Origin of the sequence: Neorhizobium sp. DAR64860/K0K1 (assembly GCF_050500205.1) — a bacterium.
GTDB lineage: Bacteria > Pseudomonadota > Alphaproteobacteria > Rhizobiales > Rhizobiaceae > Neorhizobium > Neorhizobium soli.
In genome coordinates, this window is record NZ_CP191459.1 from 626,588 (window position 1) to 681,980 (window position 55,393).

General features: G+C 61.2%; 53 protein-coding genes and 4 pseudogenes (1 of these 57 only partly in view). 21 read left to right on the forward strand and 36 right to left on the reverse strand.

The features are described from left to right. Together ACQY1J_RS07535 and ACQY1J_RS07540 are read right to left on the reverse strand one after the other, a co-directional pair. Positions 1–879, reverse strand: the 5' portion of a protein-coding gene (locus ACQY1J_RS07535) for an SGNH/GDSL hydrolase family protein (RefSeq protein WP_430251884.1). Its footprint begins 342 nt before the window's first position; 879 of the gene's 1,221 nt are visible here — the first part of the coding sequence; it begins with the start codon at positions 877–879; the stop codon falls past the left edge of the window. Between the two features lie 55 nt (positions 880–934). Further along, entirely contained in the window at positions 935–2,155 is a 1,221-nt protein-coding gene (locus ACQY1J_RS07540; protein WP_082472037.1) for a lytic murein transglycosylase, read from the reverse strand. 198 nt (positions 2,156–2,353) lie between these two features. Here ACQY1J_RS07540 and galU point away from each other — a divergent pair, with 198 nt between their 5' ends. After that, positions 2,354–3,241: a UTP--glucose-1-phosphate uridylyltransferase GalU gene (gene galU, locus ACQY1J_RS07545; RefSeq protein WP_062460958.1), complete on the forward strand. Its 888-nt coding sequence runs from the start codon at positions 2,354–2,356 to the stop codon at positions 3,239–3,241. Positions 3,242–3,322: 81 nt separating this feature from the next. Here the strand turns inward: galU and fucP are convergent, their stop codons facing one another. Both fucP and ACQY1J_RS07555 read right to left on the reverse strand, forming a co-directional pair. Beyond that, entirely contained in the window at positions 3,323–4,600 is a 1,278-nt protein-coding gene (gene fucP / locus ACQY1J_RS07550) for an L-fucose:H+ symporter permease (protein ID WP_244474112.1), read from the reverse strand. A 393-nt stretch (positions 4,601–4,993) separates the two neighbouring features. After that, complete coding sequence (locus ACQY1J_RS07555; protein WP_162728257.1) at positions 4,994–6,517, reverse strand: outer membrane beta-barrel protein; 1,524 nt, start codon at positions 6,515–6,517, stop codon at positions 4,994–4,996. 459 nt (positions 6,518–6,976) lie between these two features. On the opposite strand from ACQY1J_RS07555, the gene ACQY1J_RS07560 reads away from it, so the two are divergent. Then, positions 6,977–7,162 carry a Flp family type IVb pilin gene (locus ACQY1J_RS07560; RefSeq protein ID WP_062460949.1) on the forward strand — a complete coding sequence of 62 codons (186 nt, stop codon included), beginning with the start codon at positions 6,977–6,979 and terminating at the stop codon, positions 7,160–7,162. Between the two features lie 307 nt (positions 7,163–7,469). Further along, the gene (locus ACQY1J_RS07565) at positions 7,470–8,465 is read left to right on the forward strand and encodes a KpsF/GutQ family sugar-phosphate isomerase (RefSeq protein ID WP_062582344.1); all 996 of its coding nucleotides are present in this window, start codon (positions 7,470–7,472) and stop codon (positions 8,463–8,465) included. 14 nt (positions 8,466–8,479) lie between these two features. On the opposite strand, the gene ACQY1J_RS07570 is transcribed toward ACQY1J_RS07565, so the two are convergent. Further along, positions 8,480–8,959, reverse strand: a complete 480-nt coding sequence (locus tag ACQY1J_RS07570) for an NfeD family protein (RefSeq protein ID WP_430251097.1) — start codon at positions 8,957–8,959, stop codon at positions 8,480–8,482. Positions 8,960–8,966: 7 nt separating this feature from the next. Further along, complete coding sequence (locus tag ACQY1J_RS07575; RefSeq protein WP_092659823.1) at positions 8,967–10,004, reverse strand: SPFH domain-containing protein; 1,038 nt, start codon at positions 10,002–10,004, stop codon at positions 8,967–8,969. Positions 10,005–10,152: 148 nt separating this feature from the next. On the opposite strand from ACQY1J_RS07575, the gene queC reads away from it, so the two are divergent. Then, complete coding sequence (queC, locus tag ACQY1J_RS07580) at positions 10,153–10,863, forward strand: 7-cyano-7-deazaguanine synthase QueC (RefSeq protein WP_430251098.1); 711 nt, start codon at positions 10,153–10,155, stop codon at positions 10,861–10,863. Positions 10,864–10,866: 3 nt separating this feature from the next. On the opposite strand, the gene ACQY1J_RS07585 is transcribed toward queC, so the two are convergent. From ACQY1J_RS07585 to ACQY1J_RS07610, 6 genes and pseudogenes are all read right to left on the reverse strand, one after another. Then, complete coding sequence (locus ACQY1J_RS07585) at positions 10,867–11,553, reverse strand: SDR family NAD(P)-dependent oxidoreductase (RefSeq protein WP_430251099.1); 687 nt, start codon at positions 11,551–11,553, stop codon at positions 10,867–10,869. Positions 11,554–11,570: 17 nt separating this feature from the next. Then, positions 11,571–12,605, reverse strand: a complete 1,035-nt coding sequence (gene hemH, locus ACQY1J_RS07590) for a ferrochelatase (protein ID WP_062460932.1) — start codon at positions 12,603–12,605, stop codon at positions 11,571–11,573. A gap of 132 nt (positions 12,606–12,737) precedes the next feature. Continuing rightward, on the reverse strand, positions 12,738–14,870 hold the full coding sequence (locus ACQY1J_RS07595) for a 5'-nucleotidase C-terminal domain-containing protein (protein ID WP_430251886.1): 2,133 nt from the start codon (positions 14,868–14,870) through the stop codon (positions 12,738–12,740). 222 nt (positions 14,871–15,092) lie between these two features. Further along, positions 15,093–15,455 carry an outer membrane lipoprotein Omp10 gene (gene omp10, locus ACQY1J_RS07600; protein ID WP_062460929.1) on the reverse strand — a complete coding sequence of 121 codons (363 nt, stop codon included), beginning with the start codon at positions 15,453–15,455 and terminating at the stop codon, positions 15,093–15,095. Between the two features lie 285 nt (positions 15,456–15,740). Beyond that, positions 15,741–17,190 (reverse strand): annotated as a pseudogene (locus ACQY1J_RS07605) (homospermidine synthase). A gap of 529 nt (positions 17,191–17,719) precedes the next feature. Continuing rightward, the gene (locus ACQY1J_RS07610; RefSeq protein ID WP_062460922.1) at positions 17,720–18,610 is read right to left on the reverse strand and encodes a LysR family transcriptional regulator; all 891 of its coding nucleotides are present in this window, start codon (positions 18,608–18,610) and stop codon (positions 17,720–17,722) included. A gap of 112 nt (positions 18,611–18,722) precedes the next feature. On the opposite strand from ACQY1J_RS07610, the gene ACQY1J_RS07615 reads away from it, so the two are divergent. Both ACQY1J_RS07615 and ACQY1J_RS07620 read left to right on the forward strand, forming a co-directional pair. Beyond that, positions 18,723–19,442, forward strand: a complete 720-nt coding sequence (locus tag ACQY1J_RS07615) for an SDR family oxidoreductase (protein WP_430251100.1) — start codon at positions 18,723–18,725, stop codon at positions 19,440–19,442. A 14-nt stretch (positions 19,443–19,456) separates the two neighbouring features. Then, positions 19,457–19,789 carry an Atu4866 domain-containing protein gene (locus ACQY1J_RS07620; protein WP_092659841.1) on the forward strand — a complete coding sequence of 111 codons (333 nt, stop codon included), beginning with the start codon at positions 19,457–19,459 and terminating at the stop codon, positions 19,787–19,789. A gap of 10 nt (positions 19,790–19,799) precedes the next feature. Here ACQY1J_RS07620 and ACQY1J_RS07625 read toward each other — a convergent pair whose 3' ends face one another. Further along, positions 19,800–20,453, reverse strand: a complete 654-nt coding sequence (locus ACQY1J_RS07625) for an aminotransferase class IV family protein (protein WP_062460911.1) — start codon at positions 20,451–20,453, stop codon at positions 19,800–19,802. Between the two features lie 36 nt (positions 20,454–20,489). Then, positions 20,490–22,334, reverse strand: coding sequence for a M3 family oligoendopeptidase (locus tag ACQY1J_RS07630; protein WP_113109765.1), 1,845 nt, complete (start codon positions 22,332–22,334; stop codon positions 20,490–20,492). A 190-nt stretch (positions 22,335–22,524) separates the two neighbouring features. On the opposite strand from ACQY1J_RS07630, the pseudogene ACQY1J_RS07635 reads away from it, so the two are divergent. The 3 genes and pseudogenes from ACQY1J_RS07635 to ACQY1J_RS07645 form a co-directional block, all read left to right on the forward strand. After that, a pseudogene (locus ACQY1J_RS07635) lies at positions 22,525–23,713 on the forward strand (sigma-54-dependent transcriptional regulator); the annotation flags it as partial. Positions 23,714–23,895: 182 nt separating this feature from the next. After that, positions 23,896–24,108: pseudogene (locus ACQY1J_RS07640) on the forward strand (helix-turn-helix domain-containing protein); the annotation flags it as partial. Between the two features lie 195 nt (positions 24,109–24,303). Continuing rightward, complete coding sequence (locus ACQY1J_RS07645) at positions 24,304–26,283, forward strand: DUF882 domain-containing protein (RefSeq protein ID WP_180215466.1); 1,980 nt, start codon at positions 24,304–24,306, stop codon at positions 26,281–26,283. Here ACQY1J_RS07645 and ACQY1J_RS07650 read toward each other — a convergent pair. From ACQY1J_RS07650 to ACQY1J_RS07665, 4 genes are all read right to left on the reverse strand, one after another. Continuing rightward, complete coding sequence (locus ACQY1J_RS07650) at positions 26,267–27,535, reverse strand: flavin monoamine oxidase family protein (RefSeq protein ID WP_430251101.1); 1,269 nt, start codon at positions 27,533–27,535, stop codon at positions 26,267–26,269. The two genes, ACQY1J_RS07645 and ACQY1J_RS07650, sit on opposite strands and share 17 nt — an antisense overlap. 94 nt (positions 27,536–27,629) lie before the next feature. Next, positions 27,630–27,902 (reverse strand): DUF2312 domain-containing protein, encoded by a 273-nt coding sequence (locus ACQY1J_RS07655; RefSeq protein ID WP_062460899.1) that lies wholly within the window; start codon positions 27,900–27,902, stop codon positions 27,630–27,632. A gap of 97 nt (positions 27,903–27,999) precedes the next feature. After that, on the reverse strand, positions 28,000–28,308 hold the full coding sequence (locus ACQY1J_RS07660; protein WP_430251102.1) for a DUF1244 domain-containing protein: 309 nt from the start codon (positions 28,306–28,308) through the stop codon (positions 28,000–28,002). A gap of 23 nt (positions 28,309–28,331) precedes the next feature. Continuing rightward, complete coding sequence (locus ACQY1J_RS07665; protein WP_430251103.1) at positions 28,332–29,144, reverse strand: N-formylglutamate amidohydrolase; 813 nt, start codon at positions 29,142–29,144, stop codon at positions 28,332–28,334. 275 nt (positions 29,145–29,419) lie between these two features. Here ACQY1J_RS07665 and ACQY1J_RS07670 point away from each other — a divergent pair. Together ACQY1J_RS07670 and pyk are read left to right on the forward strand one after the other, a co-directional pair. Beyond that, positions 29,420–29,794: pseudogene (locus tag ACQY1J_RS07670) on the forward strand (DUF1036 domain-containing protein); the annotation flags it as partial. Continuing rightward, the gene (pyk, locus tag ACQY1J_RS07675) at positions 29,794–31,233 is read left to right on the forward strand and encodes a pyruvate kinase (protein WP_062460890.1); all 1,440 of its coding nucleotides are present in this window, start codon (positions 29,794–29,796) and stop codon (positions 31,231–31,233) included. The pseudogene ACQY1J_RS07670 and the gene pyk, both read left to right, overlap by 1 nt. 62 nt (positions 31,234–31,295) lie before the next feature. Here the strand turns inward: pyk and ACQY1J_RS07680 are convergent, their stop codons facing one another. From ACQY1J_RS07680 to ACQY1J_RS07705, 6 genes are all read right to left on the reverse strand, one after another. Then, a complete protein-coding gene (locus ACQY1J_RS07680) occupies positions 31,296–32,333 on the reverse strand; it encodes an alpha/beta hydrolase (protein WP_325263105.1) in 1,038 nt (345 codons plus the stop codon). 9 nt (positions 32,334–32,342) lie between these two features. Continuing rightward, the gene (locus ACQY1J_RS07685; protein WP_430251104.1) at positions 32,343–32,984 is read right to left on the reverse strand and encodes a tetratricopeptide repeat protein; all 642 of its coding nucleotides are present in this window, start codon (positions 32,982–32,984) and stop codon (positions 32,343–32,345) included. A gap of 107 nt (positions 32,985–33,091) precedes the next feature. Then, positions 33,092–33,217, reverse strand: coding sequence for a type B 50S ribosomal protein L36 (ykgO, locus tag ACQY1J_RS07690; protein ID WP_003497670.1), 126 nt, complete (start codon positions 33,215–33,217; stop codon positions 33,092–33,094). Positions 33,218–33,361: 144 nt separating this feature from the next. Beyond that, positions 33,362–34,435 carry a 5-(carboxyamino)imidazole ribonucleotide synthase gene (locus ACQY1J_RS07695; RefSeq protein ID WP_092659853.1) on the reverse strand — a complete coding sequence of 358 codons (1,074 nt, stop codon included), beginning with the start codon at positions 34,433–34,435 and terminating at the stop codon, positions 33,362–33,364. 8 nt (positions 34,436–34,443) lie between these two features. Then, positions 34,444–34,941 (reverse strand): 5-(carboxyamino)imidazole ribonucleotide mutase, encoded by a 498-nt coding sequence (gene purE, locus ACQY1J_RS07700; RefSeq protein ID WP_062582383.1) that lies wholly within the window; start codon positions 34,939–34,941, stop codon positions 34,444–34,446. Positions 34,942–34,962: 21 nt separating this feature from the next. Next, entirely contained in the window at positions 34,963–35,166 is a 204-nt protein-coding gene (locus ACQY1J_RS07705) for a YdcH family protein (RefSeq protein ID WP_062461867.1), read from the reverse strand. Positions 35,167–35,395: 229 nt separating this feature from the next. Here ACQY1J_RS07705 and ACQY1J_RS07710 point away from each other — a divergent pair, with 229 nt between their 5' ends. After that, positions 35,396–35,572 (forward strand): YdcH family protein, encoded by a 177-nt coding sequence (locus tag ACQY1J_RS07710; protein ID WP_082471995.1) that lies wholly within the window; start codon positions 35,396–35,398, stop codon positions 35,570–35,572. A gap of 118 nt (positions 35,573–35,690) precedes the next feature. Here ACQY1J_RS07710 and ACQY1J_RS07715 read toward each other — a convergent pair whose 3' ends face one another. Both ACQY1J_RS07715 and ACQY1J_RS07720 read right to left on the reverse strand, forming a co-directional pair. Continuing rightward, on the reverse strand, positions 35,691–35,948 hold the full coding sequence (locus ACQY1J_RS07715) for an ArsR/SmtB family transcription factor (RefSeq protein WP_062460875.1): 258 nt from the start codon (positions 35,946–35,948) through the stop codon (positions 35,691–35,693). Positions 35,949–36,055: 107 nt separating this feature from the next. Further along, a complete protein-coding gene (locus tag ACQY1J_RS07720; RefSeq protein ID WP_113167687.1) occupies positions 36,056–36,841 on the reverse strand; it encodes a sulfite exporter TauE/SafE family protein in 786 nt (261 codons plus the stop codon). A gap of 136 nt (positions 36,842–36,977) precedes the next feature. Between ACQY1J_RS07720 and ACQY1J_RS07725 the strand changes: the two genes are divergently transcribed. Continuing rightward, complete coding sequence (locus tag ACQY1J_RS07725) at positions 36,978–37,631, forward strand: thiamine phosphate synthase (RefSeq protein WP_062460869.1); 654 nt, start codon at positions 36,978–36,980, stop codon at positions 37,629–37,631. An 8-nt stretch (positions 37,632–37,639) separates the two neighbouring features. Continuing rightward, positions 37,640–38,767: a tetratricopeptide repeat protein gene (locus ACQY1J_RS07730; protein ID WP_062461864.1), complete on the forward strand. Its 1,128-nt coding sequence runs from the start codon at positions 37,640–37,642 to the stop codon at positions 38,765–38,767. Between the two features lie 23 nt (positions 38,768–38,790). On the opposite strand, the gene ACQY1J_RS07735 is transcribed toward ACQY1J_RS07730, so the two are convergent. Further along, a complete protein-coding gene (locus ACQY1J_RS07735) occupies positions 38,791–39,147 on the reverse strand; it encodes a hypothetical protein (protein ID WP_062460866.1) in 357 nt (118 codons plus the stop codon). Positions 39,148–39,355: 208 nt separating this feature from the next. On the opposite strand from ACQY1J_RS07735, the gene ACQY1J_RS07740 reads away from it, so the two are divergent. The 4 genes from ACQY1J_RS07740 to ACQY1J_RS07755 all read left to right on the forward strand — a co-directional run bounded on the left by ACQY1J_RS07740 (position 39,356) and on the right by ACQY1J_RS07755 (position 42,639). Beyond that, a complete protein-coding gene (locus ACQY1J_RS07740) occupies positions 39,356–40,156 on the forward strand; it encodes an inositol monophosphatase family protein (protein ID WP_062461861.1) in 801 nt (266 codons plus the stop codon). 154 nt (positions 40,157–40,310) lie between these two features. After that, positions 40,311–41,381, forward strand: coding sequence for a hypothetical protein (locus ACQY1J_RS07745; protein ID WP_062460863.1), 1,071 nt, complete (start codon positions 40,311–40,313; stop codon positions 41,379–41,381). A 3-nt stretch (positions 41,382–41,384) separates the two neighbouring features. Next, positions 41,385–42,416: a peptidoglycan -binding protein gene (locus tag ACQY1J_RS07750; RefSeq protein ID WP_062582385.1), complete on the forward strand. Its 1,032-nt coding sequence runs from the start codon at positions 41,385–41,387 to the stop codon at positions 42,414–42,416. A 1-nt stretch (position 42,417) separates the two neighbouring features. Beyond that, entirely contained in the window at positions 42,418–42,639 is a 222-nt protein-coding gene (locus ACQY1J_RS07755) for a hypothetical protein (protein WP_062460856.1), read from the forward strand. Here ACQY1J_RS07755 and ACQY1J_RS07760 read toward each other — a convergent pair whose 3' ends face one another. Both ACQY1J_RS07760 and ACQY1J_RS07765 read right to left on the reverse strand, forming a co-directional pair. Beyond that, positions 42,640–43,914: a glucoamylase family protein gene (locus ACQY1J_RS07760; protein WP_430251105.1), complete on the reverse strand. Its 1,275-nt coding sequence runs from the start codon at positions 43,912–43,914 to the stop codon at positions 42,640–42,642. Next, the gene (locus ACQY1J_RS07765; protein ID WP_430251106.1) at positions 43,914–45,710 is read right to left on the reverse strand and encodes an ABC transporter transmembrane domain-containing protein; all 1,797 of its coding nucleotides are present in this window, start codon (positions 45,708–45,710) and stop codon (positions 43,914–43,916) included. The genes ACQY1J_RS07760 and ACQY1J_RS07765 overlap by 1 nt, the downstream gene beginning before the upstream one ends. Before the next feature lie 188 nt (positions 45,711–45,898). On the opposite strand from ACQY1J_RS07765, the gene rpmE reads away from it, so the two are divergent. Beyond that, positions 45,899–46,120, forward strand: coding sequence for a 50S ribosomal protein L31 (rpmE, locus tag ACQY1J_RS07770; protein WP_062460846.1), 222 nt, complete (start codon positions 45,899–45,901; stop codon positions 46,118–46,120). A gap of 65 nt (positions 46,121–46,185) precedes the next feature. Next, positions 46,186–46,722: an AAA family ATPase gene (locus ACQY1J_RS07775; RefSeq protein ID WP_430251107.1), complete on the forward strand. Its 537-nt coding sequence runs from the start codon at positions 46,186–46,188 to the stop codon at positions 46,720–46,722. Positions 46,723–46,779: 57 nt separating this feature from the next. On the opposite strand, the gene ACQY1J_RS07780 is transcribed toward ACQY1J_RS07775, so the two are convergent. The 3 genes from ACQY1J_RS07780 to ACQY1J_RS07790 form a co-directional block, all read right to left on the reverse strand. Beyond that, positions 46,780–47,292: a DUF1465 family protein gene (locus tag ACQY1J_RS07780; protein WP_062461855.1), complete on the reverse strand. Its 513-nt coding sequence runs from the start codon at positions 47,290–47,292 to the stop codon at positions 46,780–46,782. 441 nt (positions 47,293–47,733) lie between these two features. Next, positions 47,734–47,925 carry a DUF1192 domain-containing protein gene (locus tag ACQY1J_RS07785; protein WP_062460843.1) on the reverse strand — a complete coding sequence of 64 codons (192 nt, stop codon included), beginning with the start codon at positions 47,923–47,925 and terminating at the stop codon, positions 47,734–47,736. Between the two features lie 18 nt (positions 47,926–47,943). Continuing rightward, positions 47,944–49,221, reverse strand: coding sequence for an MFS transporter (locus ACQY1J_RS07790; RefSeq protein WP_062582392.1), 1,278 nt, complete (start codon positions 49,219–49,221; stop codon positions 47,944–47,946). Between the two features lie 207 nt (positions 49,222–49,428). Between ACQY1J_RS07790 and ACQY1J_RS07795 the strand changes: the two genes are divergently transcribed. Beyond that, positions 49,429–49,593, forward strand: coding sequence for a hypothetical protein (locus ACQY1J_RS07795; RefSeq protein WP_092659869.1), 165 nt, complete (start codon positions 49,429–49,431; stop codon positions 49,591–49,593). Here ACQY1J_RS07795 and ACQY1J_RS07800 read toward each other — a convergent pair whose 3' ends face one another. The 4 genes from ACQY1J_RS07800 to ACQY1J_RS07815 form a co-directional block, all read right to left on the reverse strand. After that, positions 49,594–50,511 (reverse strand): PhzF family phenazine biosynthesis protein, encoded by a 918-nt coding sequence (locus ACQY1J_RS07800; protein ID WP_430251108.1) that lies wholly within the window; start codon positions 50,509–50,511, stop codon positions 49,594–49,596. 231 nt (positions 50,512–50,742) lie between these two features. Then, positions 50,743–51,639 carry a fructose bisphosphate aldolase gene (locus tag ACQY1J_RS07805; protein WP_430251109.1) on the reverse strand — a complete coding sequence of 299 codons (897 nt, stop codon included), beginning with the start codon at positions 51,637–51,639 and terminating at the stop codon, positions 50,743–50,745. A 271-nt stretch (positions 51,640–51,910) separates the two neighbouring features. Next, positions 51,911–53,110 carry a phosphoglycerate kinase gene (locus ACQY1J_RS07810; RefSeq protein ID WP_430251110.1) on the reverse strand — a complete coding sequence of 400 codons (1,200 nt, stop codon included), beginning with the start codon at positions 53,108–53,110 and terminating at the stop codon, positions 51,911–51,913. A gap of 108 nt (positions 53,111–53,218) precedes the next feature. Beyond that, the gene (locus tag ACQY1J_RS07815; protein ID WP_430251111.1) at positions 53,219–55,045 is read right to left on the reverse strand and encodes a potassium/proton antiporter; all 1,827 of its coding nucleotides are present in this window, start codon (positions 55,043–55,045) and stop codon (positions 53,219–53,221) included. Positions 55,046–55,393 lie beyond the last annotated feature (348 nt).

Genomic DNA, 55,393 nt, shown 5'->3' on the forward strand with positions numbered 1-55,393 from the left:
GGAATTGCGCAGGCGTACCTGCTGTCCGTTGACGTCCGAGCCAGTCAGGACGAACCTTCCGTCCTCGTCGACGAAGCCGTCCCAGATGTCGACGAATTCGCCGCCGACCTTCTCCACCTGTCCCCGATAAAGCGTGTTGAGCGTGACCGCGTCCGCCATCATCGATGGCGACTGGAACGCCGGCAGGCCGACCCAAAGCAGCGTCAGCTTGCGCTGCGCGATCATGCCTGCAAGCTCCGCGACACGGGTTTCATATTGTTTGAACCACGCATCCGTGCGGAATTTCTCGCGGCCGCTGGCTGTGTCCATTTGCTGGCGGTCGTTGGCACCCAGCATGACGACCACGATCGCGGGTTTGGCCTCGTCGAGAATAGCCGGCAGTTGGCCAAGCCAGTCGTAATGGTCGTCGCGCACCAGGCCGGAGGATCCGTCGCTGCGGCTGATGATCGAAACCCCCGGGGAGGTCGCAAACGTCGTTTCCAGCTCACCCCCGATATTGCCGGCGAGAAAATCGCCGATAACGAGTATTTTCTTGGCGGTTTCCAGTTTGGCGACGGGTTCGGCCTGGGGCTGAGAGGGTATCGGCGCCGTCCTCGTGCGGGGAGCCGCAGCCTGCGGAGTGGCACGGCTTCTCTGCCGGCGTGGCGCCATCTCGATGATCGATCCATCCTGCCGGTCATATCGCCGGGTCGGACGTTCGTAGCGTTCATATCGCTCTGTGCGGGGCGCACCGAACAGCATGTTGAACAGGTTGCGCCGATCGCCGCCGTCCTGGGCAAACGAAACGGTTGATGGCAGCGACAGCACGAGGCTGGTCGCTACTATGAATACCGTCCGGACCAGGCGTCGGTTTGGCCTGTTGTGGCGCAAGAGCTTCATCGTTTTCATGCCTTTTGGCCGCACCGTTCACGATGCGGCGCATCGCATGCTAGCCTCAACGGATCGCCTTGAGAAGAGAATGCGACGGCTCGCCATCCGGCTGCATGCCAAGGCGCTTCTGAATGGCGGAGATCGCGGCCTTCGAGCCGGAGCCGAAATTGCCGTCCACTTCGCCTTCGTAATAGCCGAGTTCCTTCATGCGGCTCTGCAGCTCGAACTTCTCCTTGATGTCGAGCGTGCCGTTGGGGCGCGGCCAGGACTGCTGTACACCGCCGAAACCTGCGATCTCGTCGGCGAGAAGACCGACCGCGAGCGCGTAGCTGTCGGCTGCGTTGTAGCGCTTGATGGTGAAGAAGTTGGAGAGCATCAGGTAGGCTGGACCGTTCGCGCCGGCCATCAGCTTCAATGTCGCGCGGTCTGCTCCGCGCGGAAAACCCTTGCCGTTCGGACGCTGGAAGCCCAGCGCTGCCCACTGTGCCAGGGTCTTGCTCTGGCCTTCGTATTTTGCGGCGCCGGCGGGAAGCACGGATTCGTAGCCCCAGGTCTTGCCGGCAGTCCAGCCGTTCTTGGCCAGAAGGTTGGCGGAGGTCGCTAGCGCATCGGGAACCGAATGCCAGATGTCGCGCTTGCCGTTGCCATCAGCGTCGACCGCATAGAGCAGGTAGCTCGTCGGGATGAACTGGGTATGGCCCATCGCGCCTGCCCAGGAACCGGTCAGCTGCTTGGGGGATACGTCGCCTGCCTGCAGGATCTTCAAGGCGGCGATCAGCTGGTTGCGCGCGAACTTGCCGCGCTTCGGATCGCCCCACCCGAGCGTCGCCAGTGCCTGCGGCACGTGGTGCAGACGTTCGGGATTTTCCAGAGCTGCGCCATAGTTGGATTCCATCGACCAAATGGCGAGGAGAATGTTTCTGTCGACACCGAAATGCCGCTCCACGGCGTTCAGCGTCGCGCCATGGCGGGCAGCCATTTCGCGGCCGATCTTGACCGTGTAGGGATTGACGCGGCTGTCGAGATAATCCCAGATTTTCGACTTGAATTCCGGCTGGTACTCGGCCTTGCGCAGGACTTCCTGATCGGGACCGCTGATGCCTGCAAAGGCGCGATCATAGGTCGAGCGACTGATTCCGCTTTTGGCAGCAGTCGAATAGAAATTTGCAACCCACGTCTTGAAACCGGCATCGGCGCGGGCATCTATCGCGCAGGTCGATATGGCAAGGCCGGCGACAAGCGAGAAGATCGTTGCGCGGAAGCGATTGGGGCTGATTTTTTTCATCGGCAGTCGGTCCATTTTTATTCTGGCCATCATGGCGAGATCGGGATGCGGCTCAACGATGTGATAACAGGATAGGGTCAACAAATTCTTTACCATGAAACGCGCGGCCGGGGCAGATCTTTGCTAAAAGGTAGCAAATGTTTATTACAGCCGACAAAAGACCCGAAACCGCACAGCGAAATGCATCAGGAGGCATGAGTGTCACAAGAACGGAAAATTCGTAAAGCAGTCTTCCCTGTTGCGGGCCTCGGCACCCGCTTCCTGCCGGCCACAAAGGCTGTGCCAAAAGAAATGCTGACGGTCGTCGACAAGCCGGTCATCCAGTATGTCGTCGATGAAGCGGCGGAAGCCGGCATCGAACATTTCGTATTCGTGACCGGCCGTGGCAAAGGTGTGATCGAAGACTATTTCGATATTCAGTTCGAACTCGAGCAGATGCTGCGCGAGCGCAACAAGAATGCCGAACTGACGCTGCTCTCGCATATCCTGCCGAAGGCCGGTACGGCGAGCTTCACCCGCCAGCAGGTTCCGCTCGGTCTCGGTCACGCCGTCTGGTGTGCGCGCGACATCGTCGGCAACGAACCCTTCGCGGTCCTGTTGCCGGACATGATCATGTCGTCGGAAAAGAGCTGCCTCAAGGGCATGGTCGAACTCTACGACCAGACCGGCGGCAACGTTCTTGCGGTCGAGGAATGCGATCCGGACCAGGCTCACAAGTATGGTATCGTCGGCAAGGGTGAGACCGTCGGCGACGGTTTCAAGATCACCGAGATGGTCGAGAAGCCTGCCAAGGGTACGGCCCCTTCGAACTTCTTCATCAACGGCCGCTACATCCTGCAGCCGGAGATCTTCAAGATCCTGGAAACCCAGGAACGTGGCGCCGGCAACGAGATCCAGTTGACCGACGGCATGCTGGCGCTGGCCAAGAGCCAGGAATTTGCCGGCTACCACTTCAAGGGCGAGACCTACGACTGCGGCGCCAAGGACGGCTTCATCATGGCCAATATCGCCTTTGCCCTGCAGCGCCCGGACATTCGCCCGGCGATCGAGGAGCCCCTGAAGGCGCTCGTCTCGAAGCTGATGTAAGCCTATCCTTTACTGCAAAAGAAAACGCCCCCGCGAGATGATCGCGGGGGCGTTTTTCGTTTCAGGGATCGATGCCTGCAATCAGGCGGCCCTGTGACCCTTGAGGCCGTAGTAGGCGATGTAGAGGTAGCAGATCGCCGGCATCAGGAAGGCGAGGTGGATGCCGACCGTATCGGCCAGCATGCCCTGCACGACCGGCAGGATGGCACCGCCGACGATCGCCAGGCACAGGATGCCCGATCCCTGGCTGGTGTGGCGACCAAGACCCTTGAGTGCCAGGCTGAAGATGGTCGGGAACATGATCGAGTTGAACAGGCCAATGGCGAGCACCGACCACATTGCCAGCGAGCCGCCGGCAAACACCGTGAGCAGGATCAGAAGGATCGCAACACCGGCATTGAACGCCAGCGCCTTGCCGTCGTCGACGAACCGCATGACATAGGCGCCGACGAAACGACCGATCATGGCGCCGCCCCAGAAATAGGCGACGTAATGGGCGGCTTCCGATTCCGGCATGCCGGCGATGCTTGGTTCTGCCAGGTAATTGACCAGGAACGAGCCGATCGACACTTCGGCGCCGACATAGACGAACAGGCCGATCGCGCCGAGAACGAGGTGACGGTAGGCCCACGCGGAGCTACGTTCGCCGCCTTCAGCGACCGTCGTGTCTTCCGTTTCGACATGCGGCAGCTTCAGGGCTGCAAAGACGGCGGCCAGCACGAGGAAGGCGATTGCCAGAAGCATGTAAGGGAAGCGGACGGCATCAGCCTCTGCGAGGCGCAAGGCTTCGAGTTGTTCGCCGCTCGCGTTCTGGATGTCGCCGGTCGCGGCCGACAGGATGAGGAAGGCGCCGAAGAGCGGTGCGATCGTGGTTCCGAGCGAGTTGAAGGCCTGGGTCAGCGTCAGCCGGCTCGAGGCGGTTTCAGGGGCGCCCAGCTCCGTCACATAGGGATTGGCGGCAACCTGCAGAATGGTGACACCGCTTGCCAGCACGAACAGCGCACCGAGAAACAGCGCATAGACGCGGTAGCTGGCAGCCGGGATGAACAGCGCACAGCCGATCGCTGCAATCAGCAGGCCGACGACGATGCCCCATTTGTAGCTGATGCGCTTCACAAGCGCGCCGGCCGGCAGCGACACGATGAAATAGGCGCCGAAGAAGCACAGCTGGATCATCATCGACTGGGTGTAGTTGAGCTGGAAGACGTTCTTCAGGTGCGGGATCAGAATGTCGTTCAGGCAGGTGATAAAGCCCCACATGAAAAACAGGGAAGTCAGGGCAACGAGAGCGAAGCGGTAATTGTTACCTGCCGTCGAACTTGTTGCTGTGCGCGGTGTGGTCGCGCTGTCTGTTGGAATTCCAGCCACGTTGAGCCTCTAATCTATCAGGATGTATCGATGGAGTGCATTAATGCTGCACTGCGACAATTCGTCGTGAGCGCTTATATGTTGCGCGCAGTCCTGAGGGGAAGTGGGCGGAAGCCCGGGCGCAAGCTTTGTACAACGTGCATGGACGGCGTGATCGGCTGGAGAAGCCATGCGCTGGAGGAGTAGCTGGAGCAGCGATTGCTGCAGTGCGGAAATAATTGTTCGCGGGAAGGTAAGTTGGAGACAGAACCCATTCCGATCCCGGGCCGTTTCGGCCGATACCGTGAGTTATGCCTATTGTCCAGGCACACCTCTTAGACGACTAGCACTGAGGGTCGGCACGAATGGGGAAGGTATCACGGAAACGTGATTGTCTGATGGACGCTATCGCTTCAGAGTCAGGCCCATGCCCGCGCGGACGATGTTCTGTTCGGTGCCGCCCGTGGTTTTCTCGTATTCAACGTCGCTCGTGAGATCGAGATAGCGGTTGATCGCCCATGTTATCCCCGCGCCGGCAAGCCAGGTGACCTCGTCTTCGCTGCCGGAATCAAAGTTGCGGAACACGGTGCTGCCGCTCAGGCGTGCCACGACGCTGTCGCGCATCTCGTGCGCAAGCGCTGCGGTGAGCTCATACTCCACCCATCCGCCTTCGCCGGGCGTTGTGGAATCCTGGACTGTCGTGCGCAGACCGAGATTGACGTCGGTGCCGCGCTGTGGTGACCAGGTCGCATCGCCATCAAAGCTGATGCCACCGACATTCTTGAGGCGGTTATCCTCGTAGTCGACAACCTCATAGCCCGTTCCCAACTCGCCGCGCAGTTTCTCGCCGAAATCGAACTCGACGCCGGTGCGCGCGGCATAGGTCTGCGATGAGCGCTGATAGCCAGAAGCATCGCGCTTGCGATCGTAGAATGTGTGGCCCGATGCGATTTCCCCGAACGGGATGAGGGCAGGCGAAAGTTCATAGCCGAGGCGCAGTCGACCATCGATGCCGCTGCGATTGCGGTCTTTCATGTTGAGCGTGCCGCCGTCCGCAAGCTTTGCCTCGGTATAGACATATCGAGAGCCGTTGACGGCGGCGAGTGCTCTGATCTTGCCGATGTCGCGGCCGATCGATGCCCCGGTCTGGAACAGGTGCACGCCGGACTGGACGTCGGCGCCACCGACGGCGTTCGGGTCGTCATTGTCCTCACGGGTAAAGCTGTAGCCGCTGGTCAGATGCGCAACGGTATCGTCTGCAAGATCGAGACGCAGATCCGCGCTTATCTTGCCCTCCGGATCCTCGCCTTCCTTGCTCTTGGTGAAATTGTGCTCGATCGTGGTTTCGCCGGTAACTGTCAGCGCATGCCGTGACCAGTCGGAGGTCAGCGTTCCGCGAATCCCGGTTGCCGCGTAATTGCGCGTTTCCTTCGATCCGTTCTCGCGGGTGATTTCTGTGTTGATGCTCTGATTGATCGACGGGCGGAGCATGAACGTGCCGAGCCGGATGCCGGTCGGATCCACCTCTTGACGCGGAGCCTCCTGCGGATCGATTGCCTCGGGACCATCATCGAGCGGCTCGAGATCGGACGGACCGATCGGCTGGTTGAGATCGACTTCCGGCTCCTGAACACGCGCGGCCGCGCTCTGTTGCGCCGTCGTATCGGCGGCCCGTTCGTCTCCGGCGACGGCGACTACGCCGGGAATCGTCCCGCCGACCGGTGCAGTCGGGGTATTGCGGGTAATCGTCGATGTTCCGGCTGTTCCGACCTGGCTGCTGGGAATGGCTGGAAGCGCGCTGCCACTGTCTGGAAAAAGGCTCTGCGAAACGGCAGCCGACGGGAGGATCAGTGCCGAGCCGGCCAGCAGCAGTCCATACGCACGGCCGCGCAACGAAAGCGTCGTGGCTTTTGTCCTGCTGATAATCATCGGACTGCCCGGAAATCGGAAATGCTGATCCAAAGGAAAAGTCCAGCGTCGCTCCGCATCCACAGGTCCGTCCTGGCTAAGTGTATGCTTCGAAACACGAATGTCACCTTGTCGGATTTATCGCGAAGTATGCCTCGAAAGGGTTAGTTTATGGTTAACAGTTGGTGAAGCCGGCCGCGTGGGGCTGCGCGACTGCCCTTCACGCTATCCGTCCACTCGCCAGGAGATGCCACTACATTTGCATGAACATCCCCAGCGCGCATGGATGGTCGCAGGGCACAAACGCCGGTTGCCCAGTCAAGTGAATTCGCGCGTTTACGGTGATTTAACCAAGTCAAACGTGACATTTACACACATTGGATTTGTTTAAGCGCATTAAGAAAATGTATCTACAGTTCAAGTATAGAAACTTGATATCGGAGCAATTCCGTTCCGAGGGGCGAGTCAGGGAAGAGTTATATGTCAATTCTTGCACGCATGATGAAGGATGAGTCGGGCGCGACTGCCATCGAATATGGCCTCATTGCCGCACTTATTTCCGTTGCTTTGATTGCCGGCGCAACAACGCTCGGCGGCGCTTTGAATAACCAGTTCAGCAACATAGCAGGAAAGCTCACCTGCGACGGAAGTGCCACCACTTGCTGATTGCAGCCTGCGAAATGCCATAGAAGGAGCCGTCTCGACATTCGAGGGGGCTCCGTTCGTCATCAGGTTGCAGTGTGCTGGAAGCCGTTGGACGTATTTATTCCGCGAATATCTTGGAACGCTGTGCGCGTCAGTGATGTACGCCAACAGCCGTGAGATTTTCCGTTGCATGGTCCGTTCCTTGCTCAGCGACACTCTAGCCAGCGACCAGTTTCGAAGATCGACGCATTGTTTTCTTGAAGTCCGCAATACTTGCTCAGCGGCTAATGCGATGGACTTGACCAGGAAAAAGCGCTAAGCCTGCGACATGATAAAGAGAGCGTTGCAGGCCGCAGAGGTCGATGTCATTGATTCCGCCCTGCGGACGATTGCCTTTGGAAAACAGGGCCTTGTAGCCCTTGATCATGCCCTTCAGAATGGCCTGGGCGGCCCGTTCCGCGCAGCGGCCGAGCTGATCGGCGGCATCAGCGGTCGTGTCATCGTGACCGGCATCGGCAAGAGCGGCCATATCGGCAAGAAGATTGCTGCAAGCTTTGCCTCGACAGGAACGCCGGCCTTCTTCGTGCATCCGGTCGAAGCAAACCACGGCGATCTGGGCATGATTGCGCCCGGCGATGTCGTGCTGGCGCTGTCCTGGAGCGGCGAGACCGCCGAGTTGCAGGGGATCGTATCGTTCACCCGTCGCTTTTCTATTCCTTTGATCGCACTCACGTCTGGTGAGGTCTCAGCGCTCGGCAGAGCGGCCGATGTCGTTCTACTTCTGCCGAAGGAACAGGAAGCCTGTCCGCACGGGCTGGCTCCAACCACCTCCACGCTGATGCAGCTTGCGATGGGCGATGCACTTGCTGTTGCGCTACTGGAAGCGCGCGGTTTTTCGGCAACCGATTTCCGCGTCTATCATCCTGGCGGCAAGCTCGGCGCCATGCTGTCGCATGTCAGCGACCTCATGCATGTCGGCGACAGCATTCCGTTGGTGCGCCAGGGCGTGCTGATGCCGGAAGCGGTGCAGGAATTGTCGCGCAAGCGGTTCGGTTGCGTCGGTGTTACCGATGACGAAGGCCGGCTCGTCGGCGTCGTCACCGATGGCGACATTGCGCGCCATCTCGACGTCGACCTGACGAAGATGCCCGTGGACGAGGTCATGACCGTGCGCCCGAAGACGGTGGGCAAGGATACGCTGGCGACGGCGGCTCTCGCGCTGCTCAACCAGTACAGTATCGGCGCGCTTCTCGTCGTCGGCGAAGATCAGCGCCCGATCGGCATCGTCCATTTCCACGATCTGCTCCGCGTCGGCGTCGCCTGAAACCCATCTGAGTTTCAGGTGGGACGCAAGACGGTCGCGGTTGCTTCGACGCGAAGATCGCGGCCATTTGATTCGATGATCACCACCTGAGTGCCGGCTGGCAGGTCCGGCCCGATGATCGACCACCACGTATCATCAAGCCTGATCCGTCCGCGACCTTCCGCGATCGGCTCGTGCAGCGTTGCGGTGCGCCCGACGAGGCTTTCGCCGCGCCGGTTGAGGTTCGGCTGATCGCTCTCGCCGCCACGGCCGGAATAGAAGCGACGCCCAACCACCGCCAGTGCGACCGCTAGCACGGCAAACAGCAGAAGCTGCACCTGCCAGGTCCAGATGCCGGTATCCCAGAGTGCCAGAGACAGCGCGCCGACGATGATGGCGGCAAGCCCGATCCAGATCAGGAAGGCACCGGGAACGGCCAGTTCTGCTGCGAGCAGGACAAGGCCGAGGAGCCACCAGCTCCACGAGCCGAGGCTGCGTACCAGATCGATGATCATTGCAGCCTCATTTGTCGGAGGAGGGCGTATAGGGCGGGATGACAGCGGTCACGCTCGGCGTGCTGCGGGTGGTGCGCGAAGGCTGGCCGGGTTGCGTGCGGGGCGCTGCCGGGGCAGGGCCGTCGCCATTTCCGAAGACTTCCTTGGCGATGGCGCCGATGCCGCCGAGCGAACCGATCAGCGACGAGGCTTCAAGCGGCATCAGCACGATCTTGGAATTGTTCGCCTTGCCGATCTCGACTAGAGCTTCCGTATATTTCTGCGCCACGAAGTAGTTGATCGCCTGCACGTTGCCGGAGGCGATTGCTTCGGAGACGACCTGCGTCGCGCGCGCTTCGGCTTCTGCCAGACGCTCGCGCGCCTCGGCATCGCGGAACGCGGCTTCGCGTTCGCCTTCGGCCTGCAGCACAGCTGCCTGTTTCGCGCCCTCGGCCCGCAGGATCTGCGCGTTGCGCGAGCCTTCGGCCTCGAGGATCTGGGCGCGCTTCTCGCGCTCCGCCTTCATCTGGCGGCCCATCGATTGCACGAGGTCTGCCGGCGGCTGGATGTCCTTGATCTCGACGCGGGTGACCTTGATGCCCCAGGGATGAACCGCCTGGTCGACGACGCGCAGCAGCCGTTCGTTGATGACTTCGCGGTTGGACAACAGCTCGTCGAGGTCCATCGAACCCATGACCGAGCGAATATTGGTCATCGTGAGGTTCTGGATGGCGAGCTGGAGATTGGTGATCTGGTAGGCGGCCTGCGCGGCGTTGAGCACCTGATAGAAGGCGACGGCATCGGCCGAAACGCTGGCATTGTCCCGGGTGATGACTTCCTGGGTGGGAATGTCGAGCACCTGTTCCATGACGTTCATCCGCGCGCCGATGCGCTCGATGAACGGTGTCAGGATATTGAGGCCCGGCTCCAGCGTGCGCGTGTAGCGGCCGAACCGCTCGACAGTGTAGTTATAGCCCTGCGGCACGGTCTTCACGAGGGCAAAGAGCAGCAGTATCGCGAGGATTACGATACCGATGACGAAATAGTCGAAACCGTCCAGGCTCATGAAGAGGCCTCCTGCCCAATAAATTGCGTTCGTTTCATACCCGACAACCCTAGAGATGTGCGGAGGTGTTCACAAGCGCATGTTCTTGCACTAGAAACCGCCGGACACACGGGTCGCAGCCTACCCCGACAAAACAAGGACCAAAACCATGAAGACCATCGTCGTCTGTTCCGGCGGACTGGATTCCGTTTCGCTTGCCCACAAGATTGATGCCGAGCAGGATTTGATCGGGCTCGTCTCGTTCGATTACGGCCAGCGACACAGGAAGGAACTCGACTATGCCGCGGCCTGTGCGCTGCGGCTGGGCGTACCCCACCAGATCATCGATATGCGCTCGATCGGTGCCCAGCTGACGGGATCGGCGCTGACGGACGATCTGGACGTGCCGGATGGTCATTACGCTGAGGAAACGATGCGGGTCACCGTCGTGCCGAACCGCAACGCGATCATGCTGACGGTCGCGTTCGGCGTGGCGGCGGCCCAGAGCGCGGATGCGGTGGCGATTGCCGTCCATGGCGGCGACCATTTCATCTATCCCGATTGCCGGCCGGGCTTTATCGACGCGTTCCAGACGATGCAGGATCACGCGCTCGACGGATACGCCTCGGTGCGGCTGCTGGCGCCTTATGTGAATGGGTCGAAGGCCGATATCGTCACCGACGGCGCGAAGCATGGCACACCGTTCGGCGACACCTGGTCCTGCTACAAGGGTGGCGAAAACCATTGCGGCCGGTGCGGCACCTGCGTCGAGCGTCGCGAAGCGTTTCATCTCGCTGGCGTCGCGGATCCGACCGAGTATGAGGATGCCAATTTCTGGAAGGCTGCAACGGACGGGTTTCGCGCCGACGAAGTGCGGTAAGCGCTATTCGGCGTAGATCATCTTTTTCGTCATGCCGCCGTCGAGGGTCAGGACCTGGCCGGTCATGAAGCCGGCACCCGTCAGATAGAGGACGGCGTCGGCAATGTCCTTCGGGCGACCGACGCGGCCGACCGGATGCTGTGCGTGGTCTTCCTCGCTCAGCGTCGTCTCATTGGTGATCCAGCCCGGCGCGATGGCATTGACCCGGATTTTCGGGCCAAGGCTGATCGCAAGTGCGTGGGTGAAGGCGACCAGTGCGCCCTTGGAGGCGGCATAGGCTTCGGTATCCGGTTCCGACATGAACGCCCGCGTCGATACCATGTTGACGATGGACCCACCTGTTGACATCAGCGGCACCGCAGCGCGGGTCATCAGGAAGGCGCCGGTCAGGTGGCTGTCGGTCACGCGGCGCCAGTCGGCCAGCGACAGCTGCGCAATCGGGCCATGGTTCGGGCTGGCGATGCCGGCATTGTTGACGAGCAGGTCGAGACTGTCCCAGCCGAGTAGCGCAAAGGCTTCCTCGACCGAGGTTTCGTCGGAGACATCGCAGAGAACGGGCTGAACGCCCTTCGGAACATCAGCCGTTTCGCTGAAGTCGAACGAGGCGACCTCGAAACCGTGGTCGGCCAGATCAGTGCAGATCCCGCTTCCGATCAGGCCGGCACCGCCGGTAACGATGGCTCGCTTCATCGCGATCTCCCTAAAGCTCAGACCCAGCCCTGCAACTCGCGGCGAACCACCGTCTCAAGCACGTTGATGCCGTCGACGCTGTCGTTGAGGCAGGGGATATGCACGAATTTCTCGCCGCCGTGATGCATGAAGATCTCGCCAGCCTCGCCGGCAATTTCCTCAAGCGTTTCCAGGCAGTCGGAGACGAAGCCGGGGTTCATGATGGCGACGCGCTTGATGCCTTCGGCGGCAAGCGTTTCCATCGTCTTGTCGGTATAGGGCTGCAGCCATTCCTCAGGCCCGAAGCGCGACTGGAAGGTCAGGCGCAACTGCTTCTCGGTATAGCCGAGCTCTTCGCGCAGCAACCGTGCGGTCTTGTAGCAGAAACAGTGATAGGGGTCGCCGGCCTTGAAATAGGACTGCGGAATGCCGTGGAACGAGGTGATCAGCAGCTGCGGTTCCCACTCGAGCGTCGACAGCGTCTGGCGAACGGAATTGGCCAGCGCCACGATATAGGCGGGGTCATCGTGATAGGTTGGCACCGTGCGCAGGGCCGGCTGCCAGCGCTGCTTCATCAGGTACTCGAACGCCTTGTCGTTGACGGTCGCCGTCGTTGCAGCCGCGTATTGCGGGTAAAGCGGAAACAGCAGGATACGATCGCAGCCCTGCGCCTTCAGCGCATCCATGCGCTCGGCGATCGAGGGCTTGCCGTAGCGCATGCCCCAGTCGACCACGACGTTTGGCAGATCGGCCAGCCGCTCGGCCATTTTCTCGCCCTGGCTGCGGGTGTAGGTGCGCAGATAGCTCTCGTCGAGATCCTTGTTCCAGATCTCCTCATAGGCCTTGCCGACCTTCTGCGGGCGCTTGTTGAGGACGATACCGTAGAGGATCGGATACCAGAACAGCCGCGACCATTCGATGACGCGCTTGTCGGACAGGAATTCGGCGAGATAACGCCGCATCGACCAGTAGTCCGTGCCGTCGGGCGTGCCGAGGTTGACGAGCAGGACGCCAACTTTGCCGAAGGTAACCTTCGGATGACCGGTAGGCAGTTTTGAGGGCACGATATTCATGCGGTCACTTCCGATCGGGTTCGACCGCACGATGCGGCCGGAGGATTGTCTGGCTCTATTTAGAAACAATCAACGGCCCGGGGAAGCCCCGAGCCGTCGGTTGCATCAGGACAAATTGTCCCGCTTTCGTTTTTATCTGGCCGGCAGTTCCAGCTCCTTGCCGATCTGGATGACATCCGGGTTGCGAAGGCTATTGGCCTTGGAGATGTCCATCCACTTCTCGCCGTCGCCATAGGTGCTTTCGGCGATCTTCCACAGCGAGTCACCTCTAACCACGGTATATTTGCTCGGGCCGGCAGGAGCCGGGGAAGCCGTCGTTGTCGGCGCCGGCGTGGCCGGTGCAGGAGTGGCCGGTGCAGCAGCTGTCGGAGCCGGTGTTGCCGGTGCGGGCGTTACTGGTGCCGGTGCCGCTGGTGCGGGTGTAGCCGGCGCAGGCGCCGCTGGGGTAGGGGCAGGAGCCGGTGCTACCGGTGCTGGCGCAGCAGGCGCAGGCGTAGCCGCTGGCGCAGCAGGCGCAGGCGTAGCCGCTGGGGCAGGAGCCTGGGCGGTCGTTGCAGGAGCTGGAGCAGCGGGCGCGGGCGTTGCAGCAGGCGCAGGCGTTGCAGCCGGTGCCGATGCCGGGGCAGCCGCGGCCTTCGGTAACGGCTTGTAGTCTGCCGGTGTCAGGTCGGTGATGCGGCCGTCGGTATACGGCTTGTAGGGGCTGTTGGCCGAGATGTAGTCGGCAACGGCGTTTTCGAGGTTGGGTCCGAAGTCGTAGGCGTTGACGGCCGCGGTGTTGAAGATCTTGTAGCCGTCGCCGCCGGTGCGGACGTAGTTGTTGGTAACGACGCCGTATGTCTTGTTCGGGTCGATCGGAACGAAGGCCTCGCCTTCCTTGACCTGAACGTCGCTGATGCGGCTGCCGCTCGACTTCGACCGGTCGAAGGAGAACTTCATGCCTGCCACCTGCGGGAAGCGACCGGCGCCGTCGTCGATCTGGCTGACGCCGTTTTCGAGGGCGGTGACGACATCCGAGCCTTTCAGCTGGAAGGTTGCGATCGTGTTCTGGAACGGCAGGACGGTCAGGATTTCGCCCATCGTCACTTCGCCGGAATCGATCGAGGCACGCAGGCCGCCGCCGTTCTGGATGGAGAGCGTGATGCCCTGATCCTTGACGCGGTCAAGCTGTGCATCGGCAAGCAGGTTGCCCATCGTGCATTCCTTGGCGCGGCAGTTGAGGCGATCGCCATCGATGACGCCTTCGGTCGAGCCGACGACCTTTTTCTTGATCTCTTCGAGCGGGCCGCCGAGTTCCTTGACCTTGGCGACAAACGCCGCGTCCTGCGGAACGCTGGAATCGAGCAGCTTCGGTGCCCCCGCGGAAGACCTCACGACGCCGTTGTCATCGAAAACGACCGAGAGATCACCGAGATATTTGGAATAGGCGTAGGACGTCACGATCGGAATATCGACGCCAGCAGGGCTTTTGACGATGGTCGGGTAGGGGCCGGATGCCTTGGGATCGGTGCTGGACAGGTAGGTGTGGCTGTGGCCGCCGACGATCACGTCGATGCCGGCAACGGCTGCCGCGATTTCCTTGTCCTTGACGTAGCCGACATGGGACAGGAGCACGATCTTGTTGATGCCCTGCGACTGGAGATCAGCCACGGCATTCTTCACATAGGTGATCTCGTCCTCGAAGGTGATGTCGGGACCAGGCGAAGAGGTTTCGCTTGTATCTTTCGCGAGAACGGAGACGATGGCAACACGCTGGCCGCCGAAATCCTTGATCACGTAACCCTTGTACTTGTCGGCCAGCGGTGTTCCAGCCTTGGCGATGGTATTGCCGGAAATGATCGGAAACTTCAGCGCGGTAATGAACTTCAGCAGTTCCTGCGGGCCGTCGTCGAACTCGTGGTTGCCGATCGCCATCGCATCGAAGCCGATGTCGTTCATGAATTCGGCAACGGGTGCGCTCTTGTAGGTGCTGTAAAACAGCGAACCCTGAAACTGGTCGCCGGCATCGAGAACGAGAACGTTCTTGCCCTGCAATTCGCTGCGGCGGGCGTCGATGGCCGACTTCACGCGCGCGATGCCACCAAAGCATTCGTTCTTTTCGGTCTCGGCCGGCGTGCAGGTGGAATCGTATTTGTTGATCGGCTCGATACGGGAATGCAGGTCGTTGATGTGGAGAATGTTGAGTTCGAAGTCGGCCATTGCGACGCCGCTCGAAAGGGCAATGACCGATGCGGTCACGATCCCCAATCCGATAGTTCTCATCATCATCTCTCTCCTTTTATGATTGCGCGCGTGTGGGCGTGCATGTTCCCGATTTTTGTATCACGCCATGGTGACGATCGTTGTGCAGCGCATGTTTTCACCAAGCAAAACTGGTTTCAAGGTAAATGTGACAAGGCCAGAGCTATTCGCCCTCGCGCACAACGCGAAAGGCCCCGCATCAAGCGAGGCCCTCCCTAACTCTGGAATGACTGTGAAGCTGGGCGATCAGCTGCGGCGGGCGAGCGAAAACTGCGCGCCGCTATCCTGCGTGCAGTTCAGCTGGCTTTGGGTGACCAACGAGCAGTTGACGCGCGACTGCGTCTTGCGCACGAGCGAGGTCATGTTGATCTCGACCAGCGTCGGCGAGAGCTTGTTATAGGTGCCGGAGGCGAGAAGCGCGTTGCTGTCGCTTGCACGGGTGTTGAACGTGCCCGCCTGGAAGGTGGAGACGATACCGTTCGGATCGACCCATGCGCCCTCGACGCCCTGCGGCTGCACTGGTGCTGATACCATGCGCGGCGGCGGAGAAGAGACGCAGGCCGTTAGGCTGGCTGCCGCAATGAGCACGAGGCCCGTTTTGAAGTTCATGATCTGTCTCCCGCGATTCGGTCCGGCTTGTGGTCTGCAACCATGCCTTCTGGAGCCTATGTAAAGCAAGACTGCGGATTGGGAAGACTGGGGAAAGGCAGGAGTTTTCGCTTTGTGAAGAACGGGCGCGGGTGTGGCTTTTATACGCTCCAGCCGGTTCTTCCCGTCATGGCCTGGAAGAGGCCGCAAGTTGCCGCCGCAAGGCGCGATCGAGGCGGGGTTCCGCGCCGCGCAAGCGGGAGAGGCGGTGGGGCCCGCGGCTGACGCGAGCCCCCTCATTGATTCCTAGCGAACCAGAATGTTCTTGAACTGCCAGGCGTCCTTTTCGTCGATGTCTTCCGGGAACAGACCCGGGCGACCTTCGAGCGGGGTCCAGTCGGTGTAGTGGCCTTCGACCGGGCCGAGATACGGCAACTGCACTTCGAGGCAGCGCTTGTAGTCCACCTCGTCGGCTTCGACGATGCCGGCCTTCGGGTTTTCGAGTGCCCAGACCATGCCGGCGAGAACCGCCGAAGTTACCTGCAGACCGGTTGCGTTCTGGTAAGGCGCGATGCGGCGGGTTTCTTCGAGCGACAGGCGCGAGCCGAACCAGTAGGCGTTCTTCTCGTGACCGTAGAGCAGCACGCCGAGTTCATCGACACCGTCTTCCAGTTCATGCTCGTCGAGCACGTGCAGGACGGGCTGCTGAGTGCCGCCATTGCCGAACATTTCGTGCAGCGACAGAACCGCGTCATTGGCCGGGTGATAGGCATAGTGGCAGGTCGGACGGTAGACGACTTCGCCGTCCTTTTCGACGGTGAAATAGTCGGCGATCGAGATCGAACTCGTTGTGGGTGACGAGGAAGCCGTATTGCGGACCCGGCGTCGGGCACCAGGTGCGAACGCGGGTGTTGGCGCCCGGCTGTTCCAGGTAGATTGCGGCCTGGCAGCCCTTCTTGTGCTTCTTGGCGTTCTTCGGCATCCAGTTTTCGTGGGTGCCCCAGCCAAGTTCGGCCGGCTGCAGACCTTCCGAGATGAAGCCTTCGACAGACCACGTGTTCCAGAACACGTTGAGCGGCTTGGGGTTCTTGGTGCGCTGGGTGTCGCGCTCGGCAATGTGAACGCCCTTGACGCCGAGCTTCTTCATCAGCTTCGCCCAGCCTTCGCGGTCGTGCTGGTCCGGCTCGTCGAATTTGAGGCCGGTGTCGTTGGCAAGGTTGACCAGCGCCTGCTTGACGAACCAGGAAACCATGCCCGGGTTTGCGCCGCAGGTGGAAACGGCCGTGGTGCCGCCCGGGTTCTTCTTCTTCTCATGGCGCACGGTCTCGCGCAGCGCATAGTTGGTGCGCTCGGAGTTCTTCATGCTCTTGTCGAAATAGAAGCCGAGCCAGGGTTCGACGACGGTGTCGATATAGAGAACGTCGAGCTTGCGGCACATCTTCATCAGGTCGAGCGAGCCCGTGTCGACCGACAGGTTGACGCAGAAGCCCTGGCCTTCGCCTTCGGTCAGAAGCGGCTTCAGCAGCTCCTTGTAGTTTTCCTTGGTGACATGGTCTTTGATGTGACGGATGCCGTGCTTCTTGAGGATCTCCATGTCGGAGGGCTCTTCGCGCGGGTCGATAACCACCATCCGGCTCTTGTCGAACTTGAAATGGCGTTCGATCAACGGCAGCGTGCCGCGGCCGATCGATCCGAAACCGATCATCACGATCGGACCGGTGATTTCGCCATATACCGGATAGGTCTCGTCTTTCATCGTATTCTCCCTATGGGTCGACTGCTCTTCCACCGCCGCAGCCTGCGTTTTGCAGGCGTAACGGACCCGTGTGACATGCATCTGATGCCCGGCCTAGATCACAAAATTTCGTCACAATAAAGGGGTCGCGTTTGAGGCGTACGGTGGAATAACGGTCCCGAGGTTGTTTTCGCCCGACCGGCGCGCCGGCCGCCCAAAATGTGGTTTCCGCTCGGTTGGTCCGTTTTGCGTGGATAATGCTAAATCTAGCACCTGTCCCTTGGAACCGTTTTCGCGCACCCTAAAATCTGCTGGGAACGACCAGGGGAATGTCATGTTGAAATTCGGTTTGCGTTTGTCGCCGAATAGGTCAGGGCGCGGGGGCATCGGGGCGATCGTGGTGCCGTCGAAGCTTAGCAGGATCCGGCGCGGCAATGCGTCGATGGCACGTGCTTTTCCGGCGTGGGGATTGTGGGTCGTGTTCTGGCTGGTGCTGGCGCTTGGGTGCACCATGGCGGTGGCTGTCGCCCGGTCGCCTGCCTGACATCACTCATCTGGTCCTTTGCAGGTGATCCACCAGAGCGCGCAGTTTTGGTGCCATGTTCCGCCTGCTCGGATAGTAGAGATAGAAGCCCGGAAACCACGGGCTGAATTCTTCGAGCACCGGCACCAGCTCGCCCGTGGCGATCGCCGGGCGGAAGCTCTCTTCCATGCCGAAGCTGATGCCCGCGCCGGCAATGGCCAGGCGAACCATCAGCGCCATGTCGGTCGTGGTGATGGTGTCAGAAACGGCGACCGAGAATTCCTTGCCGTCTTGCGAAAACTCCCAGCGATAGGGCGCCTGATGGACGGAGGCCCGCCAGCCGATGCAACGGTGAACGCCAAGTTCGCGTGGGTGAGCCGGGGTGCCGTAGCCTTTGAGGTAGCCCGGCGAGGCGACGGCGATCTGGCGCTGGTTTCCGGAAACCGGCACGGCGATCATGTCCTGCGCGATGACTTCGCCGAGCCTCACGCCCGCATCATAGCCCTCCGCAACGATATCGAATTCTTCGTCGGTCACAGTGATATGCAATGTCACCTCCGGATGTTCCTCGGCGAAGGACGCGAGCACGGGGCCGGATAGAAAGCTCTCGGCAATCGAGGAGACCGCAAGGTTCAGGCGGCCGCGCGGACGTCCGTGCAGGTTTGCTGCCGCCTCGGTGGCGCTGCGCATCTCCGACAGCGCTGGCGCGACCTCGGAATAGAGCCGCTCACCCGCCTCCGTCAGGGCAACGCTGCGGGTGGTGCGTGCAACGAGCGCGATGCCGAGCGTCTCTTCCAGCCGGCGGATCGTCTGGCTGACGGCCGAGCGGGTGACGCCGAGGCGGTCGGCGGCGGCACGAAAGCTTTTTTCTTCTGCAACCAGCGTGAAGACCGCGAGCGCATTGTAATCAGTCAGCATTGGTTAGAATTCCTTGCCACTGTGGAAACAACTGGGCGGCTTATCGCGACAATGGAGGAGGAATAGGGTCCTTGCAATCCGCAGGCAAGCGGAGAGCAAAGGAGCTAATCACATGGACAAGGTTGTTCTCATCACCGGCGCATCGAGCGGGATCGGTGCAGGTATCGCCCGCGAACTGGCAAAAGCCGGGGCGGCACTGATGCTGGGCGCCCGCCGCACCGACCGGCTGGAGGAGCTCGCCCGGGAGCTCCGGGACTTGGGCGCCAAGGTCGCGATCCGCAGGCTTGACGTCACCGATCACGCCGATGTCGCGGCATTTGCGCAGGCGGCGGTGGCGGAATTCGGCCGGGTCGACGTGATCGTCAACAATGCGGGCGTCATGCCGCTATCGCTGATGTCGTCGCTCAAGGTCGACGAGTGGGACCGGATGATCGACGTGAATATCAAGGGCGTGCTCTACGGCATCGCCGCCGTACTGCCGCAGATGACGGCGCAGGGCTCAGGCCAGATCATCAATATCGCATCGGTCGGCGCTCTCAGTGTTTCACCCACGGCTGCGGTCTATTGCGCCACCAAATATGCGGTGCGGGCGATTTCCGACGGCTTGCGGCAGGAGCATGACAACCTGCGCGTCACCTGCATCCATCCGGGTGTGGTGGAAAGCGAGCTTGCCGATACCATCACCGATGCCGTGGCTGCCGAGGCCATGAAGACCTACCGCGCCATTGCCCTGAAGCCGGATGCGATCGGTCGCGCCGTGCGCTTCGCGATCGAGCAGCCCGACGATGTCGATGTGAACGAGATTGTCGTTCGCCCGACGCGGGCGCAGTGAAGGGTACGGCTGCCATGAACCGCCGCCATCTCCTCCTCGTTGCCGCCGCGTCTTTCGGCGCGGCGCTTCCTTCCCATGCAGAGGACATCATGGACAACAAGATCCAACCCGCGAGTCATCCCTACGTCGGAATGTGGGTAACGGCAGACGGACATATCCGCCACGAGCTGCAGCAAGATAACCGCTATGATGAAGCACGCGGCTCTCGCAAAAGCGCGTATCAGGGCCGGTATCTCGTCACCGGCGATCACATCGATTATTGGGACGATACCGGGTTCACCGCCGATGGCGACTTCATCGACGGCGTGCTGCATCATGCGGGGATGGTGCTCTACCGGGAACAGTAGGGGCTTCGCGTCAGACCAGTTCGGCCCGGATCAGGCCGCGCAGGGAATTGCCGACGAAGAGGCGTTTCCCGGCAAGGTCGGTCTGTTTCACAAGGCCAGACTTGGCGCGGCCCTCGCGGATCAGATCGCCGCGCAGGATCCCCGCAAGCAGACCGGATGAGATCGGCGGTGTCGTCAGCGTGCCGTCGGCCTGCTCCACGAAGAGATTGGTGCGCGTGCCTTCGCAGACCTCTGCGCGTTCGTTGAGCAGGATCACCTCGTCCACGTCTTCAGGGAATTCGGCGCGGGCGGCGTCATAGACTTCGCGGCGCGATGTCTTGTGGCGATACATCGGATCATCCGAGGGCAGGCGCGTCTGCGCGATCCCGATCCGCCAGATCGCATCCTTGGCAACGGGCGCGAACGGCGTGGCGACGATCTCGACCTTGCCGCGGAACGTCATTTCCAGCCGCACGCGAAGCGGCGTCTCTCCTTCGACCGAGGCCTGGAGCTGTTTCATCAGGTCTGGCGGGGCCGGGCGAAAGCCCAGGGCATCGGCCGAACGGTTCAGCCGACGCAAATGCTGGTCGATCCGGGTAAAACCGGAACCCGGCTCCCAGCGCATGGTTTCGATCAGCGAAAGATCCACCGGTTTTGCACCGCGACCCTTGGCCTTCACAGACATCGCAACCCCTCCGACCTGCGTTTGACCGTCCGTTGATCAGACAGCCTTGTCCAAAGCTTCCAACTCGTCGATCAGACCTTCGATCATCGACAGGCCCTTCGACCAGAAGGACGGATCGGTGGCATCTAGGCCGAATGGCTTGAGCAATTCCGAATGATGCTTGGTGCCGCCTGCCTTCAGGAGGTCGAAATACTTGTCCTGGAAGCCGGGTGCGGCGTTCTGGTAGACCGCGTAGAGCGAGTTCACCAGGCAGTCGCCGAAGGCATAGGCATAGACGTAGAAAGGCGAATGGATGAAGTGGGGGATATAGGTCCACCACGTCTCGTAGCCTTCCGAGATCCGGATTGCCGGGCCGAGGCTCTCGTTCTGGACTGACAGCCACAGTTCGCCGATCTGCTCCGACGTCAGTTCGCCCTGCTTGCGGGCAGTATGGATCTTGCGCTCGAACTGGTAGAAGGCGATCTGGCGGACGACCGTGTTGATCATATCCTCCACCTTCTGGGCGAGCATCGCCTTGCGTTCGCGCTTGTCCTTGGTCTTCTCCAGGAGGGCGCGGAACGTCAGCATCTCGCCGAACACGGAGGCAGTTTCGGCAAGCGTCAGCGGTGTCTGGCACATCAGCGCTCCCTGGCCGCCGGCGAGAACCTGATGCACGCCGTGGCCAAGCTCATGGGCAAGCGTCATCACGTCGCGCGGCTTACCCATATAGTTGACGAGAACGTAAGGGTGCGCAGACGGCACGACCGGATGCGCGAACGCGCCCGGTGCCTTGCCGGGCCGTGCCGGCGCGTCGATCCATTCCTCGTCGAAGAAGCGGCCGGCGATGGCGGCCATTTCCGGCGAGAAGGCGCCATAGGCGGACAGGACGGTGTCCTTTGCTTCCGGCCATGAAATCAGGCCTTTCGGCGTTTCCGGCAGTGGCGCATTGCGGTCCCAGTAGTTCAGCTGGTCGACGCCGAGCCATTTCGCCTTCATCGCGTAATAGCGGTGCGACAGGCGGGGATAGGCTTGCGTCACCGCTTCCGAGAGCGCGTCGACGACTTCGCGTTCGACGCGGTTCGCCAGGTGACGGCTGTCGGCGATATCCTCAAACCCGCGCCAGCGGTCGGAGATTTCCTTGTCCTTGGCGAGCGTGTTGGTGATCAGCGTGAACACGCGCAGGTTTTCGCCAAACGTTTTCGACAGTGCTACGGCCGCCTTGGCGCGGGTTTCCGGCTCGGGCTCTACCAGCATGTTGAGCGTGATTTCGAGCGGTTGTTTTTCGCCGTCTACCTCGAAGCGAAGTTCCGACATGGTTTCGTCGAACAGGCGGTTGAAGGCGGCGGCCGACGTCATCGACTTCTCGAGAAAGAGCTGCTCCAGCTTGTCGTCCAGCTGGAAGGGCTTGTCCATTCTCAAGTCCACCAGCCAGGGGCGGAAATGGCCGGTTGCGGGATCGCGGTCCATCGCCGCATTGATGACCGCATCGTCGATCCGGTTCAGTTCGAGCGCGAAAAACAGGAGATGCGAGGAGAGATCCGTCAGCTTTGTCTGGATGTCGCCGTAGAACTTGCCGTTTGCCGGGTTGGACGTGTCTGAAAAATAGGTGAGGCCGGCGAACGAGCCGATCTTGCCGAGGAGGTCGTCGAGCGCGTCATATTCCGACAAGGCCTCGCCAAGTCCGCCGGCACCGGTCTTTGCGGCAGCGTCTGCAAGCTTGCCCTTCCACTTTTCCTCGAAAGCCAGCGACAGCGTGCGCGCTTTTTCCAGATCGGCCACAAATTCCGGGGCATCCTTGGCAGCGTAGAGATCGGACAATTTCCAGACTGGCAGGACACCGAGCGCGGGGTCGGCGGGCGAAGCAGCGGGGGACGCGCCGGAAAAAGCAGGAGAGGCGGTCATGGTGTGCCAGTTACGGAAATTTCTCACGGTTTTCTCCTGTCGACGGCGATCCTGTGCCAGAACCGACTGTTTTCCCCCTCGGCCGTTAAAATGCAAGCTTTTCTCAAAAGGGGATGTTCAAGCCTCTCTGACACAACTTGCAGCATAAGAGCCCATCAAGGGTGCACGATGAACGTTGCAGGAGCCGAGCATGATTGCCCATGTCCTAGTCGTAGATGACGATCCGATCCAGCGCCGCCTCTTGAAGAATGCCGTCGAACGGTTCGGACATGTCGCCCATCTCGCCGAGAACGGCCTCGTTGCTCTCGACTTTCTCCAGAACCTCAGCGGACCGGTCAATGTCATCGTGCTTGACCTGATGATGCCGGAAATGGACGGGCTGAGCTTTCTTTCAACCATCCGCAGCATGGGCATAGATACGCCCGTCATCGTGCAGACCGGCCAGGGCGGCATCGAAACGGTGGTGGAAGCCATGCGCGCCGGTGCCTTCGATTTCGTCGTCAAACCGGTGTCACCGGAGCGGATCGGTGCGTCGATCGGCAATGCCTTGAAGGTTGGCCAGAAGGAAACCAAGTCGCGCACCGGTCGCCGCCGCGCCGGCATCGTCGGCTTCAACGATATCGTTTCGGCAAGCCCGGACATGCTGCGCGTCATCGATCTGGCCCAGCGCGCCGCGCATTCCAACATTCCGGTGGTGCTCGAAGGCGAATCGGGCGTTGGCAAGGAAATGGTGGCCCGCGCCATCCAATCCGCCAGCGACCGCGCAGGAAAGCCGTTCATCACCGTCAATTGCGGTGCCATCCCGCACAATCTTGTCGAGAGCATCCTGTTCGGTCACGAGAAGGGCGCGTTTACCGGCGCCTCCGAGCGTCATACCGGCAAGTTCGTCGAGGCTGATGGCGGCACGCTGTTCCTGGACGAGATCGGTGATCTTCCACTTGAAGTTCAGGTGAAGCTTCTGCGCGCCGTGCAGCAGGGCGAAATCGAGACGGTTGGGGCCGGCAAGGTCCAGAAGGTCAACGTGCGGCTGATTTCGGCGACCAACAAGGACCTGATCGAGGAAGTCCGGGCAGGGCGGTTCCGCGAGGATCTCTATTACCGCCTCAACGTCTTCCCCATCACCATTCCGGCGCTGCGCCGCCGCAAGGAAGACATTCCGCATCTGGTCCGGGTTTTCGCCGAGCGGTTTTCGGTTGAGCAGAAGCTCGAACGCAATGTCGGGATCAGCGCCAGCGCGATGGCACTTCTGACCGCCTACGACTGGCCGGGCAATATCCGCCAGCTGGAAAACGCGATCTTCCGCGCCGTGGTTCTGACCCAGGGCGACAAGCTGACGGACGAAGATTTCCCGCAGATTGCCGCTCAGCTGCCGGAATTCCGCAGCGAAGAATTGGCCGCGACCGGCGCTGCTGTGCAGCCTTCATCGCTCGAGACGGATCCGCGTCCGCGTCTGCGGCACGAGGCCGTTGTCGATGGTGGCTTCCCGATCCCGGTACGGTCCGCCATGCATACCCAGCCGATGCGGCCCGATCCGCGCGCGCTGCTGGCGGCCGCCTATCCGGCTTCCGACAACGTCATCGTCAGCACGGACGACACCGGCGAGGTGCGTAAACTGGCCGACGTGGAAGAAGAGCTGATCCGTTTTGCACTGAAATTTTATCGCGGACAGATGAGCCAGGTGGCACGCAAACTCGGCATCGGGCGCTCGACTCTCTACAGAAAACTCAAGGATTATGGCATCGATCCCGACGATCCGCTGAAGGAAGCGGCCTGAATCGGCGCGAAATCGGGATTTTTATGACGATAATCTTCGCGCAAGCCTCTTCCCCTAACCTTGTCAATCTCTCATTAGCAATTCATTGACTATACGAGAGGTGCTTGTGCTTGTGTGACACATTTGCCATGCTGTCACCGCATTTAGCAGTCAGATGAGACGACGAGGGTAGTTGTCGACAGGACGGGGAACGCTTTGCCGTATTTCAAAGTTCAGAAAACGCCTTCGGGTGTGCGCTCTGACGATGACCGTGCGGCGCGCGTTGGCGCCGGATCTGGTCGTCTTGCAGGGATCAGATCGTCGATCTTCAAGCGGATCGCCAAGCGTTTCGTCGTGGCGTCGACCCTTGCTGCAATCGCATTTACGATTCTTCCAGCTTCGGTGCACGAGGCAGAGGCGGCTGGCGATACCCGCAGCCTGAAGCTCTATTTCGTCCACACCGGCGAGAAGGCCACCATCACCTACAAGCGCAATGGACGATTCGATCCGCGCGGTCTGGCACAGCTCAACCAGTTCCTCCGCGACTGGCGCCAGAACCAGCCGACGAAGATGGATCCGCGCCTGTTCGACCTGGTTTGGGAAGTCTACCAGCGCTCCGGCGCCACCGATTCCATCCACATCGTCTCCGCTTTCCGTTCGCCGACCACAAACGGCATGCTGCGCGGTCGCTCGCGCAAGACCGGCGTCGCGAAGAACAGCCAGCACATGCTCGGCAAGGCGATGGACTTTTACATTCCGGGCGTGAAGCTCTCGACCCTGCGGGCGCTCGCCATGCAGATGCAGGTGGGCGGCGTCGGCTTCTACCCGACTTCCGGTTCCCCTTTCGTGCATCTCGATGTTGGCGGCGTTCGTGCCTGGCCGCGCATGACCCGCAAGGAACTGGTTCAGATCTTCCCGAAGGGCAACACGCTGCATCTTCCGGCTGACGGCAATCCGTTGCCGGGCTACGAGGTCGCTCTCGCCGATTACAAGAAGCGCGTTGGTTCTGATTCGATTGCGATTGCCAGCACAGCCGGCGGCTCGATCCGCGGCGAAGCACCCAAGCGTCGCGGGTTCCTTGCCGCACTGTTTGGCGGCGGTGGTGCCGACGAGGTCGAAGACAACGAAGACATGAAGGCACCAATGGTCGCCAGCCGTGGAGCACCGCGCTCCGCGCCGGCTGCCGACGATGGCGAAGAGGCACCGGTCGCGACTGCACGGGTTGCGCCGACGCCGACTGCACCGACGCCGACTGCACCGACACTCGTTGCTGCTGCTGAGCCGGTCGAGCCGGCGATTGCAGCGCCTGTGCCGCTGTCACGGCCGGCCTTCCGTTCCGATTCCAGCACCGCGGGTCCGGGTGGGCTTGCCACGGCGCTCTATCAGCCGACCCGCAATGCGGCGCAGGACGCGCTTGCCATGCAGACGGCTGCTGCAGCCGATGTGCAGCGGGCTGAAAATTTCGCCGATCTGTCCGGTTACGCCATTCCGGTTCCGACCCTCCTTGGCCCTCGCGGGCTGAAGGGTGATGCGGAAACCAGCGTCTTGACTGCCTCGATAGAGCCGGCGCCATTCGAAAACCTTGGCTCCGTGCCAGTTCCGATCCACCGCCCGGGTGCTCCAGCAGCGCCGCTCGTTGCATCGCGCCCGCAGAGCGATCAGCAGAGCCTCACGCCGGAACTGGTGGCAGCGCTGTCGCGAAGCGTCGAAGCGCCGGTTGTTCCGGCACCGCAGGCGGCGCCAGCAAGAGCGCCAGCCCAGGCGGTCGCCGTGTCGGCACCGGTGCCGATGGCCGCGCCTGCGCAGCGCCAGATGGCGGCTCTTTCGCCCAAGGTGATTCAGCCGTCCACCAAGCAGATGCAGTTCGGCGACGGGTTTGACGCGCCGCGTCCTGCAACGGCGTCGCTGGGTACCATGCCGAGCTACGGCACCGCCAAGAGCGGCCGCGCTGGCAAGCCTGCGACTGCACAGGGGCAGGCCAAAGCTGGCAAGAACGGCTTGACCGGTGACATGGTGGCGAAATGGGCGGTGAACAACAATCGCGCCGAAGGTCAGAACCCGGTTTCGATGAAGGCGCCTCGCGTGGTCAGCCGGACGCTCGATCGTGATTATTCGGCCGGTTACACCAGCAGCGGCTTCAAGCCTGTGAGTGCTGCCGTCGCCATCGATCCCAACCGGTTCAGCGGCCAGGACTGAGTTTCAGGACTTTGGCCGCCACCTGTTTGCCGGCGACGATTGCCCCCTCGACATAGCCCGGGAAAGACGGCGACAGTTCCGACGATGCGAAATGTACCGGCGGCATCCCGGTTGTCAGGGTCGCTTCCGCGTCGTTGGCGTCGAGACTGGTGATCACGTCACTATAGGCGCCGTCGCTCCAGCGGTCGTCGACCCAGTCCCGCATGCGAATGTCCAGACTGTGTCTGGCCTCGTCGCCCAGCGCCTCCGCCAGTTTCTCAATTACGAACGTTTCAAGCTCACGGGCGGGCTTGTCGTGCCACGCCGCCGCCAAAGGTCCGCTAACGAAGACGATCAGTCCGGCGTAACCGTCGCGACTGGCGTCGCAGGCAAACAGGCCTTGCGGATCATTCCACATGGTCATGCCGCTAAGATCCCGGTCTCGCCAGAAGGGTCGCTCAAAGCGGATGTTGAGCTTGATGACCATGCCAGGGCTCCACGCATCCAGTGCTCTTGTCAGATGCGGCGGGAGTGCTGGGGCGTAGGACAGGCGGCGCGCCATGATGGGCGGCACGGCGAGCACGACCTGCGCTGCCGTCATTTTTCCCGTGCCGGTCATCACCGTGACGCCACCACCGGAAATGGCAAGCTCAGTGACAGGCATGCCAAGCCTTAGCCGATCGCCGAGTGTTTCCGCCAGATCGTCGGCCAGCGCATGCATCGTGCCGGCGAGAAACAACTCGAGTTCGGACGTGGTGTTGGTGATGCGTCTGTCGTTTGCCGCGAGATAGGTGAAGGCAATCTCCTGCGGCGCGCGGCACCAGAGGCCGGTCACCATGCGCAGAAACCCCTGCCGTATATCGTCCTCGACCGGCTGTCTCTGCGCCCAGTCGTAAGCCGTCAGCTTTCTCAGCGCCGGATCGGAAAGATCGCTTGCGATCATCGTCTCGCGCAGTGCATCGACGCCGTTCCAGATCGCTTCTGCCCGCCCGCGGGGGACTTCGGGAAGGTATGTGGTGTCGCCCTCGGCATAGGTCTTCACAAAGGTCCTGCCGAACTCTCTTGCCAATGAGACCACTTCCGGCATGTCGCTGCAAAAGAACTGGCCGCCTGCATCGACGGCCGTGCCATCCTCAAAAACCTGCGCCTCGACGCGGCCGCCGACGCGCTCCTGCGCTTCGAGCAGAACAACGTTCACGCCCGCTTTCATCAGCTGCGTTGCAGCAGTCAGACCCGTAAAGCCGGCGCCGACGACGATGACATCATAATCCATGACCGATTCCGAGCGTCTCTGAGGAAGATGCGATGCTTGCGCTCATGAAAAAACCCGCCGTTGCCGGCGGGTTCCTTGTCGTCTTCGAAATTGTTTAAGCTGCGTCCTGTTCGGCCGGGCTTTCGATCATGCCGAGGGCGGCCAAATAGGTATCGAGGATGAGGTCCTCTTCCATCCGCTCCTGATCGTCCTTCTTGCGAAGGGCGATGACCTTTTTCATGATCTTGGTATCGTAGCCCATGCCCTTTGCCTCGCCATAGACATCCTTGATGTCGTCGGCGATGGTCTTCTTCTCTTCTTCCAGTCGCTCGATACGCTCGATAAATGCGCGGAGCTGGTCGCGGGCGACGCCATGAGCATCAGACATCGGGGCCTCCTGATCTTGATCTGTGTTGATTGGCTGTCACCTGCCGAAAAGCGGCGGCAAGGTCAAGGCCCAAATACGCGGGCCTTGTCCGTGGGCGTCAGCCATGGGTCGGCTTGTTGCCCTCGAATGCGGCTTTTTGAGCGCCTGTCGATTCCGACTGGTGCAGATTTTTCCAGTCCTCGTAGGGCATGCCGTAGACGATCTCGCGGGAGGCATCCTTCGTCAGCGCAAGGCCTGCCTCGTCGGCGGCGTCCTTGTACCAGTTGGAGAGGCAGTTGCGGCAGAAACCGGCAAGGTTCATCAGGTCGATGTTCTGAACGTCGGTTCGCTCGCGCAGATGTGACACGAGGCGACGGAAGGCTGCAGCTTCGAGCTCGGTCTGCTGTTCCTTGGAAAGTTCGGTCATCGTGACCTCCTTTGTCTGAACGCTCACGCGGGGTAGGGGCCGGTGCGCGACGGAAAGACTTTGTACTCATGCAATGTGGGGTCGGTGTTGAGCGTCTTGAAGATCGGCGCCAGTCTTTGCGCCCAATCCTCGATGCCTTGCTCGTCGCCGATCAGGTCTTGGCGCACTTCGAGCAGGGTGTGTGGAATGCCGGGGATCATGCAGTGCCGGTACATCGTGTCGCCCTTGAGCGCGCCGTCATAGGGTTCGTTGTCGCCGACGATGATATCGCCGGGAACTCGAAGTTGCTCGATCAGCGGCACCACGACCCGATCGTCGGTATCCCACAGCACGCCCGCATGCCAGGGCCGCGGCGTTTCGCGCCAGAACGGCGTGAAGGAATGCAGCGACAGAACCAGCGGCGCCCGGCCGGATGCGCTGGCTCTCGCGATCGTCTGTTCGATGGCGCGGTGATAGGGCCGGTGGTAGGTGGCAAGCCTGAAATCCCATTCTTCCTGGGTGATCGGGTGATTGCCGGAAACGATGGCTCCGTCAGAGATCTTCATGATCAGCGTCGGGTCGTCTTCGCCGCGGTTCGGATCGATCAGCAGGCGGGAAAAGCAGCCAAGCACGGCGGGCGCGTTCAATATGGCTGCCAACCTGCGGGTCAGTCCCTCGATGCCGATATCGAAGGCGATGTGGCGCCGGAATGCGTCTTCTGGCAGGCCAAGATCGCCGTATCGGGCGGGCAGCCGGTTCATCGCATGATCGGCGAGAAGAACCATTCCACCGTCATAATCGCCGTCTATGATCTCGAAGGGTTTGAAGTCGTCACTGTCCATCGGGGCTTGTACCATTGTTTCGCGCAGCCTGTCCCGGTGATATCTCGGCCGTTTCCTGCCATGGTCGCCGCGGACAAGGCAAGCGGCCCCCGGCGGGCGTTCAGAATATAATCGATTAGATTGCGTTGACTTTCAAACCCTGCCGCGCGAGAAAGTGCATCACGAATAACCATGGAGTCCTGACGGAAACCGTGTCGAAAAAATCCCTTAGAACATATCTTTCCGCCCTGTTTTCTGTGCCTGCCGTGGCATCCGCGCTCTGCGTCAGTGCGCCGCTGTTGATGGCGTCTCCGGCACTTGCGGATTTCCGCGTCTGCAACGGAACCCAGAACCTCGTCGGCGTGGCGATCGGCTACCGTGCCAAGGATGGCTGGAACACCGAAGGCTGGTGGCAGGTACCCGCATCAACCTGCGCGACGCTGATCGAAGGCGAGCTTCAGTCCCGCTATTATTATCTCTATGCCGAGGACGCGGCCCGCGGCGGCCGCTGGACCGGCGGCGTCAACATGTGCGTCGCCGAGAACGAGTTCAAGGTCGTCGGCGTCGACGACTGCTTCACCCGTGGCTTCCAGCGCATGGGTTTCAAGGAATATGACACGGGCCGTCAGGGCAGCTGGATGGTCCAGCTTTCAGACACGTCCGGATCCCAGGAAGGCCAGAATTGATGAGGCGATACCGCAAAGTTAAGATCCTTGCCACACTCGGCCCGGCATCCTCCGACGAGGAGATGATTGCCAAGCTGCACGAGGCAGGCGCGGATCTTTTCCGCATCAACATGAGCCATTCGAGCCATGAGATGATGCGGACGCTGATCGAGCGTATTCGCTCCGTCGAAAAGAAGTCCGGTCGCCCGATCGGCATCCTCGCCGACCTCCAGGGTCCGAAACTGCGCGTCGGCAAGTTTGCCGATACCAAGGTGACGCTGGTCCCAGGCCAGACGTTTACACTCGACAATAACGAGGCTCCCGGCGACGAGAACCGAGTCTTCCTGCCGCATCCCGAAATTCTCGAATCGGTGAAGGTCGGCGATCGCCTGCTGATCGATGACGGCAAGCTGGCGCTGCGGGCCGAAAAGGTTGACGGAACGTCGATCACCTGCACCGTCGTGGCCGGCACCGGCATTTCCGACCGCAAGGGTGTGAGCCTTCCCGATACGCTGCTCGCCGTTGGCGTGCTCACCGACAAGGACCGAGCCGATCTCGATGCCGTGCTTGAGACCGACGATGTCGACTGGGTCGCTTTGTCCTTCGTTCAGCGCCCGGAAGATCTAGCCGAAGTTCGCAAGATTGCCCGCGGCCGCGTCGGCATCATGTCGAAGATCGAAAAGCCGCAGGCACTCGAGCGGATCGACGAGATCATCGATCTCTCCGACGCCGTCATGGTGGCCCGTGGCGATCTTGGCGTCGAAATGCCGATCGAGGCGGTCCCCGGCATCCAGAAGCAGCTGACACGCGCATGTCGCCGCGCCGGCAAGCCGGTCGTGGTCGCGACCCAGATGCTGGAATCGATGATCAGCGCGCCGGTTCCGACCCGCGCCGAAGTTTCCGACGTCTCGATTGCCGTGTTCGAAGGTGCCGATGCGATCATGCTGTCGGCCGAATCGGCGTCCGGTCAGTATCCGGTCGAAGCCGTTTCGATGATGGCGTCGATTGCCCGCAAGGTGGAAGACGATCCGCTTTATCCGAGCATCATCTATGCGCAGCGCGCGACGCCGGAAGCAACCGGTGCCGACGCAATCTCGCTTGCTGCCCGCCAGATTGCAGAGACGCTGCGGCTTGCCGTGATCGTTACCTACACATCGTCGGGCACAACAGGCCTTCGCGCTTCGCGCGAGCGTCCGAACGTTCCGATCCTGGCACTGTCGCCGAGCGTCAAGACCGCGCGTCGACTGTCGATCGGCTGGGGCATGCACTGCGTCGTCACCCACGACGCGACTGACCTCGACGACATGGTCAACAACGCCTGCCGCATCGTCGCCTCCGAAGGCTTCGGCAAGCCAGGCGACCGGATCATTATCTCGGCCGGCGTGCCACTGGGCACACCGGGCGCCACCAACATGCTGCGCATCGCCTATATCGGCGCAGATGGACAGAGTGGGGTGTAAACCCGCTTTCAACAGTGCGAAATATGAAAGGCCGTCGGAGTGATCCGGCGGCCTTTGTCGTTTCAGGTCTTCTCGATCGAGAAATCCATGTCCGGCATGGGCTCGTCGACCACCTGCGCCAGTCGCGCCTCGACCCTGCGGGCAACGGACTGCAGGTCGCGGTGGTGGCCTGCGAGCTTTTCGATCCCGGCTATGGCGAGATCGGTCGCGAGGTAATCCGGCTTGTGGCCGAGGCCGCGGATGACGACCAGTTCGGCACCGGCGACGGCGGCCGTCAGCGCCTTCGCATGGATATCCATCGAGACGATCTTGTCGCTGTCGCCGTTGATTATCAGCGTCGGTGCGGTGATCTCGCTGTAGCGCGGTGCGACCCTGGTGACGTAGTCGTTGAGATTGGCGACGTCGATCGCGTTGTTGCGGAAGTTCTCGGGCCGCAACACCAGTGCGGTGGCGCCGCCGTCCAGATAGCGGTCCGGACGGGGGTTGGGATGGAAGACGGCATGGGTTGCCTTCTCCATCAGCACCAGCCCGGCAGGCAGCGCCAGGAAGCGAGTAAACAGGCGTCCGAGATAAGGGCGGGCTGCGAGATTGTAGTACCAGTCGACGCCGCCCGGCCAGGGATGGGTGGCGGGCGCGAGAAGAAGCAGGCCTGCCGTCTTTTCCGGATGGTAGAGCGCGAAGGATGTGGCGATCGCACCCCCGAAGGAATGGCCGACGATGATCGCCTTCTCGATGCCGTAGCGATCCATGAGGCGAGCGATCGTTTCGGCCTGGCCATCCGGAAAGCCGTTCTCTTCGCCGCCACGCTCGGAATAGCCGTGACCGGGACGGTCGACGAACAGCATTTCGGCGCGCCCTTCTAGCGGTCTGCGGAACGCTGCTTCCTGGTCCTTCAGATTGCCGCTGGCGCCGTGGATGAAGACGATCGGGGGAAGGTCGCCCTCGGCTGGTGCTGCGACATGAAGGGCGTTGATACGGATATCGCCGAGATCGGTGAGTTCACCGTCGTTCGGAAGGTTGGCCTCGATCGCTTTCGCCTTCCAGGCCGTGAAGCCGAAGCCGAATGCGATGAGAGACAAGATAAGAGGTACAATCCCCATGGCGGCCCATCAGGTTCGGTTGCCGGCGATCTTTTCGGATAGCTTGGTCACAGCCTCCTGCGCCTCGCGATCGGCGGGGTAGATGTCGAGATAACGCTCCCACGCATTCAGCGCCTGGCTGTCCCGTCCGGCTTCGGTGAGGATACCGGCAAGACCGGCCAGAGCGCCGAAATGGCGAGGCTCGCGTTTCAGCACTTCGGCAATATCGGCCATCGCCTTGCGCTGGTCGCCCATCGCGTAATGCATTGTGGCGCGGCGGTTCCAGCCTTCGACATAGGCGGGATCGATGAGAGTGACGCGGTCGAGGAAGTCGAGGGCGGCGGCGTTGCGCTTTTCCTTGGCGGCCGTGGCCGCCCAGCCCATCAGAAGATTGACTGTGGGACTGCCCGACTCACCCATGTTCATGGCGATCTGCGTGGCGATTCCGCGCGCCTTTTCCGGATTGCGCTCACGTTTCAGCGCCGCAAATAGCGGGTCGACCCTGGCGTTGAGAGGCTGGCCGGCATTTGGTGCTGCCTGCTGCGGACTTTCCAGCGGCGGAGCGGGAGGCATCGGTTGGGTTGGCGGCATGGGCTGGGGCAGGGTCTGCGCAAAGGCAGGCACCGCAACACACACAGCAAGGATCACGAAGCTTGAACGAAAATAGCGCATGCGGATAAAGTAATCCGCATGCGCCGAAGGTCAAACCCGAAATTTCACGCTACCGACAATTTGATCGTCTCAGGCGTGCCCGGACAACCCGTCGATATCAGCGCAAATCAGCCCTGGCGGGCCTTGAAGCGCGGGTTCTGCTTGTTGATGATGTAAACGCGGCCCTTGCGGCGAACCAGACGGTTATCGCGATGACGAGCCTTCAGCGCCTTGAGCGAGTTCTTGATCTTCATTGTACTGGTCCAGAAGTCTGTGGGCTCAAAGAGCCGCTTGTCTCTATCAATCGAAAGCGTGCCGCCTATCTGTCGACGAGGGGCGCGCTCAGGTTGGCGTGCAGATAACCCGTGGCTGGATGCGTGTCAACCTTGTGACGCACTTTATGACCGGGTTTTCCGCCCCTTCAGCTCCGTGACATGGCCCATTTTTCGGCCCGGACGGGATTCCGTCTTGCCGTAGAGGTGGACCAGCACGTCGGTCCTGGCGAGCCAGCCGGGCACGTCGAGGATGTCGTCACCGATCAGGTTGGTCATCACGCAATCGGAATGACGGCGCGGATCGCCGAGGCTTGCGCCGGCCACCGCGCGGATATGCTGCTCGAACTGCGAGACCACGCAGGCAGCCTCTGTCCAATGGCCGGAATTGTGCACGCGCGGTGCGATCTCGTTGGCAATCAGGGTGCCATCGGCCATCACAAAGAATTCCATGCCGATCACGCCGACATAGTCGAGGGCAGCGAGGAGCTTTTCGGCGGCACTGCGCGCGGTCTGCGCGGTCGTGTCTGGAATGGTCGCGGGCAGGGTGGAGGTATGAAGGATCCCGTTGCGGTGGATGTTCTCGGCCGGATCGTAGCAGGAGACCGTGCCATCCTTGGCGCGCGCGGCGATAATCGAGATTTCGCGCTCGAAGGGCACGAAGCTTTCGAGAACCATCGGCACCGAGCCGAGGTCCGCATAAGCGCCGTCGGCCTTGTCGTCGCTGGAGCGGAACACGCGCTGGCCCTTGCCGTCGTAGCCCATGCGGCGGGTCTTCAAGACACCCTTGCCGCCGAAGTCTGCAAGCGCTGCTTCGAGATCGGACTGGCTGTCGACGGAATGAAACCTTGCGGTCTCGATGCCGCAGCCGTTGAGGAACTGCTTTTCAACAATCCTGTCCTGCGCCACTTCCAGGGCCTTGGCCGGCGGGTAGACTGGAACCGACTGCTGCAGGAACTCGGCTGCCTCGACCGGTACGTTTTCGAATTCGTAGGTCACGACGTCGCAGCGGCTGGCGAGATCGGCCAGCGCCGTCCTGTCGTCGTAGGCCGCCGTGATCTGTTCGTTCGCGACCTGGGCGGCCGGGCAGTCGGCCTGCGGCTCAAGGATGATGATGCGGTAGTTCAGGCGTGCGGCAGCGATCGCCAGCATGCGGCCGAGCTGGCCGCCGCCGATTATGCCGATGGTGCGGATCGTCATGATGTTTCTCAGGGTGCTTCGTCGATGGGATATTCGGCGACCGATGCGGTGTGGTGCGCGCGATAGGCGTCGAGCCGGTCGGCAAGGTCATCGTCGGAAAGGGCAAGCACCGCTGCAGCAAGAAGGGCGGCATTGATCGCGCCGGCTCGGCCGATGGCCAGCGTGCCGACGGGAATTCCGGCCGGCATCTGGACGATCGAGTAGAGGCTGTCGGTGCCGCTCATCGTTTTCGACTGGACGGGCACGCCGAACACCGGAAGCGGCGTCAGGGCCGCTGTCATGCCCGGCAGGTGGGCAGCGCCGCCGGCACCGGCGATGATGACCTTGAAGCCCTCGTCGCGGGCGCTCTTGGCGAATTCGTACATCCGGTCCGGCGTGCGGTGTGCCGAGACGATCCGTGCTTCGTAACCGATGTCGAGCGTATCAAGCGTGTCGGCGGCGTTCTTCATGGTCTCCCAGTCGGACTGGCTGCCCATGATGATGGCGACTGCGGGTCTTTCTGACATTCCAGGCCCTTTAAGGTGAACTCAAGCGATGATGTCGGGAATGATCTGGTCTTCGATCTGGGTCATCCGGTCCTTGATGGCCAGCTTCTTCTTCTTCATGCGCTGGATGCGAAGAGCCTCACAGCCGACCTTGATCATGGCATTGATCGCGGCGTCGTAATCTTCGTGTTCCTGGCGAAGTTTCGCGAGTACCAGCCGGTTATCCGCCTGTTCCTGATCACGCATGCTCAGTCCCCATTCTTTACGCCGGCTTTTTGCAAACCCCGGCTTCATCCGCAAGCTCCTACCATCAAACCGCGTTAACTGGAAGTTAGCCGACGCCACGAATTTGCCGCTGAGAGACCATGATTTCTCCTTCGACAAAGCGGACCAACCGTGTCACACTTCTGTTGCAAACCTGAAGCCTTGGCTCAGAGGAGTGCCAAGGCAGGTACCTAAGGAAGGAACATGCCACATGACCGTCCAGGCGCATATCGCATCGCTTGAAAAGAAGCACGGCGACCTCGAAGAGGAACTCCAGTCCGTTCTCGCATCTCCATCCGCCGACGATCGTGAGATCGCAGAGCTCAAGCGCCGCAAGCTGCGCATCAAAGACGAGGTGGAGCGGTTAAAGACCGACACCCGTCATTAGGCGATCAAAAGCGCCACGCGCCTCACGTACATTCGTGAGAGGGTGCCCACAGCGGCACGATAAATTCCAAGACTAAAAGCAACAGTTCTGGTCGTAACGTCACAGTCGCGGCCAGAATTCACGTCCAGAACTGGTCGAGCCACAGGTTGAGCCGGGTGAAGCCGCTGCCGTTCACGGCATAGATGCGCCGCGTTCCCTCTGGTGTGACAGTCACGAGATCGCTGTCCAGCAGTGCTTTCAGATGCTGCGAGACGGCCGGCCTGCTGATCGGCAGTCCTTGTGCAAGTTCATTCACGGTTTTCGGCGCGCGTCTCAGCTCTTCGAGGAGATGGCGCCGGTTCGGGTCGGCAATGGCTGAAAACGGATCGAGTGTCATAGTTTGAAGCTAAGCATAACTTGACGAAGCAGCAACCGTTTTCGTGTCTCGCGACCGGCGGAAGGCCTTATTGTAATTGGGTTTTTTATGATGTTCGGATGGACCGGTCAGATCGGCAGGCCGTCCCACAGAAGCTTTACGCCGGCAACGAGCGCGAGCGCGTAGGTCATCGGATAGAACACTTCCGACTTCAGATGCTTGACGATCGCGGCACCGAGCATGGTCGAGACCAGGGCTGCCGGCAGCAATGTCGCCGAGATCGTCAGGTTTTCGGCCCCCAATGCGCCGAGAAGGAAATAGGGGATGATCTTGACGGCGTTGACGATGGCGAAGAAGCGGATGCTGGCCCCGGTGTATTTCTTAGGATCCAGCTTCATCGGCAGAACGTAGATCTGGAAGGGCGGGCCGCCGGCATGCGCCACGAAACTGGCATAGCCCGACAGCGCGCCCCAGAACGTGGCGGCCGCCGGACGATGCGGCAGTGCGGCGGCCGGACGGTTCTTAGCCGGGCCGTAGACCTGCCAGAAGTAGCGGAGGGCGAAGAAGATGGTTGCTGCCGCAATGACGATCCGCAATGCGTCGTCGGAGACATAGGCCGATGTTGCCCAGCCGAGCGCGATGCCGATGACGCCGCCCGGCAGGATCATCAGCAGGGTTTTTCTGTCGTTGAAATGGCGCCAGGACCAGAGTGCCACGATATCCATCAGGATCAGGATCGGCAGGAAGATCGCCGCCGCTTTGACCGGGTCGACGGCAAGCGACATCAGCGGCATGCCCATCAGGCCGATCGCGCCGCCAATGCCGCCCTTGGAAAGCCCGACCAGCATCACGGCGGGCACCGCTGCTGCAAAGAAGGCGAGGCTGAGCGTATCGGAGGAAAATATGTCTGGCATGGGCACTTCAGGCTTGCACCGTTGAGGCGGGCAGATGGGATGAGCGGTTGATTGCGCAATCCTTCCGGTCTATCGAATCATTCAAGAGAAAACGAGTGCGGATCGCCGGGTTGCGGTTCGCTGCATGGGAAGAAACATGAAGAAACAGGAAGAGCGTTGCCGTCTGGTGCTGATCGTGCCGCAGGATGCGGATGCGAAAGCGCAGGCGGACCGACTGGAGAAGGCGCTTGCGGGCGGCGATGTCGCCTCGGTGATCCTGCCGCAATACGATGAAGACGATACCGCGTTCCAGGACCGCGCCGAACTCATGGTGCCGATGATCCAGGCTGCGGGTGCCGCAGCGCTGATCGCCGGAGACAGCCGCGTCGCAGGTCGCGTCAAGGCAGATGGCCTGCATATGGCCGGTTCGATGGAAGAGCTGGAAGAAACGATCGAGAAATTCAGCCCGAAGATGATCGTCGGCGCCGGTGGTGCATCCGAGCGTCACACGGCGCTCGAAGTGGGCGAGCGCCGCCCCGACTATATTTTCTTCGGCAAGCTCGATGGCGACATCAAGCCGGAGGCGCATCCGAAGAACGTCGCGCTTGCGGAATGGTGGGCTTCGATGGTGGAAATTCCCTGCATCGCCATGGGCGGCACGGACATTTCCTCGGCGCTCGAGGTTGCCGAAAACGGAGCGGAATTTGTGGCTTTGAGACTGGCTGTCTTCGATCATCCCGAAGGACCGCAGGAAGCAGTTCGACTGGTCAACGCCGATCTGGACGAAAAAGCGCCACGGTTTGAGGCTTGATGGTCTCCATGCCATCGATTCGTCGCGCCTCATCCACCGTCCTGATGCTTGCCGCCAGCCTTTCGGCGTCGGCCGTCTTGCCGCATCCGGCAATTGCGCAGGTGCAGCAACCCGGTGCGGTGGAGCAGGAGGGGCCGACGGCGGCGCAGTCGCGTCAAGTGGTGACGAGACCGGTCGCGCCGGATGCAATGGGCGTCGAACGCGGTGCACAGCCCGATGGCATCGTGCCGTCCGCCGGTGTCGAACTCTATCAGCGCATGGGCGTGACCTTGCCGCCACTGCCGCCGGAGAAGCCCTATACGGGCCCGATCGACGAGGCCTATGGTGCGTTCCAGCGCGGCTTGTACGTCAAGGCGCTCGATGTCGCACTGAAGCGTGCGTCGGCCGGCGACGCGGCGTCGCAGACGCTTGTCGCCGAAATGATGAGCAAGGGGCTCGGCATCAACCGCGACGCAAAGACCGCGGCCTTCTGGTACGGGCAGGCTGCCGAGCGCGGCGATCCTGCCGCCATGTTCCAGTATTCGCTTCTTTTGATGAGCGGCCGTTACGTACCCGCCGACAAAAAGAAGGCCGACGACTATATGCGCAAGGCGGCGGAAGCCGGCAATTCATCGGCGCAGTTCAACTGGGGCCAGATCCTGGTGTCGGACAATCCCGGCGACAAAGGTTTCAAGCTGGCGCTGCCATTCTACGAGCGGGCGGCAAAGCAGGGCGTGGCCGATGCGCAATATGCGGTGGCCCAGCTCTACGTGAACATGAAGGGCGTGCCCGAGGAGAAGAAGGCCGAGGCTCGCCGTTGGCTGGAGCGCGCGGCGAAGGCCGGGTTCGACACGGCGCAGCTCGACATGGGCATCTGGTTCGTCAACGGAGTCGGCGGCGAGCGCAACTACGACAAGGGCTTCGAATGGCTGCGGATTGCGGCCCATCGCGGCAATGTGGTTGCCCAGAACAAGCTGTCGCATCTCTATATCGAGGCGCTGGGCACGCGACCAAACCCGGTCGAGGCCGCCAAGTGGTATGTGCTTTCAAGGCGTGCCGGGTTGCAGGATGCGGCGCTTGAGGATTTCTACCTCGGCATCAACGACGAGCAGCAGCGCCAGGCGATCGACGCGGCGAACCGCTTCCGCCGCCAGTAGTCAACCGCCAGTAGTTCGAGTGGTCAGGCGGTGGCCTTCATCGCCGCCAGCGTGAACAGGGCGTGGCGGATGATAAAGCCGTGGGCAAGCGCCAGGATCAGCAGTGTTACCAGCCAGACGATCAGGTAGATGCCCGGCGAGGCCTTGATACGGCCGCCCATGCGGGGGCCAAGTGCGAACATGGCTGTCACGAAGAGCGCGCAGGCCGGCAGAAGCAGCAGCGCGATCATGGCCGGTGCCGTGCTCGTCGGTGTGCCGGTCAGGGTGAAGTGGATCGGCAACTGGGTATCGGCCGGCAGCGCCGAGATCAGACCCAGCGACAGCATGGTCATCACGCCCACAAGTCCGAGGCTGATGCCGAATGGCAATGCGATCTTCACGGCGATACTCCTAAAATCTCGATAGCCGGCGTTCTGGCAGATCGCAGGCAGGCGGGCAATGTCGCATTTTGTCCGTTCACGCGGGGTTTGTCGGCTTCGACTTGAATTTCCCTTGGTTTTGTGGTCTTGAACCGGCCAATCAAGACAATTCGCCACAGACACGTCCCGGCTGATGCATGTTCGGGACCATACGATCAGGATTTCCCGCATGGCCCGCTCAGCCCTTCTCAACGTCATGGTTCAGGCCGCCCTCAAGGCAGGCAAGTCGCTCTCCAGGGATTTCGGCGAAGTTCAGAACCTGCAGGTTTCGGTCAAGGGACCGGGCGATTTCGTGACCCAGGCGGATCTCAAGGCGGAAAAGATCGTCCATGACGAGCTGATGAAGGCGCGCCCGACCTACGGCTTCCTCGGTGAGGAAAGCCAGGAGGAGAAGGGCACGGACGGCGCTCACCGCTGGATCGTCGATCCGCTCGACGGCACGACCAACTTCCTGCACGGCATTCCGCAGTTCGCGGTGTCGATCGCGCTGGAGCGCAATGGCGAAATCGTCGCCGGCGTGATCTTCAACCCGGGCACCGACGAACTCTATACGGCAGAAAAGGGCGGCGGCGCGTTCTTGAACGACCGTCGCATTCGCGTTGCCGCACGCCGGGTCCTGTCCGATTGCGTGGTTGGTTGCGGCGTGCCGCATCTCGGCCGCGGCGATCACGGCAAGTTCCTGGTCGAACTGCGCCACGTGATGGGCGAAGTGGCGGGCGTTCGTCGCCTTGGCGCTGCGTCGCTTGATCTCGCCTATGTCGCTGCCGGTCGCTTCGACGGTCACTGGGAAATCGGTCTTTCGCCGTGGGACATCGCTGCCGGCCTCGTTCTCATCCGCGAAGCGGGCGGCTTTGTCAGCGACATCAAGGGTTCGACCGATATGTTCGGCACCAAGAGCATTGTTGCCGGCAACGAGCTGATCCAGAAGGCGCTGCTGGAAGTTTCCAATCGTCCGGTTCCGTCGCGCTGATTGCTGATGCGGTGACGGCCGGAGTGCTGCTTGTCATTTGAAATGGCGAGGAAAAAACTTCGGCTTGTCCCGGTCTTTGCACCGTGGCGACACTTCAATTCGTCGCAATTTTGCTCTAGCCTCCGCGCGACGCGACCCAGAGGCGAGGCTTATTATGGCGAATGCGACAGTGGACGATCTGGACGAAACTGAAGCTAACCGCCGCCGTTTTACCGAAAAGCTTTCCAACCCGGCTTCCTTCCTCTGGACGATGCTGATCTTCCTGATCATCGTCGGTTTTGTCTGCTCGATCCTGTACCGCCAGGCCGCACAAGCGTTCCAGACCAATCCGGGTCTGAACGGTCTAATCCTCGGCGTCCTGTTGATCGGTATCGTTCTGGTTTTCCTGCAGGTCATCGGCCTTATTCCGGAAGTGCGCTGGTTTAACTCGTTCCGCGCTGCCGGCACCGTCGACAAGGTGGGCCGCGAGCCGAAACTTCTGGCGCCGATGCGCTCGCTGATCGGTGGTCGCCGCAAGACGGCGCTTTCGACCGCAACCTTGCGCTCCATTCTCGATTCGATCGGCACCCGCCTCGACGAATCTCGGGATACGTCCCGTTACCTGATCGGGCTCCTGGTGTTTCTCGGCCTGCTTGGCACGTTCTGGGGCCTGATCGGCACGATCGGCTCGATCAGCGACGTCATCGGTGCGCTCGATCCGGGCGCCGGCGGCTCCAATGACATTCTGTCGGCGATCAAGACCGGTCTTGCGCAGCCGCTTGCCGGTATGGGCACGGCGTTCTCCTCGTCGCTGCTCGGCCTCTCGGGCTCGCTGATCCTCGGCTTCCTCGATCTCCAGGCAGGACGTGCGCAGAACCGCTTCTATACGGAACTCGAAAACTGGCTGTCATCGGTGACCGATACGGGATCGGACGCGCCGGTTGCGGCGGCAGGGCTTTCAGCTGGTTCCTCCGGCGAATTCAAGACGCTTGCCGACGAGCTGCGCAAGATTGCGGCGGCTCAGGGCAGAACCGGCAGCGGTGATGTCCAGCAGAACGAGAAGTCGCTTGCTGCCATGGCAAACCTTGCCGAAGGCATTCAGGGGCTGGTCAAGAACATGCGCAACGAGCAGCAGATGCTGCGCGACTGGATTGAGGCGCAGCAGGAGGAGTCCAAGGCCCTGCGGCGTACACTGGACCGGCTCTCCGACAAGATCGGTCAGTCCGACAAGATCGGGAGCAAGTAGACCATGGCGCTGGGCAAGAACCGTCGCCGCCAGCACGGCGTGGACTACTGGCCGGGCTTCGTCGACGCGCTGACCACGCTTTTGATGGCGATCATGTTCCTGCTGACGGTGTTCGTGCTGGCGCAGTTTCTGCTCACCCGCGAGATTTCCGGTCGCGACGAGGTTCTGAACCGGCTGAACAGCCAGATCGCGGAACTGACAGAGCTTCTGGCGCTGGAAAAGGGCAACAATCAGGATATCGAAGACCAGCTCGCCAACCTGCAATCGTCGCTGGCGGTTGCTGAAAGCGACCGGTCGCGGCTGCAGCAGCTTCTCAACCAGGGCAGTGGTGCAAGCGACGCGGCCAATTCCCGCGTGACCACTCTGACGGGTGAACTCTCCAACGAGCGGCAGGTCAGCGCCCGGGCGATGAGCCAGATCGAGCTTCTCAACCAGCAGATCGCGGCGCTGCGGGCCCAGATCGCCGCCGTCGAACAGGCACTGCAGGCGTCGGAAACGAAGGACGCCAACTCGCAGGCGCAGATTTCGGATCTTGGTCGTCGCCTCAACGTGGCGCTTGCGGCCCGCGTACAGGAGCTCAATCGCTACCGCTCCGACTTCTTCGGGCGTCTGCGTGAGATTCTCTCCGATCGCGAAAATATCCGCATCGTCGGCGATCGGTTCGTGTTCCAGTCGGAAGTTCTCTTCCCGATCGGCGGCAACGAACTCGATGCGGCCGGTCTCGTGGAGATGGACAAGCTTGCCGCCGCACTTCTCGATCTCGCCAAGGAAATTCCGGCTGAGATCAACTGGGTGCTGCGGGTCGACGGACATACGGACAACGCGCCGCTTTCCGGCACCGGACGCTACCGCGACAACTGGGAGCTTTCGTCTGCGCGCGCGACGTCCGTGGTCAAGTATCTGATCTCGAAGGGCGTGCCGGCCAACCGCCTGGTGGCCGCGGGCTTTGGCGAGTTCCAGCCGATCGCGGCTGGCGATACGCCGGATGCCAGAAACCAGAACCGCCGCATCGAACTGAAGCTTACCGAACGCTGACATGACCTACAGCAAGCCCGATATCGACGCGATCGCCAAGGCGGTGGCAGATACGCCTCGCCGCGACAATACCGCCTACCACGAGGCGATGGCGCAGGCGCGTCGGGCCTTCGAGGAGGCGCAGGCTGCGTTCGGCGAGCAATCGGTGCAGCTGAAGATGAAGACCAAGATCAAGCGCAACGGCGATCATGTCGTCAAATGGACGTTCAAACGCGCAAAGTGATCAGGTGCCGGCGTTTTTGTGCTTAGGCGGAGTGGCCGGATAGCGGAATCCCAGCCGGTCGAGGCCGCGGCGCACTTCCGGAGCGGCCATGAACAGTTTCCACAGCAGACCCGAGCGGTGGTTCTCGATCATCGCGACGATCGGACCCTGGTCGATAGCGATGTAGGTCGATGCGACCCAGCCGGTCTTTGGCGCAAACGCGTCGGCGAAGCCGAAGCGATTGACCAGCCGTCCGTTCTCATAGGCAAGGAGGGCGCGCAAGGCTTCTTCCGCATGGCCGGGCACGAAGGGAAAGCTCGACAGTGCTGCAGACGGTGCAATCGCGCCGAAATCGACCAGCGGCGAATTGGCGGCGTAGCCGGCCTGGGCTTCCGATGCCGTCAGACCCCAGACGCCGGCTGCGGCATATTCCGGCACGGTCAGGCAATAGGCGCGGTTGATCCGTGAATGCGCGACCGCCTGGCGCCAGTAATCGGCGTAGCGATCGGACAGGCCGCGTGGATTGAGCGCACAGAAGGAATATTGCGACAGGAACAGCGGCCCGCCCATGGGTTCGCCCAGCGGCAGCTGTATGCCGAAATATTCCTCGCCGTTCTTCATGGCGCCGTTGCGTGCCCAGCCGCAGTGATAGTTCTGCGGATCGATCGGAAACGTGTCCGAGCCGGCGGCAAAGACATAGGTTGAAAGCGCCTCGTTCCAGCCGGTGATCGGCAGGTTCATCGCCCATTCGTTGATTGGGCTCCAGTGCCAGTAGATCGGGCCGTCGGTCTTGCCGCGGGTGTACCAGGTCCACTCGACCTCGTCGAACAGCCGGGTGATCGCGGTGCGCAGCGATTTTTCGGAAATGGTCTCTGCCGCGAAATATTCCCGGGCGCAGATCAGGCCCTGAAGGAGAAGCGTCGTTTCGACGATGTCGCCCCCATCATCCAGCGCAGAAAACGGAATCATTGCGCTGGTAGCGGGATTGATGAAGTGAGAGAACGCGCCGTGGTAGCGCGGTGCCAGTTCGAGGCTCTCGACAATCGTGGTAATGCGAACCAGCGCCTCGTCGCTGGTGATCCAGCCGCGCTCGCAGGCGACCAGAATTGCCATCAGACCAAAGCCCGTGCCGCTGATCGAGATCGCATCGATGCCGGGTGTGCCGTCGAGAAGGCATTTGTCGTAGGGGAGACCGCTCTGCGCATGAGCACCATCCCAGAAATACCGGAAGGTGCGCTGCTGAACGTCATCGAGCAGACTATCCAGATCTGCGGATATGATGAGGGTCGCGTCCATCAGATCGCGCTGACGGAAGTTTGCTCGAGATCATGGAATTGCAGCCGCGCGAGCTTGGCATAGAGACCGCCAGCCGCCACCAGGCTCTGGTGCGTGCCTTCCTCGACGACGCGACCGTTTTCCAGGACCAGGATCCGGTCAGCTTTCAACACCGTCGCAAGGCGATGGGCGATGACGAGCGTGGTGCGGTTGCGCATGAGACCGTCGAGCGCCTTCTGCACCAGTGTTTCGCTTTCCGCATCGAGCGCCGAGGTGGCTTCGTCGAGCAGCAGGACCGGAGCATCCTTCAGGATGGCGCGGGCGATGGCGATCCGCTGGCGCTGGCCGCCGGACAGGGTGATGCCGCGTTCGCCGGCGAGCGTGTCATAGCCGTTGTCGAGCTTCGCGATGAATTCGTCTGCCTGGGCAGCGATCGCTGCTGCACGCACGGCCTCGCGGGTCGCGTTCGGGACGCCGAAGGCGATGTTGTCGTGGATGGAGGCTGCAAAGATCGTCACGTCCTGCGGTACGATCGCAAGCCGTGAGCGGATGTCTTCAAGGGTCGCATGGCGGAGGTCGACGCCGTCGAGGCGGATCGATCCGGCTGTGGGATCGTAGAAGCGCAGCAGCAGCGAAAAGATCGTGCTCTTGCCGGCACCGGAAGGACCGACGATGGCGACAGTTTCTCCCGGTGCCACATGCAGGGAAAGCGCATTGAGCGTGATGGCGCTGACGCGTGCCGGATAGGCGAACGAGACGCTGTCGAACGCGACATCGCCGCGCGGGGGTGAGGGGAGCGCTTTCGGGTGTTCCGGGTCACGCACGGCGGACACTTCATCCAGCAGTTCGGACAGCCGTTCGGCGGCGCCGCCTGCAGACGACAGTTCGCCCCAGACTTCCGACAGTGTGCCGAGCGAGCTTGCCGCAATCACCGAATAGAGCACGAACTGGCCGAGCGTGCCCGGTGTCATCGTGCCGGCAAGCACGCTCTGGGCGCCGTACCAGAGGACGCCGACGATCGAGCCGAAGATCAGCACGATGCCGAAGCCGGTCAGAAGCGCGCGGGCGCGGATCGACTTGCGGGCGGCCTCAAAGGCATTCTCGACCGTGTCGCTGTAGCGCGAGGTGGCGACAGCCTCGCCGGTGAAGGCTTGAACGGTGCGTGTGGCGCCGATCGTTTCGGCTGCATATGCCGAGGTCGCGGCCAGCATGTCCTGTGCGGCGCGCGACCGGCGGCGCACCGAGCGGCCGAAGCCGACGAGCGGAAAGACGATCAGCGGGATGGCGCCGAGTGCCAGAGCCGAGAGTTTGGGGCTCGTATAGACCATCATGCCCATCGCTCCGAGACAGAGGATGGTGTTGCGCAGGGCCTGCGATGCGGCAGAACCAAAGGCGGACTTGATCTGGGTCGTATCGGCGGTCAGTCGCGAGACGATCTCGCCGGACTGGTTGACGTCGAAGAAGGAAGCGGACAGCCGCGTCACATGCGAAAAGACCTCGCGGCGAAGATCCGCCACCACGCGCTCGCCGATGGTGATGACATAATAGTAGCGCATGCCGCTTGCGATCGCGAGAAGGACCGCCAGAACGAACAGCATGACAAAATAGTTGTTGATGAAATGTCCGTCGGAGGATGCGAATCCATGATCCACCATGCGGCGGACAGCCAGCGGCAGCGCTAGTGTGGTGCAGGCGGCAAGGACGAGGAAAAAAGTCGCGCCGGCAACCATGCCTCGGTAGCGGGAAAGATAGGGGAGCAGTCGGGAAAGCGGCTTGAGACTGCGGTTTTTCTTCTGATTTTCTCGGCTTTCGGCCATGTCGTCTCCATGGCCCCCGGGCAGCGGAATCTCAGCCTTTCGGGGACTTGTACTTGCGGCGCCCTTCCTGTATAGGCTCCGCATCCAATTGGGAAGCCGTGACCGCGCCGGTTTGCGGCTTCATTCATTAAAGACGGTTCTTGCTCGCGCAATGCGACGAATGGACCTCGCAGAGCAGGAATATCGACATGAAGGCTGGCATCCATCCCGACTACCACAAGATCAAGGTCGTCATGACCGACGGTACCGAATACGAGACGTTCTCGACCTGGGGCACCGAAGGCGCCACCATGAACCTCGAAATCGACCCGACGTCGCACCCGGCCTGGACCGGCGGCAACCAGCAGATGCTGGACCGCGGTGGCCGCGTTTCCAAGTTCAACAAGCGTTTCGGCGGTCTCGGCCTCTAATCGCTTTTTGCATTTTGACAAAAGAAGCCTGGCGAAAGCCGGGCTTTTTTGTTTTTCTAGGAGGCATGGAGGAGAAGGCCAACTGTCTGTCCAAGCTACCGCTTCCGCTCTGCCGCGTGCTCATCTTCGGCAATGGCGGATCGGGTAAGACGTGGCTTGCGACAAGGATGGGGGCGGCGCTCGGCCATCACCCGATTCATCTGGACGACGTCCACTGGGAGCCGGGGCGTTACGGCATCGCCCGTGATAGGCAGGTCGTTGACGACGACGTTCGCCGGATTGCAGCACAGGATGTCTGGCTGATCGAGGGCGTCTATGGCCGGCTTGCCAGTCTCGCCATCGCCCGGGCAACGACGCTGATTTTCCTCGACATCGCCGACGACGTCTGCCTCGAAAACATTCGCCATCGCGGTCTTCAGGGTGGGGGAAGCGTTGCGTCCTTCGAAGAGCTACTCCATTGGGTGGCGGGCTATCGCTTCCGACACAACAACTGGAATTCATTCGAGGCGCATGACCGGATGTTCAGCGCCTTCGAGGGCCCGAAACACCGGCTGGACTGTCGTGACAGTGTCAACGCCTATCTGGCGTCGCTATCTGCATAGTCCCAAACGCAAAAAGGCAGGCCCAATGCCTGCCTTTGGACTGTCGACGTTCAGATCTCAGCCACCAAATGCGGTGTGAAGCAGGTTCTGCTGGGCGCGGACACTGTTTTCGTTGTCGGAGATGACAACGGCTTCCGGGGCGCGATAGATTTCGCGGTCCAGAAGAGCGACGCGGTTCTGCAAACGAAGCGAGCGTTCGACAAGATCACGGAAACTTTCCGGCAGATCGAGCCAGCCCGGAGCATTGCGATCGACATTGAAGCCGTCGAGACGCACCTTGCTCTTTTCCGAAAGAACCTGATCGCGGCTCATCTCGCCGTTGTTGACGGCACGCTGGAGCAGAAGCCACGATGCCATCTGCATCAGGCGAGTTGTCAGACGCATGGATTCAGCTGCATACAAAACTGAGGCCATGCGCGGCAGAACCTTGGATGCAGCACGACCCTGACCGTCCAGATAGCTTGCTGTCTCTTCAACAAGAGCCATGCCTTCGGAGTATAGTGACTTGAACTGGGCAGAGCTTGCGGCGCGGCCCGCAAAACTCACTGTGTTCAATCCCTGCTCGGACATCGAATTCATTCCTGCTAATGCTTTCTTACTCAGGCAATGGCGAAGTGGCTCAAAAAGTTCCATCTGGCCCGCTGAATGAAGTGAACATGATCCTTATACTGGAAATCCGCAAGGCGTTTCTTAATGAAAGGTTAATACCCACAGGAACCGGTAAACGCCCTCGATCTTCTTGAAATGAAACAGATCTTGCGAAAGCGCAAGTCCCCTGAAAATGGCCTTTGGCACGGGTTTTTGATGGCTGCGTGAGCTTGTACGGACTGACAGCCAAAAAAAAGAGCCGCAAAAGCGGCTCTCAAGGTAAAACAGGGAGAAATCAGACCATTCGCCGAGCGGTGAAACTGTCTGAGTCCGGCAGAACCGAACATCGCTATATTCTCTGTTAATGATTAATGTTTGCTTAAGATTGGTCGTGGTTTTGCGGTTTATTCTTAGTCCGGCACATCAGGTCCGGAAAAAGCTGTCAGCGGCCTTGCGACCCTCAGCCTTCCTCGCCTTCTCTGCTTCCAGTCTCGCGATCTCTTCCTGCAGGATGGTGATGCGCGTCTGCAGTTCGTCCGCAGAGAGCAGCGATAGATCGGCGCCGATCTCGTGAGCTGCGGGTTTCTTCGGGCGGTCGTCGTCGAGAAATGACATTTCAAGGCTCCTTGGCCGTTATGGCGTCGTCTGCTGTTCAGACGCGGCTGCATCCTTGGGTCTTGCGCGCGGATCGAGCGAGAGGCCCTCGGGTGTCGCGAGTGGTCCGTTGGTTCCTGTCACCGTCGTGTAGGCATCGCGTTCGCCAGCAGGGACGGGTGCGCGCTGCCGGCTTCGGACGATCGCATAGACGGTGATCATCAGATGGGCGACAGCCGTGACGCCGAACAGGGCGTGCGGGCCGGCCCAGGTCATGACAGGACCTCCGAGCGTCGGGCCGATGATCGTCCCGATGCCGTAAAGAAGCAACAGGCCGCCGGAGACCTTTACGAAGTCCTCGGGCTGGGCGAAGTCGTTGGCATGGGCAACGGCGATCGGGTAGAGCGCATTTGCGGCGGCGCCGTAGGTCGCGACGAGGATAACGATCGTGTAGACGTTGGTCGGCGCAACCAGCACAACGGCAAGGCCTGCCAGAGCACTGACGCCGGAGAGGACTGCAAGGACATGACGGCGGTCCAGCCTGTCCGACAACCGGCCCGCCGGAAACTGCATGATCGCGCCGGCAAAGATGGTGATCGAGACCATTGCGGCGACCGATCCCTTGTCGAGGCCGACCTTGGTGGCGAACACGGCGCCGAGCGTGCCATAGGCGCCGTTGGCGATGCCGACCAAGAGAATGCCTACGCAGGAGATCGGCGAGTTTCGAAACAGTCCCTTGAGATCCAGCCGCGCGCGTTTCAGCGGTTGTGGTGACGCAGCCTTGGACAGCGTCGTCGGCAGGGCGGCGATCGAGTAGAGGATGCCGCAGACCATGAACAGCGTCGGCAGCGTCACATCGGCAAACGGCACCATCAACTGGCCACCGACAACGCCGAACAGGGTGATGGAGATATAGAAGGAAAAGATCGTGCCCCGGTTTTCCGGTGTGGCACGTTCGTTGAGCCAGCTTTCGATGATCATCGACGTACCGGCAGTGCAAAAGCCGGTGATTGCCCGCAGGATGAGCCACGCGACGTCATCGACCAGCAGGCCGGTCATAAGCACGTTGAGGCAGATCAGGGCCAGAAAGCCGGAAAAAGCGCGAACGTGCCCGATGCGGCGCACGACATTCGGTGCCACGAAGCAACCGATGACGAAACCTGAGGCCCAGGTTGTGCCGAGGAGGCCGAGAACCTCGTTCGAGTAACCTTCGATCGAACCGCGCACCGGCAACAAAAGACCCTGCAGGCCGTTGCCGAGGAACAGAAAGAGCGTACCAGTGAGGAGGGCGAGAACGGGAAGGAGATTACGGCTCATCGTCTATACTGTCAGCTCTCTTCGTGGTCGGTGATCCGCCCTGCCGTGCCGGAGCGATGTTGCGCAGACCGGCACAGGACGTTAACGAAGGTAAGGCAGATCAGAGATCATGACGCAACAGACCCCGATTCTCCTCCCGGTCTAACTGTGGTGGAGAGCAAAAATGTCCAGCCTGTGGCGAGCCTTTGAAACAGTGACGAAAGACAGATGACAAAAACAATCTCCGTCCTGTTGATGCTGGCCATGGTCGTGCAGATCATCAAGCCATTGAACCTCCCGGGCCTCAGGCGCCGAATGGATTTCTGGAAGCTGGCGCTGGTCGCCTTCGCGCTCTGGTCCGTGGCACTGCTGCTGCGCGAGTTCGTCGGCTGATTACAGCTCGATCCGGCCGCTCATCACCTTCACGCAGCTTCCGCTGATCCGCACATCGGTGACGTGACCCTGTCTTTTGACCATGGCGAGCTCGATCACGCTGCGGCGGCCCATCTCCACACCCTGTTCGACGGTCATGCGGATATCGGCGTCAGTTTCAGGGTCAAGCGTCGCGAGGAACGCGCCGAGCGCTGCAGACGCGCTACCCGTTGCCGGGTCTTCCGGCACATTGTCGAGCGGTGCGAACATGCGGGCACGGATATGCAGGGGATCCTTGGCATCACGGACATAGAGAAACAGCGAAAACTCCATCTGATCGCCCGGGCCGATCTCGGCCGCGCGATGGAATGACGTGAGATCCGGCCTGGCCGCGGCGAGCGCCTGCAGGCCGTCCAACTCAGCAACTGCGAATGGCAAGCCGACCGATGCGAAGACGGGTGCGTGATTGTGCATGACGACATGCTCGACGCCGATGGATGCGCAGTCGGCGATACGTTCGGGCTCGATCTCGGCGCCCAGTTCAAGTGGCCGCGGTGCCCGGATGGTTGCGCCGACAACCACATCGCCCTCCCGGATCAGGTCGATCTCGACCAGTCCGGCGATTTCCTCGAAGCGGAGCGTGTTGCCTAAAGCGTTGCCGAACAGGTCGGGCAGGTTTCCAAGGACGAAGGCAGTACCGACATTCGGATGGCCGGCAAAGGGAACCTCTGTCGTCGGTGTGAAGATGCGCACGCGCGCCGTGTTGGCTGGATTGTCCGGTGGAAGCACGAACGTGGTTTCGGAATAGCCGAACTCCGTTGCGATCGCCTGCATCTCATCGCCCGAAAGGCCGCGGGCGTCTGTGATGACCGCAAGCGGATTGCCGAAGAAGCGCTGGTCGGTAAAGACATCGACGGTGACGAAATCGGCAACAGGCATGGACAGGCTCCCCAGTTGAAAACCAACTTCTAGAGCCTGCGATCTCCCATCACCAGACAATGGTTTTGATGGAAGACATCAATCCTGATTGTCTGGGCAGGGTCTGGAAACTAGAAAGGCCGCACCCCCCGGTGCGGCCTCTTCCTCCCATGAAAAGGGCCAGAGCTATTAAAGCTGAGGCGGCCTTTTCCAGGTTCGTGTTCCCGATGCCGCAGCATCAGGGTTAGAGCATCATGCCTTGTTGACGCTCGCGGAATAGATCCCGTCGATGGTTTCAGCCAGGCTCGCGTCGAAATCTGCATCGCTCATCGAGACGCGCAGGTTTTCGGTGAGCGCGCGCGAGAAGCTCGCGATCATGTCGCGGTTGTGGCTCAGCTTTTCGCAGGCATCGACGCGGCTGTAGCCGCCGGACAGGGCAACGAGGCGAACGACCGACTTGTGAGCGGCAAGATCCGCATAGAAATCGGCAACCGTTGGGATCGTTACCTTCAGCATCACGTCTTCGCCCGGACCGAGCGTATCGAGCTGCTGGGCGATCTCGTCGCGCAGGATGGTCTCGGCTTCAGCCTTGGTCGTGCTGTTGATAAGGATCTCCGGTTCGATGATCGGAACGAGGCCCTGTGCGATGATCTGGCGCGCGACTTCGAACTGCTGCTGCACGACGTCAGCGATGCCGGCCTTGTCGGCAGAGGCAATCACCGAGCGCATCTTTGTACCGAAAATTCCCTTTTCGCGGCCGCGGATCAGGAGAGCGTCGAGATCGGGCATCGGTTTCATCAGCTGCACGCCGTTTTCTTCGGCAGCAAGGCCCTTGTCGATCTTCAGGAAAGGGACGACGCCGCGCTTTTCCCAGAGGTAGGAGGGAACAGGTTCGCCATCGACATCGCCATCCATGGTGCGCTCGAACAGGATGGCGCCGACAACCTTGTCGCCTGTAAAGGCCGGTGCCTTCATGATGCGGGCGCGCATGGCGTGCATCAGGCGAAACATCTCTTCGTCGCCCTGGTATTCGGTTTCGGCAATGCCGTAGAGCAGCAGCGCTTTGGGTGTCGAACCACCGCTCTGATCAAGCGCCGCAATGAAACCGGGCGCCGACCTGACTTTGTCCAACATCTTCGCGTCTACCATAATCGCTCCTATCCCTCACAATGGCGCGTTGCGCGCGTGTGCCCATTCAATCTTCGGAGAGCCCGATATTGGAGAGCATATCCGAAGTTCTCTCCCGCCGATAACAGAAGTTCTTTTAAAGGGAAATGATGCTCTAAGCCATTGAAACGATTGAAATCGTTTCAATCGTTTAAAATATTGAATTTCTTTAAATCCGCCTTGCCGATCGGGCGCGGAAGCCTATCTCCCGCGCCTCTGACTCACCAAGAGGCATTCTCCGAACGCTGGCCGATCAGGCCTTTGTCAGAACCGAAACGCCGGGCAGTTCCTTGCCTTCCATCCATTCAAGGAAGGCGCCGCCAGCGGTCGAAACGTAGGAGAAATCGTCGGCCACGCCCGCATGGTTGAGTGCTGCCACCGTATCCCCGCCACCGGCGACCGAAATCAGCCTGCCGGCCTTGGTCTCGGCAGCTGCGAATTTGGCAGCGGAGACCGTCGCGGTGTCGAATGGCGCGATCTCGAAGGCGCCGAGCGGGCCGTTCCAGACCAGCGTCGAGGCCTTGCCGATCCATTCGTTGACGGCTTCGACGGATTTCGGGCCGACGTCGAGCATCATCGCGTCAGACGGGATGGCATCGATCGCGACGGTTTCGTTTGCGGCATTCGCCTTGAACTCGCGGGCAACGACGCCGTCGCTCGGCAGCACGATGGTGCAGCCGGACGCTTCGGCTTCCGCCATGATGGCGCGGGCGGTGTCTGCGAGATCATGTTCGCAGAGGGACTTGCCGACATCGATGCCTTGCGCAGCAATGAACGTATTCGCCATGCCGCCGCCGATCACCAGCGCATCCACCTTTTTCACGAGGTTCTGCAGCAGATCGATCTTGCTGGAAACCTTGGCGCCGCCGACGATGGCAACGACCGGGCGGGCAGGCTCGCCGAGGCCCTTTTCCAGCGCTTCGAGCTCCGCCTGCATGGTGCGGCCGGCATAGGCGGGCAGGCGGTGGGCAAGACCTTCCGTGGAGGCATGGGCGCGGTGCGCGGCCGAAAAGGCGTCGTTGACGTAGATGTCGCCGTTTTTCGCCAGTTCTTCGGTAAAGCCGCTGTCGTTCTTTTCCTCGCCCGTGTGGAAGCGGGTGTTTTCGAGAAGCAGAACATCGCCGTTCTTCATCGAAGCGACCGCATCTTCCGCTTCAGGGCCTATGCAGTCGGATGCGAAGAGGATCTTCTGACCCAACACTTCATTGACGGCCATGACGATCTGCGACAGCGACATGTCGGCGACCGGTTCACCCTTGGGGCGGCCGAAATGGGCAAGCAGGATGACCTTGGCGCCCTTCTTCGACAGTTCCGTGATCGTTGGGGCAACGCGCTCGATACGGGTTGCATCCGTCACCTTGCCGTCGCTCACGGGAACGTTGAGGTCGACGCGGACGAGAATGCGCTTACCTGCGATATCGGTGAGGTCGTCGAGGGTCTTGAAGGCCGGCATGTTACTGATCCCGTTGCTTGATAAAGGGTGGCGGGACCATACTATTCTTGTCCGACGGCGCAAGGCTGTGAGACGAACGAAATGACCTGCGTGCCGGTCTTCCGATGTTCAGGCGGAGGGGCGGCCGGGCACCGGCTTGCCGCGATACTTGCGGATCTGGTCGCGGATGCGGTGGGCAATTTCGCGCATGTTGATGAAAATCGGCAGCTTGGTGGCAGGCTCCACCGGTTCCAGCGAGACGCCGATCTTGGTGACATGATCAAGCTCGTCGGTTTCCCGGACGATCAGCACGATCGAGCCGAAACGCATGCGGTCGGCATATTCCGTCTTGCCGCCCAGCCGGGAAAGCATCAGTTCGCCGATCGTCATTGCCTGCTCGGTTGCCGAGAGCAGGCCCGGACCATAGGCGAGGTCCAGTTCGGTTGCGGGCCGTGTCGGCGAGATGGCGAAGGCGCCGAAGAACTCGGCATCGTCATCATCGACAGGCACGCGGCTCGCAAACAGCCGATCGAGCAGTTTCGTGTAGTTCGGCGTCACGAACAGATAGACCTGATCGTTCTCCCGCAGGCGTCCGGCATACTGGTAGCGCAGGCTGCGGCCGTCGCGGATGACCAGCGACGGCATGGCCCAGCGGGGAATGCGTTCGCCGGACAGGATCGGGCTGTCTTTCAGGACGCGGTAAGAGATCAGTTCATGGGTCGCCTTGCCGGGAAGGTCGAGTTCCAGCTTGTCGACGGCGCCGATCCGCGGCGGGATGATCAACCCGAGATACCGCGCCACCGGCTTGATCGTCCAACCCTGGAGAAGAAGCGAGACGAGCACGATGATGAAGGTGACGTTGAAAAAGACGGACCCGTTTTCGGCGCCGGACAGGATCGGCGTGATGGCGAGCAGGATGGAAACCGCACCGCGCAGGCCGACCCAGGAGAGAAAACCGATTTCCTGCTGCGTGAAGTCATAGGCCATCAGGCTGATCCACACGGCAATCGGGCGGGCGACGAAAATCAGGAACAGCGCCAGACCGATCGCCGGCACGAGCAGGATCGGGAACTGGGATGGTGTCGCGAGCAGGCCGAGCACCAGGAACATGATGATCTGCGCCAGCCACGTCAGCCCCTCGTTGAAGCGCGTGATCTGGTGCTTGGCAAACATCTTGCGATTGCCCGAGTAGATGCCGGCCACATAGACCGCAAGGAAGCCGCTGCCGCCCATCGCGCCGGTAAAGGCGAACACGAGCAGGGCAAGCGTCAGGACGAGGATTGGCGCCAGACCCCGATCGGAGGTGAAGCGGTTCAGGACCCAGACGATCATCAAGCCGCCGAGCAGGCCGAAGATTACGCCGAGCCCCATTTCCTCGAGGAACATGACGGCGAAATGCAGGTCGAGGCCGCCGAAGCCCTGGCCGGTGGCCAAAAGCTCGGACAGCGCGATCGTCAGGAAGATCGCCATCGGGTCGTTGGTGCCGGATTCGACTTCGAGCGTCGAGCGCACCTTGTCACGTATGTTGATGCCGCCGATGCGCAGCAGGAAGAACACCGCGGCGGCATCAGTCGAAGCGACGATCGACCCGAGCAGAAAGCCTTCGAGCCAACTGAAGCCTAGGAAATACTTCGCCGCGACGCCGAAGACGCCGGCGGTCAACAGCACGCCGACGGACGCGAGCGTCAGCGCCGGAACCGCGGCTATTCGGAAGGAGTGGAGCGAGGTGCCGAAGCCGCTGTCGAACAGGATGATGGCGAGCGCCAACGACCCCAGCATGAAGGTGAAGGAGTAGTTCTCGAAGCGGATGCCAAGACCATCGACACCGGCGAGCAGGCCGATCGATAGGAAGACGAGAAGCAGGGGAGCGCCGAACCGGAAGGCAAGCAGGCTGGAAAAGGCCGCAGCCAACACCAGAACCGTGCCGACCAGCAGGATGATGTAGAAAGCCTCCAAAGTCCCCGTCCTTCCTCTCGCCGCCGTTTACGGAAATCCATCCATCAGGCCCGGCGATTGCCGAATCCTGTGCCGCTGCCGCGATGCGGCAAGATAGCCATGGAGCAGATCCCGGTCAGTGGCCGGGCGATTCGATGTGCATATTCAAATAGACGGGAACAAATCCGGCAAGAGAAGGGCCGGGGCTAAGAAAAATCACGCCGGTGCGAAGTGAATGGTTGGCGCAGGCCGGTCCGGCAGCGACCTCGGCCACGATGGCGTCATTGTCGGTCAGCACGTCGTGAAGGTTGGTTTGGTCGCGGACACGCCGAAGAGCTGCTCGCAGCGCAGGTCTAAGGAGCGAAAAGC

Coding starts and splice junctions, on each gene's coding strand:
- ACQY1J_RS07540 (WP_082472037.1), bottom strand. CDS start 2,155: ATGAAAAAAATCAGCCCCAATCGCTTCCGCGCAACGATCTTCTCGCTT.
- ACQY1J_RS07555 (WP_162728257.1), bottom strand. CDS start 6,517: ATGATTATCAGCAGGACAAAAGCCACGACGCTTTCGTTGCGCGGCCGT.
- ACQY1J_RS07560 (WP_062460949.1), top strand. CDS start 6,977: ATGTCAATTCTTGCACGCATGATGAAGGATGAGTCGGGCGCGACTGCC.
- ACQY1J_RS07565 (WP_062582344.1), top strand. CDS start 7,470: ATGATAAAGAGAGCGTTGCAGGCCGCAGAGGTCGATGTCATTGATTCC.
- ACQY1J_RS07570 (WP_430251097.1), bottom strand. CDS start 8,959: ATGATCATCGATCTGGTACGCAGCCTCGGCTCGTGGAGCTGGTGGCTC.
- ACQY1J_RS07575 (WP_092659823.1), bottom strand. CDS start 10,004: ATGAGCCTGGACGGTTTCGACTATTTCGTCATCGGTATCGTAATCCTC.
- queC (WP_430251098.1), top strand. CDS start 10,153: ATGAAGACCATCGTCGTCTGTTCCGGCGGACTGGATTCCGTTTCGCTT.
- ACQY1J_RS07585 (WP_430251099.1), bottom strand. CDS start 11,553: ATGAAGCGAGCCATCGTTACCGGCGGTGCCGGCCTGATCGGAAGCGGG.
- hemH (WP_062460932.1), bottom strand. CDS start 12,605: ATGAATATCGTGCCCTCAAAACTGCCTACCGGTCATCCGAAGGTTACC.
- ACQY1J_RS07595 (WP_430251886.1), bottom strand. CDS start 14,870: ATGATGAGAACTATCGGATTGGGGATCGTGACCGCATCGGTCATTGCC.
- omp10 (WP_062460929.1), bottom strand. CDS start 15,455: ATGAACTTCAAAACGGGCCTCGTGCTCATTGCGGCAGCCAGCCTAACG.
- ACQY1J_RS07610 (WP_062460922.1), bottom strand. CDS start 18,610: ATGCTGACTGATTACAATGCGCTCGCGGTCTTCACGCTGGTTGCAGAA.
- ACQY1J_RS07615 (WP_430251100.1), top strand. CDS start 18,723: ATGGACAAGGTTGTTCTCATCACCGGCGCATCGAGCGGGATCGGTGCA.
- ACQY1J_RS07620 (WP_092659841.1), top strand. CDS start 19,457: ATGAACCGCCGCCATCTCCTCCTCGTTGCCGCCGCGTCTTTCGGCGCG.
- ACQY1J_RS07625 (WP_062460911.1), bottom strand. CDS start 20,453: ATGTCTGTGAAGGCCAAGGGTCGCGGTGCAAAACCGGTGGATCTTTCG.
- ACQY1J_RS07630 (WP_113109765.1), bottom strand. CDS start 22,334: ATGACCGCCTCTCCTGCTTTTTCCGGCGCGTCCCCCGCTGCTTCGCCC.
- ACQY1J_RS07650 (WP_430251101.1), bottom strand. CDS start 27,535: ATGGATTATGATGTCATCGTCGTCGGCGCCGGCTTTACGGGTCTGACT.
- ACQY1J_RS07655 (WP_062460899.1), bottom strand. CDS start 27,902: ATGTCTGATGCTCATGGCGTCGCCCGCGACCAGCTCCGCGCATTTATC.
- ACQY1J_RS07660 (WP_430251102.1), bottom strand. CDS start 28,308: ATGACCGAACTTTCCAAGGAACAGCAGACCGAGCTCGAAGCTGCAGCC.
- ACQY1J_RS07665 (WP_430251103.1), bottom strand. CDS start 29,144: ATGGTACAAGCCCCGATGGACAGTGACGACTTCAAACCCTTCGAGATC.
- pyk (WP_062460890.1), top strand. CDS start 29,794: ATGAGGCGATACCGCAAAGTTAAGATCCTTGCCACACTCGGCCCGGCA.
- ACQY1J_RS07680 (WP_325263105.1), bottom strand. CDS start 32,333: ATGGGGATTGTACCTCTTATCTTGTCTCTCATCGCATTCGGCTTCGGC.
- ACQY1J_RS07685 (WP_430251104.1), bottom strand. CDS start 32,984: ATGCGCTATTTTCGTTCAAGCTTCGTGATCCTTGCTGTGTGTGTTGCG.
- ykgO (WP_003497670.1), bottom strand. CDS start 33,217: ATGAAGATCAAGAACTCGCTCAAGGCGCTGAAGGCTCGTCATCGCGAT.
- ACQY1J_RS07695 (WP_092659853.1), bottom strand. CDS start 34,435: ATGACGATCCGCACCATCGGCATAATCGGCGGCGGCCAGCTCGGCCGC.
- purE (WP_062582383.1), bottom strand. CDS start 34,941: ATGTCAGAAAGACCCGCAGTCGCCATCATCATGGGCAGCCAGTCCGAC.
- ACQY1J_RS07705 (WP_062461867.1), bottom strand. CDS start 35,166: ATGCGTGATCAGGAACAGGCGGATAACCGGCTGGTACTCGCGAAACTT.
- ACQY1J_RS07710 (WP_082471995.1), top strand. CDS start 35,396: ATGACCGTCCAGGCGCATATCGCATCGCTTGAAAAGAAGCACGGCGAC.
- ACQY1J_RS07715 (WP_062460875.1), bottom strand. CDS start 35,948: ATGACACTCGATCCGTTTTCAGCCATTGCCGACCCGAACCGGCGCCAT.
- ACQY1J_RS07720 (WP_113167687.1), bottom strand. CDS start 36,841: ATGCCAGACATATTTTCCTCCGATACGCTCAGCCTCGCCTTCTTTGCA.
- ACQY1J_RS07725 (WP_062460869.1), top strand. CDS start 36,978: ATGAAGAAACAGGAAGAGCGTTGCCGTCTGGTGCTGATCGTGCCGCAG.
- ACQY1J_RS07730 (WP_062461864.1), top strand. CDS start 37,640: ATGCCATCGATTCGTCGCGCCTCATCCACCGTCCTGATGCTTGCCGCC.
- ACQY1J_RS07740 (WP_062461861.1), top strand. CDS start 39,356: ATGGCCCGCTCAGCCCTTCTCAACGTCATGGTTCAGGCCGCCCTCAAG.
- ACQY1J_RS07745 (WP_062460863.1), top strand. CDS start 40,311: ATGGCGAATGCGACAGTGGACGATCTGGACGAAACTGAAGCTAACCGC.
- ACQY1J_RS07750 (WP_062582385.1), top strand. CDS start 41,385: ATGGCGCTGGGCAAGAACCGTCGCCGCCAGCACGGCGTGGACTACTGG.
- ACQY1J_RS07755 (WP_062460856.1), top strand. CDS start 42,418: ATGACCTACAGCAAGCCCGATATCGACGCGATCGCCAAGGCGGTGGCA.
- ACQY1J_RS07760 (WP_430251105.1), bottom strand. CDS start 43,914: ATGGACGCGACCCTCATCATATCCGCAGATCTGGATAGTCTGCTCGAT.
- ACQY1J_RS07765 (WP_430251106.1), bottom strand. CDS start 45,710: ATGGCCGAAAGCCGAGAAAATCAGAAGAAAAACCGCAGTCTCAAGCCG.
- rpmE (WP_062460846.1), top strand. CDS start 45,899: ATGAAGGCTGGCATCCATCCCGACTACCACAAGATCAAGGTCGTCATG.
- ACQY1J_RS07775 (WP_430251107.1), top strand. CDS start 46,186: ATGGAGGAGAAGGCCAACTGTCTGTCCAAGCTACCGCTTCCGCTCTGC.
- ACQY1J_RS07780 (WP_062461855.1), bottom strand. CDS start 47,292: ATGTCCGAGCAGGGATTGAACACAGTGAGTTTTGCGGGCCGCGCCGCA.
- ACQY1J_RS07785 (WP_062460843.1), bottom strand. CDS start 47,925: ATGTCATTTCTCGACGACGACCGCCCGAAGAAACCCGCAGCTCACGAG.
- ACQY1J_RS07790 (WP_062582392.1), bottom strand. CDS start 49,221: ATGAGCCGTAATCTCCTTCCCGTTCTCGCCCTCCTCACTGGTACGCTC.
- ACQY1J_RS07795 (WP_092659869.1), top strand. CDS start 49,429: ATGACAAAAACAATCTCCGTCCTGTTGATGCTGGCCATGGTCGTGCAG.
- ACQY1J_RS07800 (WP_430251108.1), bottom strand. CDS start 50,511: ATGCCTGTTGCCGATTTCGTCACCGTCGATGTCTTTACCGACCAGCGC.
- ACQY1J_RS07805 (WP_430251109.1), bottom strand. CDS start 51,639: ATGGTAGACGCGAAGATGTTGGACAAAGTCAGGTCGGCGCCCGGTTTC.
- ACQY1J_RS07810 (WP_430251110.1), bottom strand. CDS start 53,110: ATGCCGGCCTTCAAGACCCTCGACGACCTCACCGATATCGCAGGTAAG.